General features: G+C 71.6%; 50 protein-coding genes, 3 pseudogenes and 1 riboswitch (1 of these 54 only partly in view). Of the genes and pseudogenes, 19 read left to right on the top strand and 34 right to left on the bottom strand.

The features are described 5' to 3' along the window. The 3 genes in view from cydD to ACIOJE_RS22585 are tightly spaced (at most 19 nt apart) and all read right to left on the bottom strand, a layout consistent with a single transcriptional unit that may run on beyond the window. Window positions 1-1,570, bottom strand: partial view of a thiol reductant ABC exporter subunit CydD gene (gene cydD, locus ACIOJE_RS22595; RefSeq protein WP_400778240.1) — the start only. The gene continues 1,940 nt to the left of window position 1, outside the view; only the first 1,570 of its 3,510 coding nucleotides appear in the window; it begins with the start codon at window positions 1,568-1,570; its stop codon lies beyond the left edge, outside the window. Window positions 1,571-1,574: 4 nt separating this feature from the next. Next, a complete protein-coding gene (cydB, locus tag ACIOJE_RS22590) occupies window positions 1,575-2,600 on the bottom strand; it encodes a cytochrome d ubiquinol oxidase subunit II (protein WP_280673976.1) in 1,026 nt (341 codons plus the stop codon). Between the two features lie 19 nt (window positions 2,601-2,619). After that, the gene (locus ACIOJE_RS22585; RefSeq protein ID WP_400778236.1) at window positions 2,620-4,164 is read right to left on the bottom strand and encodes a cytochrome ubiquinol oxidase subunit I; all 1,545 of its coding nucleotides are present in this window, start codon (window positions 4,162-4,164) and stop codon (window positions 2,620-2,622) included. Window positions 4,165-4,639: 475 nt separating this feature from the next. Here ACIOJE_RS22585 and ACIOJE_RS22580 point away from each other — a divergent pair, with 475 nt between their 5' ends. Then, complete coding sequence (locus ACIOJE_RS22580) at window positions 4,640-5,428, top strand: nucleotidyltransferase domain-containing protein (protein ID WP_400778234.1); 789 nt, start codon at window positions 4,640-4,642, stop codon at window positions 5,426-5,428. 3 nt (window positions 5,429-5,431) lie between these two features. On the opposite strand, the gene ACIOJE_RS22575 is transcribed toward ACIOJE_RS22580, so the two are convergent. From ACIOJE_RS22575 to ACIOJE_RS22555, 5 genes are all read right to left on the bottom strand, one after another. After that, a complete protein-coding gene (locus ACIOJE_RS22575) occupies window positions 5,432-6,793 on the bottom strand; it encodes an EF-hand domain-containing protein (RefSeq protein ID WP_280673973.1) in 1,362 nt (453 codons plus the stop codon). Then, entirely contained in the window at window positions 6,786-7,397 is a 612-nt protein-coding gene (locus tag ACIOJE_RS22570) for a Uma2 family endonuclease (protein WP_280673972.1), read from the bottom strand. The genes ACIOJE_RS22575 and ACIOJE_RS22570 overlap by 8 nt, the downstream gene beginning before the upstream one ends. 252 nt (window positions 7,398-7,649) lie before the next feature. Then, window positions 7,650-8,597 (bottom strand): LAETG motif-containing sortase-dependent surface protein, encoded by a 948-nt coding sequence (locus ACIOJE_RS22565; RefSeq protein ID WP_400778229.1) that lies wholly within the window; start codon window positions 8,595-8,597, stop codon window positions 7,650-7,652. Between the two features lie 174 nt (window positions 8,598-8,771). Next, window positions 8,772-10,283 (bottom strand): sensor histidine kinase, encoded by a 1,512-nt coding sequence (locus ACIOJE_RS22560; protein ID WP_400778227.1) that lies wholly within the window; start codon window positions 10,281-10,283, stop codon window positions 8,772-8,774. 12 nt (window positions 10,284-10,295) lie between these two features. Next, window positions 10,296-11,084 (bottom strand): response regulator transcription factor, encoded by a 789-nt coding sequence (locus ACIOJE_RS22555; protein ID WP_400778224.1) that lies wholly within the window; start codon window positions 11,082-11,084, stop codon window positions 10,296-10,298. A gap of 364 nt (window positions 11,085-11,448) precedes the next feature. On the opposite strand from ACIOJE_RS22555, the pseudogene ACIOJE_RS22550 reads away from it, so the two are divergent. From ACIOJE_RS22550 to ACIOJE_RS22530, 5 genes and pseudogenes are all read left to right on the top strand, one after another. Next, window positions 11,449-11,910: pseudogene (locus ACIOJE_RS22550) on the top strand (hypothetical protein); the annotation flags it as partial. Continuing rightward, window positions 11,894-12,664, top strand: a complete 771-nt coding sequence (locus tag ACIOJE_RS22545; RefSeq protein WP_400778221.1) for a hypothetical protein — start codon at window positions 11,894-11,896, stop codon at window positions 12,662-12,664. The pseudogene ACIOJE_RS22550 and the gene ACIOJE_RS22545, both read left to right, overlap by 17 nt. A 330-nt stretch (window positions 12,665-12,994) precedes the next feature. After that, window positions 12,995-13,165 (top strand): annotated as a pseudogene (locus ACIOJE_RS22540) (helix-turn-helix transcriptional regulator); the annotation flags it as partial. Window positions 13,166-13,593: 428 nt separating this feature from the next. Then, window positions 13,594-14,286 (top strand): DUF1062 domain-containing protein, encoded by a 693-nt coding sequence (locus ACIOJE_RS22535; RefSeq protein ID WP_400778218.1) that lies wholly within the window; start codon window positions 13,594-13,596, stop codon window positions 14,284-14,286. Window positions 14,287-15,135: 849 nt separating this feature from the next. Beyond that, on the top strand, window positions 15,136-17,202 hold the full coding sequence (locus ACIOJE_RS22530; protein WP_400778215.1) for a transglycosylase domain-containing protein: 2,067 nt from the start codon (window positions 15,136-15,138) through the stop codon (window positions 17,200-17,202). Window positions 17,203-17,257: 55 nt separating this feature from the next. Here ACIOJE_RS22530 and ACIOJE_RS22525 read toward each other — a convergent pair whose 3' ends face one another. Next, complete coding sequence (locus ACIOJE_RS22525) at window positions 17,258-17,458, bottom strand: DUF397 domain-containing protein (protein ID WP_400664991.1); 201 nt, start codon at window positions 17,456-17,458, stop codon at window positions 17,258-17,260. Beyond that, window positions 17,451-18,311, bottom strand: coding sequence for a helix-turn-helix transcriptional regulator (locus ACIOJE_RS22520; protein WP_280673962.1), 861 nt, complete (start codon window positions 18,309-18,311; stop codon window positions 17,451-17,453). The genes ACIOJE_RS22525 and ACIOJE_RS22520 overlap by 8 nt, the downstream gene beginning before the upstream one ends. Before the next feature lie 186 nt (window positions 18,312-18,497). On the opposite strand from ACIOJE_RS22520, the gene ACIOJE_RS22515 reads away from it, so the two are divergent. Genes ACIOJE_RS22515 through ACIOJE_RS22505 form a run of 3 tightly spaced genes read left to right on the top strand, consistent with a single transcriptional unit; the run spans window position 18,498 to window position 19,233 of the window. Then, window positions 18,498-18,860: an ATP-binding protein gene (locus ACIOJE_RS22515; RefSeq protein WP_280673961.1), complete on the top strand. Its 363-nt coding sequence runs from the start codon at window positions 18,498-18,500 to the stop codon at window positions 18,858-18,860. Continuing rightward, a complete protein-coding gene (locus ACIOJE_RS22510) occupies window positions 18,857-19,114 on the top strand; it encodes a hypothetical protein (RefSeq protein WP_400778211.1) in 258 nt (85 codons plus the stop codon). Before ACIOJE_RS22515 ends, ACIOJE_RS22510 begins: the two co-directional genes overlap by 4 nt. Then, entirely contained in the window at window positions 19,108-19,233 is a 126-nt protein-coding gene (locus ACIOJE_RS22505) for a hypothetical protein (RefSeq protein WP_400778209.1), read from the top strand. The genes ACIOJE_RS22510 and ACIOJE_RS22505 overlap by 7 nt, the downstream gene beginning before the upstream one ends. A 64-nt stretch (window positions 19,234-19,297) precedes the next feature. Here ACIOJE_RS22505 and ACIOJE_RS22500 read toward each other — a convergent pair whose 3' ends face one another. The 5 genes from ACIOJE_RS22500 to hisC form a co-directional block, all read right to left on the bottom strand. Then, window positions 19,298-19,945, bottom strand: coding sequence for a hypothetical protein (locus ACIOJE_RS22500; protein WP_400778207.1), 648 nt, complete (start codon window positions 19,943-19,945; stop codon window positions 19,298-19,300). Between the two features lie 8 nt (window positions 19,946-19,953). Then, the gene (locus ACIOJE_RS22495; protein ID WP_280673957.1) at window positions 19,954-21,165 is read right to left on the bottom strand and encodes an ABC transporter permease; all 1,212 of its coding nucleotides are present in this window, start codon (window positions 21,163-21,165) and stop codon (window positions 19,954-19,956) included. Next, the gene (locus ACIOJE_RS22490) at window positions 21,162-21,965 is read right to left on the bottom strand and encodes an ABC transporter ATP-binding protein (protein ID WP_280673956.1); all 804 of its coding nucleotides are present in this window, start codon (window positions 21,963-21,965) and stop codon (window positions 21,162-21,164) included. Before ACIOJE_RS22490 ends, ACIOJE_RS22495 begins: the two co-directional genes overlap by 4 nt. A gap of 2 nt (window positions 21,966-21,967) precedes the next feature. Further along, the gene (locus tag ACIOJE_RS22485; RefSeq protein WP_400778203.1) at window positions 21,968-23,350 is read right to left on the bottom strand and encodes an efflux RND transporter periplasmic adaptor subunit; all 1,383 of its coding nucleotides are present in this window, start codon (window positions 23,348-23,350) and stop codon (window positions 21,968-21,970) included. A 263-nt stretch (window positions 23,351-23,613) separates the two neighbouring features. Beyond that, the gene (hisC, locus tag ACIOJE_RS22480; RefSeq protein ID WP_280673954.1) at window positions 23,614-24,696 is read right to left on the bottom strand and encodes a histidinol-phosphate transaminase; all 1,083 of its coding nucleotides are present in this window, start codon (window positions 24,694-24,696) and stop codon (window positions 23,614-23,616) included. 439 nt (window positions 24,697-25,135) lie between these two features. Between hisC and ACIOJE_RS22475 the strand changes: the two genes are divergently transcribed. From ACIOJE_RS22475 to ACIOJE_RS22465, 3 genes are all read left to right on the top strand, one after another. Next, the gene (locus ACIOJE_RS22475) at window positions 25,136-26,293 is read left to right on the top strand and encodes a LacI family DNA-binding transcriptional regulator (RefSeq protein ID WP_078879728.1); all 1,158 of its coding nucleotides are present in this window, start codon (window positions 25,136-25,138) and stop codon (window positions 26,291-26,293) included. Window positions 26,294-26,407: 114 nt separating this feature from the next. Next, window positions 26,408-27,694, top strand: coding sequence for a metallophosphoesterase (locus ACIOJE_RS22470; RefSeq protein ID WP_400778200.1), 1,287 nt, complete (start codon window positions 26,408-26,410; stop codon window positions 27,692-27,694). A 240-nt stretch (window positions 27,695-27,934) separates the two neighbouring features. Continuing rightward, entirely contained in the window at window positions 27,935-28,810 is an 876-nt protein-coding gene (locus ACIOJE_RS22465) for a hypothetical protein (protein ID WP_400778197.1), read from the top strand. Here the strand turns inward: ACIOJE_RS22465 and ACIOJE_RS22460 are convergent. From ACIOJE_RS22460 to ACIOJE_RS22450, 3 genes are all read right to left on the bottom strand, one after another. Next, complete coding sequence (locus ACIOJE_RS22460; RefSeq protein ID WP_400778195.1) at window positions 28,803-29,306, bottom strand: hypothetical protein; 504 nt, start codon at window positions 29,304-29,306, stop codon at window positions 28,803-28,805. The two genes, ACIOJE_RS22465 and ACIOJE_RS22460, sit on opposite strands and share 8 nt — an antisense overlap. A 303-nt stretch (window positions 29,307-29,609) precedes the next feature. Next, window positions 29,610-30,383, bottom strand: a complete 774-nt coding sequence (locus tag ACIOJE_RS22455) for a DUF2637 domain-containing protein (RefSeq protein ID WP_400778193.1) — start codon at window positions 30,381-30,383, stop codon at window positions 29,610-29,612. An 88-nt stretch (window positions 30,384-30,471) separates the two neighbouring features. Then, the gene (locus ACIOJE_RS22450; protein WP_280673950.1) at window positions 30,472-30,729 is read right to left on the bottom strand and encodes a hypothetical protein; all 258 of its coding nucleotides are present in this window, start codon (window positions 30,727-30,729) and stop codon (window positions 30,472-30,474) included. A gap of 72 nt (window positions 30,730-30,801) precedes the next feature. Between ACIOJE_RS22450 and ACIOJE_RS22445 the strand changes: the two genes are divergently transcribed. Then, window positions 30,802-32,418 (top strand): Mu transposase domain-containing protein, encoded by a 1,617-nt coding sequence (locus tag ACIOJE_RS22445; RefSeq protein ID WP_400778190.1) that lies wholly within the window; start codon window positions 30,802-30,804, stop codon window positions 32,416-32,418. A gap of 206 nt (window positions 32,419-32,624) precedes the next feature. Here the strand turns inward: ACIOJE_RS22445 and ACIOJE_RS22440 are convergent, their stop codons facing one another. From ACIOJE_RS22440 to ACIOJE_RS22400, 9 genes and pseudogenes are all read right to left on the bottom strand, one after another. Then, complete coding sequence (locus tag ACIOJE_RS22440) at window positions 32,625-32,777, bottom strand: thiamine biosynthesis protein ThiC (protein WP_280673949.1); 153 nt, start codon at window positions 32,775-32,777, stop codon at window positions 32,625-32,627. Window positions 32,778-33,104: 327 nt separating this feature from the next. Next, the gene (locus ACIOJE_RS22435) at window positions 33,105-33,599 is read right to left on the bottom strand and encodes a hypothetical protein (RefSeq protein ID WP_400778478.1); all 495 of its coding nucleotides are present in this window, start codon (window positions 33,597-33,599) and stop codon (window positions 33,105-33,107) included. 697 nt (window positions 33,600-34,296) lie between these two features. Further along, a pseudogene (locus ACIOJE_RS22430) lies at window positions 34,297-34,965 on the bottom strand (ice-binding family protein); the annotation flags it as partial. Window positions 34,966-35,914: 949 nt separating this feature from the next. Continuing rightward, window positions 35,915-36,067 (bottom strand): thiamine biosynthesis protein ThiC, encoded by a 153-nt coding sequence (locus ACIOJE_RS22425; RefSeq protein ID WP_280673948.1) that lies wholly within the window; start codon window positions 36,065-36,067, stop codon window positions 35,915-35,917. 112 nt (window positions 36,068-36,179) lie between these two features. Then, complete coding sequence (locus ACIOJE_RS22420) at window positions 36,180-37,646, bottom strand: hypothetical protein (protein ID WP_400778186.1); 1,467 nt, start codon at window positions 37,644-37,646, stop codon at window positions 36,180-36,182. Window positions 37,647-37,729: 83 nt separating this feature from the next. Next, a complete protein-coding gene (gene thiC / locus ACIOJE_RS22415) occupies window positions 37,730-39,541 on the bottom strand; it encodes a phosphomethylpyrimidine synthase ThiC (RefSeq protein WP_400778183.1) in 1,812 nt (603 codons plus the stop codon). After that, a riboswitch (TPP riboswitch) is annotated at window positions 39,536-39,670 on the bottom strand. (Overlaps the previous gene by 6 nt.) A gap of 153 nt (window positions 39,671-39,823) precedes the next feature. Continuing rightward, window positions 39,824-40,024, bottom strand: coding sequence for a DUF5326 family protein (locus tag ACIOJE_RS22410; protein WP_280673945.1), 201 nt, complete (start codon window positions 40,022-40,024; stop codon window positions 39,824-39,826). 372 nt (window positions 40,025-40,396) lie between these two features. Beyond that, complete coding sequence (gene tenA / locus ACIOJE_RS22405; RefSeq protein WP_063348422.1) at window positions 40,397-41,065, bottom strand: thiaminase II; 669 nt, start codon at window positions 41,063-41,065, stop codon at window positions 40,397-40,399. A gap of 82 nt (window positions 41,066-41,147) precedes the next feature. After that, window positions 41,148-41,465, bottom strand: a complete 318-nt coding sequence (locus ACIOJE_RS22400) for a cupin domain-containing protein (protein WP_280673944.1) — start codon at window positions 41,463-41,465, stop codon at window positions 41,148-41,150. Between the two features lie 185 nt (window positions 41,466-41,650). On the opposite strand from ACIOJE_RS22400, the gene ACIOJE_RS22395 reads away from it, so the two are divergent. Further along, on the top strand, window positions 41,651-42,031 hold the full coding sequence (locus ACIOJE_RS22395; protein ID WP_280673943.1) for a phage holin family protein: 381 nt from the start codon (window positions 41,651-41,653) through the stop codon (window positions 42,029-42,031). Between the two features lie 92 nt (window positions 42,032-42,123). Here ACIOJE_RS22395 and ACIOJE_RS22390 read toward each other — a convergent pair whose 3' ends face one another. Together ACIOJE_RS22390 and ACIOJE_RS22385 are read right to left on the bottom strand one after the other, a co-directional pair. After that, complete coding sequence (locus ACIOJE_RS22390) at window positions 42,124-42,549, bottom strand: SsgA family sporulation/cell division regulator (protein ID WP_280673942.1); 426 nt, start codon at window positions 42,547-42,549, stop codon at window positions 42,124-42,126. A 247-nt stretch (window positions 42,550-42,796) separates the two neighbouring features. Continuing rightward, complete coding sequence (locus tag ACIOJE_RS22385; RefSeq protein WP_400778180.1) at window positions 42,797-43,624, bottom strand: IclR family transcriptional regulator; 828 nt, start codon at window positions 43,622-43,624, stop codon at window positions 42,797-42,799. Between the two features lie 328 nt (window positions 43,625-43,952). On the opposite strand from ACIOJE_RS22385, the gene ACIOJE_RS22380 reads away from it, so the two are divergent. Beyond that, window positions 43,953-44,495, top strand: coding sequence for an NUDIX domain-containing protein (locus tag ACIOJE_RS22380; RefSeq protein WP_280673940.1), 543 nt, complete (start codon window positions 43,953-43,955; stop codon window positions 44,493-44,495). An 81-nt stretch (window positions 44,496-44,576) separates the two neighbouring features. Here the strand turns inward: ACIOJE_RS22380 and ACIOJE_RS22375 are convergent, their stop codons facing one another. The 4 genes from ACIOJE_RS22375 to pdhA form a co-directional block, all read right to left on the bottom strand. Continuing rightward, entirely contained in the window at window positions 44,577-46,259 is a 1,683-nt protein-coding gene (locus ACIOJE_RS22375) for a globin domain-containing protein (RefSeq protein ID WP_400778177.1), read from the bottom strand. 223 nt (window positions 46,260-46,482) lie between these two features. Continuing rightward, window positions 46,483-47,865 (bottom strand): dihydrolipoamide acetyltransferase family protein, encoded by a 1,383-nt coding sequence (locus ACIOJE_RS22370; protein WP_280674113.1) that lies wholly within the window; start codon window positions 47,863-47,865, stop codon window positions 46,483-46,485. Beyond that, window positions 47,865-48,833 (bottom strand): alpha-ketoacid dehydrogenase subunit beta, encoded by a 969-nt coding sequence (locus ACIOJE_RS22365; RefSeq protein ID WP_280674112.1) that lies wholly within the window; start codon window positions 48,831-48,833, stop codon window positions 47,865-47,867. The genes ACIOJE_RS22370 and ACIOJE_RS22365 overlap by 1 nt, the downstream gene beginning before the upstream one ends. 29 nt (window positions 48,834-48,862) lie before the next feature. After that, on the bottom strand, window positions 48,863-50,002 hold the full coding sequence (gene pdhA / locus ACIOJE_RS22360) for a pyruvate dehydrogenase (acetyl-transferring) E1 component subunit alpha (protein WP_400778174.1): 1,140 nt from the start codon (window positions 50,000-50,002) through the stop codon (window positions 48,863-48,865). A 149-nt stretch (window positions 50,003-50,151) separates the two neighbouring features. Between pdhA and ACIOJE_RS22355 the strand changes: the two genes are divergently transcribed. After that, window positions 50,152-50,613, top strand: coding sequence for an Lrp/AsnC family transcriptional regulator (locus ACIOJE_RS22355; RefSeq protein WP_280673938.1), 462 nt, complete (start codon window positions 50,152-50,154; stop codon window positions 50,611-50,613). Window positions 50,614-50,674: 61 nt separating this feature from the next. Here the strand turns inward: ACIOJE_RS22355 and ACIOJE_RS22350 are convergent, their stop codons facing one another. Further along, entirely contained in the window at window positions 50,675-51,259 is a 585-nt protein-coding gene (locus ACIOJE_RS22350) for a TetR/AcrR family transcriptional regulator (RefSeq protein WP_280673937.1), read from the bottom strand. A 159-nt stretch (window positions 51,260-51,418) separates the two neighbouring features. On the opposite strand from ACIOJE_RS22350, the gene ACIOJE_RS22345 reads away from it, so the two are divergent. The 3 genes from ACIOJE_RS22345 (at window position 51,419) to ACIOJE_RS22335 (ending at window position 56,291) form a co-directional block, all read left to right on the top strand. Beyond that, the gene (locus tag ACIOJE_RS22345) at window positions 51,419-52,687 is read left to right on the top strand and encodes a hypothetical protein (protein WP_400778171.1); all 1,269 of its coding nucleotides are present in this window, start codon (window positions 51,419-51,421) and stop codon (window positions 52,685-52,687) included. 198 nt (window positions 52,688-52,885) lie between these two features. Continuing rightward, the gene (gene paaN, locus ACIOJE_RS22340) at window positions 52,886-54,586 is read left to right on the top strand and encodes a phenylacetic acid degradation protein PaaN (protein ID WP_280673935.1); all 1,701 of its coding nucleotides are present in this window, start codon (window positions 52,886-52,888) and stop codon (window positions 54,584-54,586) included. Between the two features lie 214 nt (window positions 54,587-54,800). Beyond that, window positions 54,801-56,291, top strand: coding sequence for an FAD-dependent monooxygenase (locus ACIOJE_RS22335; protein WP_400778168.1), 1,491 nt, complete (start codon window positions 54,801-54,803; stop codon window positions 56,289-56,291). Window positions 56,292-56,394: the final 103 nt, after the last annotated feature.

Raw genomic sequence — 56,394 nt, 5'->3', positions numbered from 1 at the left:
GGTCCTCGGCGAGGGCCCGGACGGCGTCCACCACGGCGGCCTCGGAGGCGCCGTCCAGGCTCGCGGTCGGCTCGTCGAGCAGGATCAGCGGCCGGTCGTCGGCGAGCAGGACCCGGGCGAGCGCGAGCCGCTGCCGCTGGCCGGCCGAGAGCCCGGCGCCGTCCTCGCCGAGCGGCGCGTCCAGCCGGCTGACGAAGTCGAGCGCGTGCGCGGCCCGCAGCGCCGTCCACAGCTGCTCGTCGGTGGCCTGCGGGCGGTAGAGCCGCAGGTTCTCGGCGACCGTCCCGGCGAACAGGTGCGGGTGCTGCGGCACCCAGGCGATCTGCCGCCGCCAGCTCTCCGGCTCCAGTTCGGCCAGGTCGTACGTCCGCCCGTCGGCGGCGGTGATCCGGACGGTGCCGGCGTCGGGGTCGGTGAGCCCGAGCAGGACGGCGAGCAGGGTGGACTTGCCGGCCCCGCTCGGGCCGGTGAGGGCGGTGGTGGCGCCCGGGCGCAGGGTCAGCGCGGCGCCGTCCAGCGCGGGTTCGGTCCGCCCGGGGTGTCGCACGACCAGGTCGGAGACGGCGACGACCGCCCCGGCGAGGGCGGGCGCGGGCACCGTGCCGGCGGCGGGCAGCGGGGTCTCCAGCACCTGGAAGATCTCGTCGGCGGCGGTCAGCCCCTCCACGCTGGAGTGGTAGAGCGCGCCGACCTGGCGGATCGGAACGTACACCTCGGGGGCGAGGACCAGGATCAGCAGCCCGGTCTCCAGGTCGAGCGTGCCGTCGACCAGCCGGAAGCCGACGGTGACCGCGACCAGCGCGACCGACAGGGTGGAGAGCAGTTCCAGCGCGAAGGAGGAGATGAAGGCGATCCGCAGGGTGCGCAGGGTGGCCCGGCGGTAGTCGGCGGTGATCCGGGCGATGGTGGCGGCCTGGGCGCGGGCCCGGTTGAACACCTTGAGGGTCGGCAGCCCGGCGACCACGTCCAAGAAGTGGTGCGAGAGCCGGGACAGGGTGTCCCACTGCCGGTCCATCCGGGACTGGGTGGCCATCCCGATCAGCACCATGAACAGCGGGATCAGCGGGAGCGTCCCGGCGATGATCGCGGCCGAGGTGAAGTCGGCGCCGACGATCCGCAGCAGGACGATCACCGGGACGACCACGGCGAGCGCCAACTGCGGCAGGTAGCGGGCGAAGTAGTCGTCGAGGGCGTCGACGCCGCGGGTGGCGAGGGTGGTGAGTTCGCCGGTGCGCCGGCCCGCCAGGTAGGCCGGGCCGAGCGCGGTGGCGTGGTCGAGCAGCCGGCGCCGCAGGGTGGACTTCACCCGGGCGACGGATCGGTGCGCGGTGAGTTCGGTGAGCCAGCCGACCAGCCCGCGCCCGACGGCCGTCAGGGCGAGCAGCAGCAGTGGCGTGGTCAGCTCGCCGAGGGTCGCCTGGCGCTGGAAGGCGCGGACGACGATCTCGGCGATCAGACTCGCCTGGGCGACCACCAGGGCCGCGCCCGCCCCGCCGAGCAGGACCGATCCGGCGAGGAAGGCACGGGTGGTGCGGGCGTACCCGAGGAGTCGGGGGTCGACCGGCTGCACGGCGTCAGGCCTGGTCGAGCGCGGCGGCCGGGTCGTGCCCGGGGATGTGCTGGACGCCGATGCGCTTGCGGAACACCCAGTACGTCCAGCCCTGGTAGAGCAGCACGAGCGGGGTGAACACCGCGGCCACGATGGTCATCAGCTTCAGCGTGTACGGCGAGGAGGCCGCGTTGCTCACCGTCAGGCTCCAGCCCTCGTTGAGGGTGGACGGCATGACGTTCGGGAAGAGCGCCAGGAAGAGCATCGCGACGGCGGCGACGATGGTCGCCCCGGAGAGGATGAACGCCCAGCCCTCGCGGCCGAGTTGGTTGGCCGCCAGCGCGCCGACCAGGGCCAGCACGGCGATGACCAGGGCGGCCAGGCTGCGGCCGTTGCCGTTGTCGGCCTGCGTCCAGCACAGGAAGGCCAGCGCCAGCACCGCGGACACCACGCCCACCCGCAGGGCGGTCGCCCGGGCCCGGTCACGGATCCCGCCGACCGTCTTGAGCGCCGCGAACACCGCGCCGTGGAAGGTGAACAGGCTGAGCGTCACCAGGCCGCCGAGGAGCGCGTACGGGTTGAGCAGGTCCCAGAAGGTGCCGACGTAGTTCTTCTGCGCGTCGATGTCGACGCCGCGCACGATGTTGGCGAAGGCCACGCCCCACAGGAAGGCCGGGAGCAGCGAGGTCCAGAAGATGGCCTCCTCCCAGTTGCGCTGCCAGCGCGCGCCGTCGCGCTTGGCCCGGTACTCGAAGGCCACGCCGCGCACGATCAGGCAGACCAGGATGATCAGCAGCGGGATGTAGAAGCCGCTGAACAGGGTCGCGTACCAGTCCGGGAAGGCCGCGAAGGTGGCGCCGCCGGCGGTCAGCAGCCAGACCTCGTTGCCGTCCCAGACCGGGCCGATGGTGTTGATCAGCACCCGCCGCTCGGCGGTGTTGCGGGCGAGCGGCTTGGTCAGGATGCCGATTCCGAAGTCGAAGCCCTCCAGGAAGAAGTAGCCGATCCACAGGACCGCGATCAGTACGAACCAGACGTCGTGGAGTTGCATGTCAGATCCCCTGTGGTCCTCAGTAGGCGAAGGCGAGAGGCTTGTCGGCGTCGTCGTCCGAGGACGGTCCGCGCAGGGACGGGTCCTTGGCGGGCGGCTGCTCCGTCACCACCGGACCGGCCTTGGCGTACTTGACCAGCAGCCGGACCTCGACGACGGCGAGGATCGCGTACAGCAGGGTGAAGGTGGTCAGCGCGCCGATCTGGGTGCCGACGCTCACGTTGGGGGAGACCGCGCTGGCGGTGGTCATCAGACCGAAGACGGCCCAGGGTTGACGGCCCATCTCGGTGAAGATCCAGCCGAAGCTGTTGGCGATCAGCGGGAAGCCCATGGTCAGGATGCCGATCCGCCAGCTCCACTTGGTGAGGAACGGGCCCAGCTCCCGCCGGGGGGTGAGCATCAGCCGGGGCACCTCGGTCTCGCCGGTGCGGAACTCGGGGTGCAGGAACTTCTTGCGCCGGGTGGTCCAGAGCCCGATCAGGCCGGCCACGAAGGAGGTCATCCCGAAGCCGATCATGAGGCGGAAGCCCCAGTAGGTGACGAAGATGCTCGGGATGTAGTCCTTGGGGTCCCCGCCGAACTTGGCGGCCTCGGCGGCCGCGGTGTCGTTGATGCCGGGGACGGAGGAGTTGAAGTCGCTGTGGGCGAGGAAGGAGAGTATCCCGGGGATCTCCAGCTCGACCGAGTTGTGGCCCTTGCTGACGTCGCCGACCGCGAAGATCGAGAACGGCGCCGGCGACTGGGTGTCCCACAGGGCCTCGGCGGCGGCCATCTTCATCGGCTGCTGCTCGAACATCACCTTGGCGAGCGAGTCGCCGCTGAGCGCGGTGCCGGCGCCGAAGACCACGGCGAGCACCAGGCCGAGCCGCAGCGAGGTGCGCATCACGGCGGTCTTCTTGGGGTCGGCGCTCTCCGGCCTGCGCTTGGCCTTCCAGAGGTGGAAGGAGGCGATGCCGACCATGAAGGCCGCGCCGGTGAGGAAGGCGGCGGTCAGGGTGTGCGCCACGACGGTGAGGGTGGTGTTCTGGAACAGCACCTTGGCGATGTCGGTGAGCTGGGCCTTGCCGGTGGCCGGGTCGATCGAGTAGCCGACCGGGTGCTGCATCCAGGAGTTGGCCGCCAGGATGAAGTAGGCGGAGAGCACGGTGCCGAGGGCGACCATCCACATGCAGGCGCAGTGCAGCTTCTTCGGCAGCTTGTCCCAGCCGAAGATCCACAGGCCGATGAAGGTGGACTCGAAGAAGAAGGCGATCAGCGCCTCCATCGCGAGCGGGGCACCGAAGACGTCACCGACGAAGCGGGAGTAGTCGGACCAGTTCATGCCGAACTGGAATTCCTGGACGATGCCGGTGACCACGCCCATCGCGATGTTGATCAGGAAGAGCTTCCCCCAGAACTTGGTGGCGTGGAAGTACTTCTCCTTGTTCGTCCGCACCCAGGCGGTCTCCAGCCCGGCCACGATCGCGGCCAGGCTGATGGTGAGCGGCACGAAGAGGAAGTGGTAGACGGTGGTGATGCCGAATTGCCATCGCGCGATGGTCTCGTGAGCGATTGCCAGTTCCACGTCGCCCTCTCTCCAACCTGCCCCATTTCAGGGCACATTCCGGACAAACTTCATCTAAAGCCGTAGACCGCTGCCTAACCACGCAAGCTTGTCCGCTTGTGAACGTGAACACGTTCACAAGGAGCAGTATCCATCATGCTTACGGATGAATCGAGGGCGGGGTGGGTTTCGCCGGCGATGCGGTGCGTGACGGTGCGCACAGTCTGCGGAGCCACCCGCCCCGGCGACAACGAACGGCCGGGCAGCCGCGGGCGCGATCTTGGACGAACCGGCGCTTGACAGGGCTGAGCTGGGCAGAACAGTCAGGGGCGGGGCAGAACAACCAGGGCCTGGGTGTCAGCGGCTCCCGTACGGCCGGGTCTCCGGTCGAGCCGCCAACAGGCCTGGCGGCGGGGCCGGTTCGGGTATCGGCGGGCGGCGGCGGGCGGCGGTAATTCCGGGCGGGCGGCCGTCCGGCCGTGCCAGACTCGGCCGCATGCGGACGATCATCGCGGACATGGCCGAGCGGCTGGTGCGGGTCCCCGGCGTGGTCGGCGTGGCGCTCGGCGGCAGCCGGGCCCGCGGCGAGCACCGGCCCGACTCCGACTGGGACCTGGGCGTCTACTACCGGGGCCGCCTCGACCTCGCCGCCCTGCGCACGCTGGCCGGGCCGGACGTCGAGGTGGCCGGGCCCGGTGGCTGGGGCCCGTGGGTCGACGGCGGCGCCTGGCTCACCGTGGACGGCACCGCCGTCGACTGGATCCTGCGCGACCTGGACCGGGTCGGGCGGGTCTGGGCGGACTGCCGGGAGGGCCGCTACGAGGTCGGCATCCAGGCCGGGCACCCGCTCGACTTCTGGTCCCCCTGCTACGCCGGGGAGCTCGCCCTCGGGCAGGTCCTCGCCGACCCGAGCGGCGAACTCACCAGGCTCCGGGCCACCATGGCGGTCTACCCGGAGGCGCTGCGGACGGCGCTCACCGGGGCCACCTGGGAGGCCGAGTTCCTCACCGCGGGAGCGGCCAAGGGCGCCGCCGCCGGGGACGTCCTGTACGTCGCGCTCTGCCTCTCCCGCGCCGTCGGCGTGCTGGTCCAGGCCCTGCACGCGGACGCCCGGCGCTGGTGCCTCAACGAGAAGGGCGCCCTGCCCGCCACCCCGCCCTGGTTCGCCCGGCGCGCCGGGGCCCTGCTGTCGGGCCTCGGCGCCGGGCCCGCGGCCCTGACCGCCACCGTCGCCGAGGCCCGCACCCTGGTCGCCGACACCGTGGCGGCGCTGCGGGAGGAGTAACCACTAAGCCCGGCCGAGGAGTTGGCTTCCCGGGGTGGAGTCGGCGCGGGCGGTGAAGAACTCGGTGAAGCCGTGCAGGAACTCCTCCATGGTGATCCGGCCGTCCCCGTCCACATCCAACTGGCGGAACCCGTGGGAGAGTTCGGCCGGGTGGACGCGCGGCCCGCCGAACACCGCCCGGTACTCGTCGGCCTCCAGGAAGCCGCTGCCGTCGGTGTCCGCGGCGGTGAACACGGCCCGTAGTGCGGGCAGCAACCCCTGCTCCAGGTAGGCCGGGTCGCGGTCGCAGCCGGCGAGGGTGGCCGCCACGAACTCCTCCCGGCTGACCTGGCCGTCCCCGTTGGCGTCCATGGCCACGCGCAGCTGCTCCCACCAGCCGTCGAAGGCCTCGTACACCCGGGCCTCGGCGGCCTCGTCCAGGTCCAGCTGCCAGCACACGTTGTGCGCCATCGCCCGCAGGTCGTGCACGGTGATGAAGCCGTCGCCGGTCTGGTCCAGCACCTCGCGGAAGAAGCGGTCGAGCCGGGGTTCGCGGGTGTCCCGGCGCGGCGGACGCCAGCGGGACGGGCCGTGCTGCTCCGGGGAGCGGTAGCGCAGCCGGTCCGGCAGCAGGGGCACGGCGGCACCGGCGCCGCGGTGCAGCAGCCAGGACAGCAGCGCGGCCCGCCGCGTCCGGACCAACCCGAACCGCTCCCGCACCGCCGGCGGCAGGTCCGCCACCGTCAGCGCGGTGATCACCCGGGCCACCACCGCCCGCACCAGCCGCCAGCCGGCGTCGCCGAGGAACCAGAGCCGGCGCGGCCGCGGCGCCTCGTGCAGGATGTCGAACAGCAGGTAGCGCGCTGCCTCGGTGAACTCCAGCCGCTCGCGCGCCATCCGGGCGAAGTAGTCCGGCAACTCGGCCACGCTGCCCGGCAGTTCACTCTCGGGCAGGTCGAAGGCCGCGACCGTACTGGTGAACTCCTCGTACGCCAGCTCCAGTTGCGCCGCGTCGTACGGGTCCCCGCCCAGCCGCCGCATGGCGGCCACGCACTCGAAGAGCGTCAGCAGTACCCACGCCCTGGTCGCCGCGTCCCTGGCGTCGTACGACCGCCCGTCCGGCGCCGTCCCGCGGATCCGCTTGTGCGCCCGGTCCAGCCGCGCGACCTCCCGCCGCAGCGCCTCCGCGTCCTGGTAGAACAGCCGCCGCCCGCTCCCCAGCGTGTGCTCCACCCGCCGCCACGGATGCGCCTGGTACGTCGAGTGCTCCGCCATCCCGGCCCCCACCACCGGATCCGCCGCCTGCAGCACCAGCAGCCGCCAGGCGACCAGCGCGATCCGCCACTCGGACAGATCCCGCCGGAACGACACCACCGGGTCAGCCACGGCGCTCGCCGGTGATCCCGGGCCCGACCACGAACCCCTTCGCGGGGCCCTCCGGGATCACGGCCTCCTCGCCGTACGGGACCCGGGTCGAGGAGGCGTACGACCCGCGCTCGGGGTCCGGACCGCTGAGGACGGTCACGGCACCGCCGTCGTCGTAGTCGTCGATGATCACATACACCGGAATGCCGGCGGCGGCGTAGGCACGGTGTTTGAGGACGTGGTCGCGGCGGCGGTTCTCAGCGCCAGGCGAGACGGTCTCGACGACAAGAGTGACACCGGAAGCAAGCAGGCCCTTGCCCTCCGGATGGTCGATCTCCTCGATGTCCCTCCGGGCGACGAACACGTCGGGGATGAGCACCTTGAACCCGTCGATGACATTGCAGTCGTTTCCCGGCCTCCAGTCACCGCCGCGCAGGTGAACGAACAGATCTTCCAAGACCCGGTTGTTGACATCGAAATGGCGGCTGCTGCCGGTGGGTGACAACGTGATCGTCCCCTCGATGATCTCCGCTCGGAAGCCCTCGGGCACATCCATGGACTTCCACGCCTGCCACAACTGCTGGTCCAGGTTCACGACGGTCCTCTCGGCGACGAGCACGCTCATTGGGACACCTCTTTCCCGTCCAGTGTGATCAGCCTGCGCGAGCCCGCACAAGCAACGGCAGCACGGTCGCACACGACCGGGGGGCCGACCGGGTGAACGGCGACGGGTTCACCCGATCGGGGCGTTTCGGGCCCGGAGACGCGAAACCGCAGGGCGGGCCGGGAGGGGGCCTGCCCTGCGGTGCGGGGTGCTGTGGGGTTCGCGGCCTCCTCCCGAGCGGGCGCGAACCGGGTGGGTCAGGAGCCGGGTGGGTCAGGAGGTGGAGCGGGCCGGCTTGCGGCGGGAGACGTAGAGGGCGGCGGCGCCGAGGCTGATGGCGAGGCCGGAGCCGAGGGCGAGGTACGGGGTGGCCGGGGTGGAACCGGTCTCGGCGAGTTCGGTGGACGAGCCGGTGGTCGCCTTGGCCGTGGTGGCGGTCGTCGACTTGGCCTGGGTGCTCGCGGTGGTCGCCTTGGTGCCGGTGCCGGTGTTGGTGTTGTTGGTGGTGTTGGTGGTGGTGGTCGCGGTGGTGTCCGAGACCGGGGTGACGGCGGCGGGCTGCTCAACCGGCTTCTCGGTCGGGGCCGGGGCGGGCTGCTCGACCGGCTTCTCGCTCGGCTTCTCGACCGGCTTCTCGGCGGCGGCCTTGGCGTCGGCGAGGGCCTTGTCCGCGGTGGCCTTCGCGGCGGCCGCGGTCTTGGTGGCCTCCTGCTGCGCGGCGAGCTTGCGCAGCACCGCGACCTTGGCGTCGTCCAGTGCCGTGCCGGCGGCGGTCGCGGCGGCCTTGGCCTTGGTGTCCGCGTCGGTGGCGGCGTTGGCGGCGTCGAACGCCGCCAGCATCCGCACCCTGGCCGCTTCCAACTCCTCCGGCTTCGCGGAGCGGTACGCGGCCGAGGCCTCCACGGCTTCGTTGTAGGTCTTCTCGTGGGCCGCGGCGGCCGTCTTGGCGGCGGCCTGGGCCTCCTGGAGCTTGCCGAGGTAGGGCTGCGGGTTGTCCATGAAGGCCTTGACCTCGGCCTGCCCGGCGGCCTCGGCGGCGACGGCAGCCTGGTAGGCCTTGGCCGCGTCGGCGGCGGCCTTCTCCAGGGCGGCGATCGAGCCGGTGTCGTTCTGGGCCGCCGGAGCCGACTCCGCGAAGGCGGGTGCCGCGGAGAGCATGGCTGCGGGCGAGATCACGGCGGCGACGAGGGCGGCCGAGACCAGCGTACGGCGGAGTTTCACGATGACCCCTTTCGGGTCGGTAGGAAAGCAAAAGCCGTGTGCCGGGCGGTGGTTGACGGCCCGACGGGGATGATCATAGGCACACGGATTCTTTACTCTCCATGCCGACTTCCGGCAAGGAAAAGCGCCTCTTATTGCCTGGTCAGCAAGGGAATTGACGAGTCGACAATGACTTTACGAAACCCGGTCACCGTTGGTGGGCAGTTCGACCCGGAACGTGGCGCCCGCACCGGGGACGGTGTCCAGGGTGAGGGTGCCGCCGTGCGCGCGGGTGAGCGCGGTGGCGATGGCGAGGCCGAGTCCGGCGCCGCCGCCGTCGTGCCGGCTGCGCGAGGCGTCGACCCGGTAGAAGCGGTCGAAGACCCGCTGTGCCTGCCCCTCGGTGAGGCCCGGTCCGGCGTCGGCGACCTCCAGCAGGCAGACGCCGCCCGCGCCGCCGACCCCGATCCGCACCGGGGTGCCGGGCGGGGTGTGCTTGACCGCGTTGCCGACCAGGTTGGTGACCACCTGGCGGAGCCGGGCCTCGTCGCCGAGGACCGGGGCCGCGCCGGGGGCGCCGGTGCCGGACGGGCCGGTGAGCGCGACCGGCCGGGTCGGGTCGAGGGCGGTGAGGTCGTGCAGCGCGTCCGCCGCGAGGGTGCGCAGGTCCATCGGGGCGAGGTCGAGCGGGCGCTCCTCGTCGAGCCGGGCGAGCACCAGCAGGTCCTCGACCAGGGCGCCCATCCGGACGGCCTCGCTCTCGATCCGGGTCATGGTGCGCTTGACGTCCGCGTCGGTGGGCAGCGCGCCCATCCGGTAGAGCTCGGTGAAGCCGCGGATCCCGGCGAGCGGGGTGCGCAGCTCGTGCGAGGCGTCGGCGACGAACCGCCGCATCCGGGCCTCGGATTCGGCACGGGCGGCGAAGGCGGCCTCGATCTGGGTGAGCATGCCGTTGAGCGCGATGGACAGCCGCCCGACCTCGGTGCCGGGGGAGAGTTCCGGCATCCGGTGGGAGAGTTCGCCGGCGGCGATCCGCGCGGCTCCCGCCTCGATCCGCCGCAGTGGCCGCAGTCCGGCCCGGACGGCGAAGAAGCCGAGCGCGGCGATCAGCACCAGGACGGCGCCGCCGATCGCCAGGAAGGAGGAGCGCAGCCTGCCGATGGTGGCGTCGATGTCCTCGCGGGAGACGGCCACCATGACGTAGGTCGCGGTGGTGGCCGGCGAGGCGTACTCGCTGGGGTTCGCGGCGGCGGTCCGGGGCGCCTGGAGCGGCAGGACGAGCACCCGCCAACTGTGGTGGCCGCGCTGGTCGGGCAGGTCGAAGGGGACGTCGGGGGCGGTGCGGGTCGGGTCGAGTCCGGCCAGTTGGGGCGCCGGGTCGGTGTCCGAGACGGGCTGGCGCATGACGGCCTGCACCTTGCCGTCCGAGGAGAGGTACTGGACCAGGTACTGGCTGGGCAGGGTGCTGCGCTTGGCGGTGACGGCGGGCCGCCCGGCGTCCGGGGTGCCGACCCGCACCGGGCCCTTGCGGGACAGCGGCAGCCCGTACCGCTGGAGCTGCTCGTCGAGTTGCTCGACCAGCTGCATCCGGACGGTGCCGAGCACGACGGTGTCGCTGACCGCCAGCCCGGTGGTGACCAGCACGAGCGCGAGCACCAGCAGCCGGGCGCGCAGGGACAGCCGGAAGGGGGAGAACCGGGCGAACACGGGGCGGACCGGTCAGCCCTGCGGGGGGCGGCGCAGCGCGTAGCCGATGCCGCGCACGGTGTGGATCAGCTTGGGGCCGTGGGCCGGGCCGGAGTCGAGCTTGCGGCGCAGGTAGGAGATGTAGGACTCGACGATGGAGAGGTCACCGCCGAAGTCGTAGGCCCAGACGTGGTCGAGGATCTGCGCCTTGGAGACGACCCGGCCGACGTTGGCCATCAGGTAGTGCAGCAGCTTGAACTCGGTCGGGGACAGCGCGACGGGGACGCCGGCGCGGGTGACCTCGTGGGCGACCGGGTCGAGGCTGAGGTCGGCGACGATCAGCCGGCCGTCCTCGGCGGGCCCGCCGGAGCGGCGCAGGATCGCGCGGATCCGGGCGATCAGCTCCTCCAGGCTGAACGGCTTGGTGACGTAGTCGTCGGCGCCGGCGGCGAGGCCCTGGACCTTGTCGCCGACGCCGTCCTTGGCGGTGAGGAAGAGCACCGGGAGGTGGTCGCCGGGGTGGCCGTGCGCGGGCCCGGCGATCTGGCCGCGGCTGGTCCGCTCGCGCAGCTTCTCGACGACGGTGAAGCCGTCGAGGTCGGGGAGCATCACGTCGAGGACGACGAGGTCGGGGCGTTCGGCGGCGATCAGGTCGAGCGCCTCGGTGCCGCTGGCGGCGGAGGCGACCCGGAAGCCGGAGAAGCGCAGCGAGGCGGCGAGCAGTTCGCGGATGTTGGGCTCGTCGTCCACGACGAGGAGGAAGGCCTCGCCCGGGCCGCCGGCCACCGTGGGCCCGCCTGGTGTGGTGACAGTGCCTTGCACGGGGGTTCTGCCTCCCGGTCGGACGATGGCGTTCAGCATGAGGCTAGCCCCCGGAGGCTATGCGGCATGGATGAATGTTGGATTAACACCTTATCGGTCGGTTTTGGGGTGACAAGCCCTCCGGCGTGGGCTGGGTGGTGTGCGCACGGACGGGGCGCCCGGTGAGCGTCGACGGCCGGGACGTGGAGGCCAGCAGTCCGGCGACGATCCACAGCGCGAGGTTCATGGTCTCTCTCCCTAGCGGGGTTGTACGTGGGGGGTGTGGGGGGGCGTGGGGCTTCGGTCAGGCGGCCGTGTCGGTCGATCAGCCGTGCTGGCCGGGCTGGTAGTCGCCGGCGGGCATCTTGAGCATGACGTTCCCGCGCAGCCCCTGGCCGAAGACACCTTCGACTACGGCGTGAAGGGTGCCAGCGGGCTGACCAAACTCCACTTCCGCCTCAAGGAGCCGACCGAGCGACGCGACGGGATCGCGCTCCCCCCGCAGTTCACCCTGACGCTCCACCCCGGCTCCGTTTTCTTCATGCCGCTGTCCACCAACCGCCTGTACACGCATGAAATCCGGCCCTCGACATTGGCCGCCGAATTGCTCCCGACCCGCCTGGGATACGTGGTGCGCTGTTCGAGCGCCGAAGCCGTTCACAAGAACGGCCACACGTTCCTCAAAGCGGCCGGAGATCTGGTGCGGCTGGGGCCACCCACACCGGCCGGCATGAACGAGCTGCGCAGGCTGTACGCCGAGGAGAACAGGACCTCGTCCTTCATTGACTACGGCGACGAATTTCCCTTCAGCATGAACACGGGAGACTACAGTGCCCCCCGAGCCTAGGATCTCGGATGAGATCCTCTCGTACACTCTGCCGACCGAGGGGAACCTCTTTGCGGAGCTGTCCGCATCGACTCTCCTGGAAGACGTGGGAAAGGGCCGGCGAGGCGCCACGCTCACCAAGATCGACGAGGCGGACGACGTGCCTCTCGTACGTACCACCACTCGATACAGCAGCCCGCCGCAGCGCTTCCGGGCGGTCCACGAACGACTGGCGCACCAGATTCAGGAACGTGCGGCGCTTTCGGTCGGCTTCAACAACGCCCTCATCGAGACCTACACGAACGCTTACACGACCATGGGCAGCCATTCCGACCAGGCCCTCGATCTGGCCGACGAGTCGTTCATCGCCGTCTTCTCCTGCTACCAACATCCCGAAGCGAGCTCGCCGAGGAAGCTGATCTTCGAATCGAAGGGGTCCGGTGGCGAGAAGTTCGAGATCCCCCTCTCCCACCACAGTATCGTCGCGTTTTCTGTCGACTCGAATCGGCGACTCAGGCACAAGATCGTGGCAGACAAACCCGTCCAGACGGCGGATAACCAATGGCTGGGCATAACCTTTCGAACGTCAAAGACCTTCGTCCGGTTTCACGACGGACATGCACACCTCCCGCAGGGTGCGCGCCTCATGCCGGCCGACGATGAGCAGAGGCGCGAGTTCTACCAACTACGGCGCCGAGAGAACAAGGAAACGGACTTCATCTACCCCCTGCTGACGTACACCATCAGCGAGAGCGATCTGATGCCGCCGGCCTGACCTTGAGGGCTTGTGACCCACAAGCCCTGTCAGGTCCACCATTGCCCCCTCGATCGCTCGGTGTCGTCATGAGGTTTCCCAAGCCGGCCATGACAGGGCAAGAGATTCACATTGTGACTGGTCGAGGTAGTTGTCACCCGGGGCGCCCTACGACCTGCGCGTTCGCCTCGCCGTGGTCGCGCTAGCTGTCACCAAGTGGTCGAGATTGTTGTCACCTGCCTCGCCTGGTCACGGCGGTTGTCACCGCCCGGGCAGCGAACCGGCTGGTCAAGGCCGGCGCTCCAACCTGGCGGGTGACGACCGCCGTGTGCATCACCAGAGCACTACGCCGGCCTGACGCCCCAGGAGACGCAGATCGTCCGCTTCGCCGCCCAGGGGATGTCCAACCGGGACATCGCCGCCCAGCTCTTCCTGAGCTCGCGAACGGTCGGCTACCACCTCTACAAGGCCTATCCGAAGCTCGGCGTCGGCTTGCGCGGGGAACTGGCGGCGCTGGTCTGACGGCGTTGGTCTGACGGCCTTGGTCTAAAAAAACCGGTTGCGAGGGAGCGCGGCCCAGATCACGATGTGCGGCATGTACCTGTGCTGACGACTGCCACGTAGCAACTCACCCCTACGCGATCGACCTCTGCGCCGGGCCACCGGCCGCGCGCTGAGGCGACGACACGCGCGCTCACGCGATCGACCGCCCTCGGCGCTCGGCCATGTGGCCATGCGGCCATGTCCCGAGGCGATGAGACGCGCTGTCGCGAGTTGCCACGGAGAGACACGACCTGTTGCGCGATCGACCTCGGGACGCCCGCCATGCGGCCACCCGCCCCGAGGCGATGACACGCGCCCTCGTGAGCACTCGTCAGATCCCAGGAGCCCCGGCCGATCCAGCCGATCCGGCCTGCGCGCGTTCCTGCTGAACCAGGAAACAGACCACCATGCATACCGAACGCAAGGCCCGCTGGGCCGTGCGCCAGTCCGCGCTGCCCACCGTCGTCCGCAGCTGCCCGGACTGCTCCAGCACGCGGCACCGGCCCTCGGGCAAGATCCGTGTAAACGCCAACGGCAAGCTCCTCGACGTCTGGCTGCTGCTCAGCTGCGCGGGCTGCGACCGGACGTCGAAGGTGCCCGTCCACGAGCGCGTCCACACGTCGTCGCTGGAACCCGCCCGCAGGGAGGCGTACGAGAACAACGACCTCGCCGTGGTGCGGGAACTGACGATGAGTGCGTCGCTCGCCGCCAAGAACGGCTACAGCCTGGACTGGAGCGGCACCTGGGAGCTGGAGGCACGCACGCCGCTCCACGCGATCGACGATCCGACCCCGCTGACGGTGCTGGTGAGCTTCGAGCTGCCGGTCCCGGTCCGGGTCGAACGCCTGCTCATGTCCGGCCTCGGCCTCAGCCGCAGCCGGGTCCGCCGGATGGTCGCGGACGGCCGCATCCGCCTGCCGCTCGCCCCGGACGCCAAGACGCGCCGCGACTTCGAGCTGACGGTCCACGCCCCGGCGGCGACCCTGGCTCAGCTCGCGGCTCCGGTCGCGGCGACGCGGCGGGAGGCGGTGCGCGAACTCGGCGCCGCCGACGCCGTCGAGGCGCCGCTGCGCCTGTCGCGCGCGGTGTCCGGGGCGTAGGCCGAAGGCTCGGTGCGGGGCGGTACCCGCGCGCGGCTCACGGACTCGCCGTTCGTGAGCCGCGCGGCGGGCTCCCGCGTGGTAGGTCCAGCCTCCTCCGACGACGCAGTCCGGGGTGCCGCAACGGTGGCGGCAGGCGATGATCGGAGCGTGACCGGCACCCCGAGCGTCCCCACGCCCGACGGCAGGATCGTCGCCATCGACGCAGGTCACGCATGGTTGTCGGCGGCCCCTTGCGGAGTGCGATGGGCCGCCGGGTTCCCGGGTGGCTTCGGTGCAGGAAGTCGGGCCGGCCGACTTCCTGTACCGAGGGGGGCTCCGCCGGCGCCGTGGCTCCCGATCAGGACGGGCGCCGTCACCGGCAGGGCGGGGCAGGGCGAGGGGGCGGGTGGACGGCGGGCCGGGCGGGGCGGGTTCGGGGGTCCAAGCCGTACGCAACCTTTCGGCCCGCTCACGGCATCAAAGAGGTGTCAGGGTCGCGAGAGGGGGGCGTCGGGGGGCGGAGCCACGGATGCGCGCGGTCACCGTCGGCGGAGTCGCCCGGGCCACGCCACCGGGGGAGCCGAATCAACAGCAGGTGGCCCGAATTCTTTATTGCGTTCATTTGGTGCGTATGCGATTTGACGTGCTGGAGTCGAATTCCGGCATCTGTTGCACAGCCGTGACAGCCTCGCACGAAAAATCGTTCGCCCCCCGGGGTGCGAGGGCTAGCATTCCGAGATGGAATCGAACCTCCCTCCGATATGGAATTCCTCCGATAGCGCGGCTCCCCGCCCGGCCCGCAATGGGCCGCTTCGGCTGGCCCGCTTCGGTGCGACGTTCCTGGGTGTGAGTGTGGTGTCCGGAGTCATGCTGGCAGGCCTCGCCCTGCCCGCCGTCGGCGGCATCGGGCTGACCGCCAAGGGCACGGCGGAGGGCTTCGAGGACATCCCCAACGACTTCAAGACCCCGCCGCTCACCCAGGCGACGCAGATCTTCGACGCCAAGGGCGGCCTGATCGCCAAGGTGTACGAGCGGGACCGCACGGTGATACCCGCCGAGCAGATGTCCCCGCTGATGCGCCAGGCGCAGGTCGACATCGAGGACGCCCGGTTCTACGAGCACGGCGCCGTCGACCTCAAGGGCGTGGTCCGCGCGATCGGCAAGAACGCCGAGAGCGGCACCGCCTCACAGGGCGCCTCGACGCTGACCCAGCAGTACGTGAAGAACGTCAACGTCGAGAAGGCCGGCGAGGACCAGGCCGCCGTCCTGGAGGCGCAGCGCAAGACCCTGGGCCGCAAGATCCAGGAGCTCAAGGTCGCGATCAAGCTGGAGGAGGACCTGTCGAAGGACCAGATCCTCACCAACTACCTCAACATCACGTACTACGGGAACGGCGCCTACGGCGTGGAGGCCGCCTCCCAGCGCTACTTCAGCAAGAGCAACAAGGACCTGACCGTCCCCGAGGCCGCCACCCTGGCCGGGTTGGTGCAGAACCCGTCCCAGTACGACCCGAAGCTGCACCCGCAGGCCGCGCAGAAGCGCCGGGACACCGTCATCGACAAGATGGTCGAGAACAAGCACATCACCGCGGACCAGGCCAAGGAGGCGAAGGCCGCCCCGCTGGGCCTCAACTTCAAGGCCCCGCAGAACGGTTGCATCACCGCCCAGGCCGGCATGGGCTTCTTCTGCGACTACGTCCGGCGCGTGGTCAAGCAGGACCCGGCCTTCGGCCAGAACGCCGCCGACCGCAAGAAGTTCTGGGACCAGGGCGGCCTGAACATCTACACCACCCTCGACCCGGACAAGCAGGCCGCCGCCCAGAACGCGGTGAGCACCAACGTGCGGACCACCGACAGCGTCTCGGCCGCCGCCACCATGGTCGAGCCGGGCACCGGCAAGATCCTCGCCATGGCCCAGACCCGCCCGTACGGCCTGGACACGAACAAGAACCAGACCGTCGTCAACCTCAACGTCGACGCGGCGATGGGCGGCGGCAACGGCTTCCAGCCCGGCTCGACCTTCAAGCCGGTCGTCGCGGCCGCGGCACTGGAGGCGGGCCTGCCGGCGACCCAGGAGTACTCGGCTCCGAACAAGCTCGAGTACCCGACGATGAAGACCTGCGAGGGGACCTGGAAGAACCAGGCCCGGCCCAAGACGGTGGTGCCCAACGAATCCGCGAGCGAGAAGGGCCCCTACCAGCTGAAGCAGGCGATGGCGCTCTCGGTCAACACGTACTTCGTGCAGATGGAGGAGGAGATCGGCCTCTGCGCGGTCAAGCAGATGGCCAACAAGCTTGGCGTGACCAACAAGGCCAGCGGCAAGCCGCTGGAAGAGGTCCCCGCGATGGCCCTGGGTGTGGAGGAGATGAGCCCGCTGACCATGGCCAACATCTACGCGACCTTCGCCGCCCAGGGCACGCACTGCGCCCCGATCGCCATCAACAAGATCACCACCGTGGACGGCAAGGACGTCCCCGTCCCGGCCGGCCAGTGCGAGAAGGCGTTCTCCGACGACACGGCGCGGGCAATGAACACCGTCCTGAACGGCGTGACCGAGAACAACGGCACCGGCGCGGCGCTCAGCCTGGAGGACAACCGGCAGATCGCCGGCAAGACCGGCACCTCGGATCGCAAGCGGGCCGCCTGGTTCAGCGGTTACACCCCGCAGCTCGCCACCTCGGTCTGGCTCGGCGGCCCCGACGGCGGCGTCGAGATGCGCAACATCACCATCAACGGGAAGTACCACACCGAGGTGTTCGGCGCCGACGGCCCCGGACCGATCTGGCGGGACGCCATGAACCAGGCCCTGCGCGGCACGCCCAAGCAGTCCCTGCCGATGGCCGACATCCCCGACCCGGCCCCCAAGACCGACCCCAACGCCAACCAGACCGGCGGAGCCACGCCCCCGGCCGACCCGAACGCCCAGCAGCACTGACAGCGGTCACACCGGCGGCCCCTTGCGAACAGCAAGGGGCCGCCGGAACGATTCGCTACGCGCCGGGGAGGAGGTGGTCGAACTCGCCGGCCTTCGCGCCCTGGAGGAACGCGGAGAACTTGCGGGCAGTGGTGCGGACGATGACGTCGCCCTCGTCGGACTCGCGGAGTTCGATCAGCCCGGCGACAGTACGTACCTCGACGCATGCGTTGCTTGAGCCGGAGTAACTGGACTTCTGCCATGCGGGGCTATTCATGATTGCCCTCTATCTCCTTCTTGATGGATCGGATGAAGTCTCGCGAGTCCTCTTCCGAGAGGGCTACGGACCCCATGCGGACGAGGATCTCGCGGTAACTTGCCAGGTCGGAGGGAGCGTCGAAGAGTGGGCACCCAAAGCTGATGTCGATCTGCACGGTGTCCAACTCGGGAACCGGGCCCTCCGTGTAGACGAAGTTCTCGCTGGGGCCGGGCAACGACTCGATGCTGAACGGCACGACTCGGACTGAGATCCCCGGGCTCTCGGAGTCGTCGATGAGGACACCGAGCTGTTCGGCAAGCGCCTCCGGCCCGCTGAACTGCATGCGTAGTGCGGCTTCATGGATGAACGCCGTGTAGGGCGTCCCACCTGCCCGGATGATCTGCTGCCTCCGCAGACGGAAGGCCAACCGGAGGTCAACGTCAGAGCGCGGAAGTGGCGGGATCGCCCGAGCGAATACTGAAGCCGCATAGGCAGGCGTCTGAAGCAGCCCAGGCATGAAGGTAAGCGAGAAGGTGGAAATCCGCCGGGCATGGGCCTCGATCGCGGCCACATCAAGCAGGTCGGTGGTCAGGTTGCGGCTGTACTCCTCCCACCAGCCGGTCTCCCGCTCCCTGGTCATGGCTTCGAGCGCACCGATCAAGGGTTCGTTGGCACACATGCAGGCCGCCGCGATCTCGCGCAGGCGCTCCGGGGCGACAGCGGACTTCCCGTTCTCCATCTGGGTCACCAGGGCAGGCGTCACCCCGAGCAACCGGGCGAGGTGGCTGCCACCGAAGCCAGCTTGCTCTCGCATCCTCCGCAGTTCGGTGCCAAGACGGCGCTGACGGAGGGTTGGGGTTCGAAGGGCCATGGCGTCCTCTCTGCAAGTCCAGGAGCCAGTGTCCCACTGAAGGAGGAACCTTCCCACATTCGAATTAACTTTAAGAGCGGATGCGCTATGGTCGGTCACAGATCGATCCGACGGATCGTCAGAACTGCCTGTTCCCTGGGCAGTAGACGACTGATCTCTCCACACCGCCGCCTCATGGAGGTTCCCGTGTGCACCCGCAACACCCCCTCGCTCACCCTCACCCGACAGGCCCTCCGGGACGCCCTGACCCGCTCCGGCTGGGACCCCGAGACCATCTTCAACGCCGAACTCGCCCTCTCCGAGCTGCTCGTCAACGCCTGGCGCCACGGCGCCACCCCCGCGCCCGTCGTCTACTTCTCCCTCCTCGGCTGCACCCTCCGGGTCTGCGTCTCGGACGAGAACGACGCGATCCCCCAGGAGCAGACCCCCGCCGGCACCGCCGAGACCGGCCGAGGCCTCCAGCTCATCGAAGGCCTCACCCACCGCTGGGGCGTGGACCCCCAGAAGCGCGGCAAAATCGTCTGGTATGAGCTGGACTCCGCCGCGTGAGCACCGCCCGCGAACCCATCGCGCCGGACGACCCCCGGATGCGCGACTACACCCAGCCCCAACTCATCGCCCTGCTCGGCGAAGTGCACCGGCGCGGACGCTCCTACGGCCTCCTCTGGGGTTCCGCCTTCCCCCACGAGACCACCCTCGACGGCCGCATCCTCGTCGACTTCGGCAACGCCCCCGTGAGCACTCTGCTGAACCTCCTCCACCTGCTCCGCGACGCGGAACGGAACGAGGCGTGGGAGTGCTGAACTTCCTCGTCGGCGCGGCCCTCGTCACCCTCCTCGCGCTCGCGATCGTCATCGTGGCCCTCGGTGTGATCGCGACGCTCAGGATGCCGCGCCCCGACGACCGCGACGAACAGCGCTGAGCACATGCGAAGGCCCTCGCCCCAGGGATGGGCGAGGGCCTCGCGGGCGTCCGGGGCTGCGGGGTCAGCCTCCGGACGAGTTCCTGGCGCCGCCCGCACCGCCGAAGCCGCCACCGAACCCGCCACCGCCAGCGGCCGCGCCTTCGACGAGCTGACTGGCCGCGTAGCCGCCGTTGGCGTCGGGGGTGCCGACGACGGTCACGCTCTGGCCGGGCTGCAGGTCGGTGACCTTGCCGTCCTTGTTGAGCTGGACCTTCGTCGCGTCGCCGGTGGTGACCTTGACGGTGTTGCCGTTGGCATCGGTGAGGTAGACGGTGCTGCCGTCGACGGCCTTGACCGTGCCCCGGGTGAAGCCGGGCTGGCCGCCCTGGCCCTGAGCACCGCCCTGCCCCTGACCGCCTCCCCGGCGCGAGCCGTTCTGCCCGCCGCCGCCCTGCCCGTACCCGGAGGCGGGACGCTGAGCAGCACCGGCGGCAGCAGCTGCCGCAGGCCGGGAGGACTTCCCGCTGGAGCCCTGCCCCTGCTGGTACCAGACGCCGCCCGCGAACGCGCCCGTGGCGATCACACCGCCGGCCAGGACCAGCGAGAGCCACGGCAGCTTGCGGCGCGGCGGCGCGGCCAGTTCGGCGGTGACGTCCCGGGCGTCCGGCGGGGTGGCGAGCAGCGCGACCTGCTCGGCCGGGCTGCTGACCGTCGCGATCTCTTGACTCATGGAAGGTCCTACTCGTGCCGGAGGGCGTCGATCGGCCGCAGCGAGGCGGCCCGGTTGGCGGGGTAGCTGCCGAAGAACAGCCCGATGGCGACGGCGATGCCGAACGCGCCGAGCACGGACTCGGGGATCACCACCGGCTTGATGCCGACGATGCTGAAGTGCGAGCCGGCGATCCCGACGGCCACCCCCAGCCCGGCGCCGAGCACCGAGAGCAGGGTGGACTCGGTCAGGAACTGCCCGAGGATCACCGCGCGCGGGGCGCCGAGCGCCTTGCGGATGCCGATCTCCCTGGTCCGCTCGGTGACCGTGACCAGCATGATGTTGGTGATGCCGATCCCGCCGACCAGCAGCGAGATCGCCGCGACCGCGCCGAGCAGCACCGTGAAGGTCTTGGTGGTGCTCTCCCGGGCGGTGAGCAGCGAGGCCTGGTTGGTGATCCGGAAGTCGGCCTTGGTCGGGTCGGTGATCGCGTGGGTGCCGAGCAGCACCCGGGTGACCTCCGCCTGGGCCGCGGTCGTGGTGTCGGCCGAGTTGGCCTGCACCAGGATCTGGTTGACCGGGCCGAACCCGGTGAACACGTTCTGCACGGTGGGCAGCGGGGCGATCACCACGTCGTCGGGGTCGGTGAAGCCCGTCCCGCCCTTGGCCTCCAGCACGCCGACCACGGTGAACGGGGTCCCGCCGAGGACGATCCGCTTGCCGACCGGGTCCTCGGTGGCGAACAACTGCTTGGCGGTGGTGGCGCCGAGCACCGCGACCTTGCGCGAGCCGAGCACGTCGTCGTCGGTGAAGTACTCGCCGTGCGCGACCTTCTGGTTGGCGGTCTCGAAGTACGCCGGGTAGGTGCCGACGATCGAGCCGGGGCTGTACGAGATGTCCCCGTACAACGCGGTGCCGCTGGTGGTGACCACCGGGGCGACCGACCTGATCGCGGTCGAGTCGGTGTCGGCGGCCAGCGCCTTGGCGTCGGCGACCGTGAGCTTCTTCGCCGAGCCGGCGCCGCGCGCCCCGCCGTACGCCGAACCGGCGCTGACGGTGAGCGAGTTGGTGCCGAGCGAGGTGATCGACTCCTTGACCGCGACCGAGGAGCCGTTGCCGACGGCCAGCAGCAGGATCACCGAGGCGACGCCGATCAGCACCCCGAGCATGGTGAGCGCCGAGCGCACCTTGTTGGCGGCCAGGCCGCCGGCCGCGAAGCGGAGCATCTGCCAGAGGATCACGCCGTCACCCCCAGGTCGCGCAGCAGCGGCGGCGGCCCGTCCACCGGGGCCTGCCGGACGTCGTCGACGATCCGGCCGTCGACCAGCCGCAGCACCCGCTTGGCGTGCCGCGCGACCTCGTCCTCGTGGGTGATCAGGACGACCGTGCGGCCGGTGGCGTTGAGCGCGTCGACGAGGTCGAGCACCTCCTCGGTGGAGCGGCTGTCCAGGTTGCCGGTCGGTTCGTCGGCGAGCAGCATCGCGGGCGCGGTGACCAGCGCCCGGGCCACCGCGACGCGCTGCTGCTGGCCGCCGGAGAGCTGGTTGGGCCGGTGCCCGGCGCGCTCGGCGAGGCCGACCAGCGAGAGCGCGGCCAGGGCCCGGCGGCGTCGTTCGGCGGCCCGGACGCCCGCGTAGGCGAGCGGCAGCTCGACCTGGGCGAGCGCGGTGGTGCGCGGGATCAGGTTGAAGGACTGGAAGACGAAGCCGATCTTGCGGTTGCGGACCAACGCGAGCTGTCCCTCGTCGAGGTGGCCGACGTCGATGCCGTCCAGCAGGTAGCGGCCGGCGGTCGGGACGTCCAGGCAGCCGAGGATGTTCATCAGGGTGGACTTCCCGGAGCCGGAGCTGCCCATCACCGCGACGAAGTCGCCCTGCTCGATGTCCAGGCTGACGCCGAGCGGGCCGCCGGTGGCCGGGTCCTCCGGGCCGTGCAGCGCGTGCACGACGGCGTCGCCGTGCCCGTACGCCTTGGTGATCCGGCGCAGCTGGATGACCGGCGGGGGCGCCGCCGGGACGCGCTTGTCGATGACGTGACGCATGCTCAGCCCTTACCGCCCCGGCCGGCCCCGCCGCCGCCGTTGCCACCGCCGCCGACGCCCGCCAGGCCGCCGCCGGCCCCGCCGCCCCGGCCGCCGCCCGCGCCGCCGAGGCCCGGGAAGGAGGCGTTCGGGAAGCCGTTGCCGCCGCTGGTGGTGGGGAGTTCGACCTTGTCGCCCTCCTTCAGCCCGGAGAGCACCTGCACCGTGCTGTCGCCCTCGACGCCGACCCCGACGGTGACCCGCTCGCTGGAGCCGTCCGGGTGCACCACGGTCGCGGTGCGGCTGGTGCCGGTGCCGGAGAGCGCGGAGGTGGGCAGCGAGAGCGCGCTGTCCGCCTCGCCGGTGATCACCTGGACGGTGGCGCTGAGGCCGGTGCGCAGCGTGCTGGTGTCGCCGCCGAGTTGCAGCGTGGCGGCGTACTGGACGGCCGTCGATCCGGCGCTGCCGCCGCTGCTGCTGGGCAGCGAACTGACCGACAGGACGGTGGCGTTGAGCTTGGTGTCGGACTGCGCGTTCAGGGTGACGGTGGCCGCCTCGCCCTTCTTGAGCTTGAGCGAGTCCAGCTCGGAGAAGTTGGCGGTGACCTGCATCCCGGTCGGGTTGGTCAGCACGATGAAGCCGCTCGGCGTACCGCTCGAACCGGTGCTGCCGGTGCTCGACTTGGCGGCCGTCCCGGTGGAGCCGGAGGAGCCGGACGAGCCGCCGCTGCCGACGGTGTCGCCGACCTTCGCCGAGACGGCCGCGACGGTGCCGTCCACCGAGGCGGTCAGGGTGGTGCCGGTCAGCGCCGCCTGGGCGTTGGCGAGGGTGGTCTGCGCGGTGGCGACCTGCTGCTGGGCCTGGGCGACGGCCGCGTCGTCGACCTTGGTGGTGGTGATGGTGGTGGTCTGCGGAGCGGGCGTGCTGTTCGCGCCCGCTCCGCGTTCCCCACCACCGCCGTTGCCGCCGGCGCCGGAGGTCGCACCCGGCAGCGGCTCGGTGGTCGTGGTGGTGACGCCGGCCTGGGCCTTGGTGAGGTTGGCGTTGGCCGTGGTGAGGGCCGCCTGGGCGGCGTCCACCTGCTGTTGGGCGGCCGTGGTGTCGACGGTGGCGAGCACCTGGCCCTTCTTCACGGCGTCCCCGACCGCGACCTTGACCGAGGTGAGCCGGCCGCCGGTGGCGAAGTCCTGGGCCGCGTCGGTCGGTGAGACCAGGGTGCCGGTTCCGGACACGGTGGCCAGGACCGTTCCCTTGGCCACGGTCGCGGTCCGGACCGGGGTCTTGCCTGCGGCGGCACTGGTGCCGCCGTTCACGGTGGCGTACACCAGGGCGGCACCGCCCAGGAGAGCCACGCCGAGCGCGGAGTTGACGAGGACGACGCCTCGCCGTCGCGGGAGCACCTTCATGCCGGACAGCTTTCCTGGGCGCTCTTGCGGAGCCCTGGGCGCGGGCTGGGAGAAGACTGACCGAGCGGATCCGGGCATTCCGGATATACCGCCCCGTTCACGCGGGCACCTTGGCCGCGCCGTGGGCAGTCGTTGGCCGAACTCCCAGCGGGCTCCCAGGGATCCCCAGCCATCCGGCAGCACCCCGGGCCCCACCACCGAAGACCCCGGAAACGCCTCCGGGGCGCACCGCGAACGGTGCGCCCCGGCGGAAACGGGAGGGGTCAGAGCGTCTTGCGGAACGCCTCGGCCACCGAGAGGAAGATCGAGTTGCCCTCGGCCTCGCCGATCGAGATCCGGACGCCCTCCGGGAACGGCCGGACGATCACCCCGGCCTCGGCGCACGCGGCGGCGAACTCCTGGGAGCGCTCGCCGAGGCCCAGCCAGACGAAGTTGGCCTGCGAGTCCGGGATCTCCCAACCCTGGGCGCGCAGCCCGGCCACCACCCGGGCGCGCTCCTCGACCAGCGCGTCCACCCGCTCCAGCAGCGCCTGCTCGGCGCGCAGCGAGGCGACGGCGGCGTTCTGGGCGAGCTGGTTGACGCCGAACGGGACGGCGGTCTTGCGCAGCGCGTTCGCCACCGGCTCGTGCGCGATCGCGAAGCCGACCCGCATGCCCGCGAGGCCGTACGCCTTGGAGAAGGTGCGCAGCACGCAGACGTTCGGGCGGTTCCGGTAGAGGTCGACGCCGTTGGGCACCTCGGGGTCGCGGATGAACTCGATGTACGCCTCGTCGACGACCACCAGGACATCGGCCGGGACGGCGTCCAGGAAGCGCTCCAGCTCGGCGCGGTGGATCACGTTGCCGGTGGGGTTGTTGGGGTTGCAGACGAAGACCAGCCGGGTCCTCGGGGTGATCGCGGCGAGCATCGCGTCCAGGTCGTGGTCGCCCGCCTCGGTGATCGGCACCGGGACGGGGGTGGCGCCGGCGACCTGGGTGATGATCGGGTACGCCTCGAAGGAGCGCCAGGCGAAGACCACCTCGTCGCCGGGGCCGGCCGTGGCGAGGATCAGCGACTGGGCGACGCCGACCGAGCCGGTGCCGGTGGCGATGTGCTCGACGGGCACGCCGAAGCGCTCGGCCAGCACCTCGGTCAACTCGCCGACCGCCATGTCCGGGTAGCGGTTGAGCGAGCCGGCCGCGGCGACCGCCGCCTCCAGCACGCCGGGCAGCGGGTCGTAGGGGTTCTCGTTGGAGGACAGCTTGTAGGCGTCGGCGCCGGCCGGCTTGCCGGGCTTGTAGGTGGGGATGCCGTCCAGGTTCGGCCGCAGCCGCGGGCCCTGCGCTGACGTACCAGTACCAGTCACGGTCCTACTCCTTCTCGATGCTCTCTCCGGTGCGGTGCTCCGGTGCCGATGCCCCGGTACCGATGCTCCGGTGCCGATGCCCCGGTGCGGTGCCCCGATGCGATGCTCCAGTGCCCGATGCGATGCTCTGGTGCGATCGCCCCGCCACCCGTGGGATCGCCACCGTGCCCGGACTCTCGGAACGCGCCCGGACCACCCCGGTCGGGTGCCTTGAACGATACCGACCACCCTCACCCGTAGGGGTGAGATACCCGGTCGGGTGACGAGTGCAGATCAGCCATTCTGCCGGGTTCCTTTGGCACATGTCAGAGGTAAGAAGGCTGGTTTCGTGCGGGTATCGAAGGGGCGCACCCCGGCTCACTCTTGGAGAAACGTATCTCCAAGGGCTCCCGATGCGCCGGTCACAGACCCTTGTCAGGAGCCATACGATCGGTCCGCCATGACAGCAGCAGCCAACCAGAGCGGTCGGCGTCCCACCACCTCACGGCGTCTGGAGCGGGCCGGCATCCGGGATGTGGCAGCAGCCGCCGGAGTGTCGATCACCACCGTCTCCGACGCACTGAACGGAAAGGGCCGCCTGCCCGACGAGACCCGCAGCCGGGTGCGCGAGGTCGCCGAGCGCCTCGGCTACCGCCCCTCGGCAGCCGCCCGCACCCTGCGCACCGGACGGTCCGGCCTGATCGGGCTGACCGTCACGACCTACGGCGAGGAACCGTTCACCTTCACCGAGTTCGCGTACTTCGCCGAGATGGCCCGGGCCGCCACCAGCGCCGCCCTCGGCCGCGGCTATGCGCTGGTGGTGCTGCCCGCCTCCTCCCGCCACGACGTCTGGGGCAACATCGCCCTGGACGGCACCGTGGTGATCGACCCGCCCGACCAGGACCCGCTGGTCAGCGAGCTGTACCGGTCCGGCGTCCCGGTCGTCAGCGACGGCAAGCCGGGCAACTGCCCGGTCACCGCCTGGGTCGACAACGACCACGAGGCCGCCGTGCTCGGCATCCTCGACCACCTCTCCGAGGCCGGCGCCCGCCGGATCGGCCTGCTCACCGGCACCAGCACCGACACCTACACCCGGCTCTCCACCGAGGCCTACCTCGGCTGGTGCGCCAAGGTCGGCCAGGAGCCGGTCTACGAGACCTACCCCGCGCACGACCCGGCCGCCGGCGCCGTCGCCGCCGACCGGCTGCTCGCCCGCCCCGACCGGCCCGACGCCGTCTACGGCCTGTTCGACCCCAACGGCACCGACCTGCTCGCCGCCGCCCGCCGCTACGGCCTGCGGGTCCCCGACGACCTGCTGCTGGTCTGCTGCAGCGAGAGCGACGTCTACGCCACCACCGAGCCGCCGATCACCACGCTCTCCCTCAAGCCCCGGCGGATCGGCACCACCGTGGTCAACCTGCTCATCGACGCCATCGAGGGCGTCGACTCCGGGACGGGCGTCGACATCGCCCGGCTCTTCCCGCCGCGCTTCCGCACCGCCGGCACCGGCCCGCCGCCGGGCACCCTGATGCCGACCGAACTGATCGTCCGCGCGTCCTCCCAGCGCCGGAGCCCGCGCACCACCGTCAGCCCTCCCCGGCCCCCGGGCGAGGTCTAGACCATACCGAGCCGGGACAAAACGGACCTTGCGGGACGGCCCGGCTGACGCTCCGGAGGATTGGATACCCACCAGGTGACGACGCCGGGAGAGTGGTCTTCCTATGATGGGCGAATGACACCCGAGGACCGCTTCCCCGGGCCTGAACACCCCGACTCAGGCCCCCGCCACCAGCCGGACCTCGACGTGCTGCCCTACGGCACCTACTACGAACCGGAGTCCGCCCCCGGCTACGGCGGCGCGCCGTACGAGGCGGAGACCTACAGCGGCTACGGCGGCGCCCGCTACCTGGAACAACACTGGCCCTCCGACGGCCAGGGCCACACCGTGCACGCCCCGGAACAGGGCCAGGAGTTCCCCCACCAGGACCACCCCGTGCATGCCCCGGAGTTCTCTCAGCAGGACCACCCCGTGCACGCCCAGGAGTTCGCTCAGCAGGACCACCCCGGCTACGAGCCGACCCTGCCCGACCAGCCCTCCCCCGCCCTCCAGGTCCCCGGCCGCGACGACCCGCCGACCATCGAACTCGGCCCGCCGCTGCCCGATCCCGCCGCACCCACCTACCCGTACCCGGCCCCCGGCCCCGGCGAGCCCCCCGGCCCGCTCTACGTCGTCGGCGACGTGCACGGCTACCTGGAGGAGCTGCGCGCCGAGCTGCGCCACCAGGGCCTGATCGACGCCGACGGCCACTGGTCCGCCGGCCGCTCCCGGATCTGGTTCCTCGGCGACTTCACCGACCGCGGCCCCGACGGCATCGGCGTCATCGACCTCGTGATGCAGCTCGCCGCCGAAGCCGCCGCCGCCGGCGGCTACTGCCGCGCCCTGATGGGCAATCACGAACTCCTCTTCCTCGGCGCCGCCAGGTACGGCGACGAACCCGTCCAGTCCACCGCCGGCACCGCCTCCTTCCTCGCCGCCTGGCGGCTCAACGGCGGCCAGCAGCACGACCTGGACCGCCTGGAGGCGCACCACATCAGCTGGCTCTCCCGGCTGCCCGCCATCGCGCTGGAGGACGGCCACCTGCTGCTGCACTCCGACACCACCGCGTACCTGGAGTACGGCGAGTCCATCCCCGACGTCAACGACGCCGTCCACGGCCTGCTCGCCGACGAGGGCGTGGACGAGTGGTGGGACTGCTTCCGCCGCTTCACCAAGCGCTTCGCCTTCCGCGGCGACGCCGGCCCGACGGCCGTCCACGAGCTGCTCGACACCTACGGCGGAACCCGGGTCGTGCACGGGCACAGCCCCATCCCGTACCTGACCGGCGCGGTGCACGCCGACGACGGCGTGCCGCCGCACATCCCCGGCCCCTACGTCTACGCGGACGACCTCGCGGTGGCCATGGACGGCGGCGTCACCATGGAAGGGCGCCTGCTCGTCGCCCGACTGCCCGTCAACTGAGGCCCCACCCGGGGCCCGCACCGAACGGATGTTCCCGGCGCCCGGGCCGCCGCACGCGCGCGGTCCGGGGCGCGAAATTCCGGAAACCGACTGTCAGCACGGCCACGCCCGCCCCTACCATGAGGCACACCACACCCGGCCGCCCGTCCGGCGGCCCGCCTCCGCGCCCGTTTCGGCGTCCCTGAGGGTCCAGCGGCCCCCTGGGGCGGAGCGAACGGGGTCCGCACGAACGGGGTCCCCATGACCAACCCCCCGCCGCTGCTCGCCGAGGACCGCCCGGAATACGAGCGACTCCTCGCCGAAGCCCTGCGCGACCGCACCATCCTCACCGCCCTGCGCGCCCCCGGCGCGCTCACCGCCGACCAGCTGCGCATCCGCGCCCTGCGCGACGCCGACGCCATCGCCGTCGCGGCCACCACCGAGTACCTCCACTACACCCGGCTGCGCGAGAGCCTGCGCGCCACACCCCCGCCGCCCGAAGGCACCGAGCCGATCGCCCCCGGGCTGCTCACCCAGCTGCGCTCCGCCAACGGCGGCGCCGGGCTCTTCCCCGTCCTCACCGTGCTCACCCCGATCCTCGCCTGGACCGCCGCCCTGGTCCTGCTGCTCCTCGGTTACCTGCTGCGCGCCGCCAACCCCGACCTCACCCTCGCCCGCTCCCTCGTCACCGCCGGCTGGGCCGCGCTCGCCGCCGGGGTCGCCGCGATGGCCGTCGGCATCATCGGGCTCGTCCTCACCGCCATACGCGACGGCGCCGCCGCCCCGGCCGGCACCGACCCCGAACTCGCCGCCGAACTCGCGGACGCCCACCGCGAGTGGCGCGCCGCGCTGCGCGACCGCGGGCTGCTCCCCTACCTGCACGCCAACCTGCCCGCCGTCCCCGGCGCCGGGCGAGCCGGACCGGACTTCAGCAGCCCGGATTTCAGCGGGCCCGACTTCAGCAGCCCCGACTTCAGCGGGCCCGGTTACAGCTCCCCGTCCTTCACCAGCCCCGGCCCCGACGGCCCGACCGGCCCCGAAGGCCACGAGCCGCGCCCGGCCGCCTTCACCACCCCCGACTTCACCGGCCCCGGCTACAGCTCCCCGTCCTTCACCAGCCCCGACGACGTCACCTGAGCACCGGGGCCGCCGTCGGCCGACCGGCCGACAGCCGCTCGGCCAGCAGCCCTTCGCCCAGCGGACGCTCGGCCAACAGCCGTTCGGCCAGCGCCTGCTGACCGCGCGCCAGCCACCGCACCGGCCAGCGCAGCAGCAGGTACAGGCAGAGACCCCAGCCGGCCGCGTGCACGGCCCACACCCCGGCCATGGTCGGGCCACCCCAGGCGTGGTGGTAGTCGGTGCCCAGGTACCAGAGCGGGTAGCCGAAGTTCCGCACCGAGTTGAACAGCGCGTACCCCACCAGCAGGAACGCCGCCGCGTCCAGCGGCAGCCCGAGCACCGCCCGGCCCAGCACCCGGCCGCCGGTCCAGCCCCGGCCGCCGGACACCCGCGCCTGCCACCGGGAGGCCCGCCCGGGCTGCCCGGCCACCACCAACGCCGCTCCCACCGCGCCGGTCGGCAGGGCCAGGAGGGCTCGGGCAGCAGTGGCGGTCTGACGGCGGATCGCGGACATCTTCGGGTTCCTCACCCTCGTTCGGCTGTTGGAGCCACCCTCGCTCGCCACCGCCCGACCGGTCGTCACACCGCAGAGCCGGATCCACCCTCATACCCCGGTGCTACGTCGGGCCGCCCGCTGAACCCCATCGCGTCCGGGGGTCGCCCCGACCCCCGATCCGGGTGCGCCCACCATCCCCCTCGCCCCGCCGCCCCGCCGCCCCGGCAGGCCGGAGCACCGGCGACGGCCGTCGAGCCGTCGCCGGTGCTCGTCGCGGATCTTCATCGAGCAGAACTTCGGCGAAGGCACCACTGGGACGGTTCACCGGCGCGCCCGGTGCCCGGCCTGACGGTCGAGACCTTGGCGCGCGCCCCGGGCGGCGGTGAGTTGGCGCACCAGTTGATGGAGGGAGACGACGCCGGTGATCGGGGGCAGCCCGGCGACGACGACGGCGGACAGCGTCCAGGAGGCGCCGGCGACGCACAGTCCGGCCGCGAGGCCGGCGAAGAGCACGACGACGACCCACGAGTGGAACGGCTGACGTCCGTGCTGGACGGCGCGCAGGACCGACAGACAACCCGCGAGCCACGGTCCGTAAACGACCACCGGCCACAACTGCGACAGTCCGTGCGGCACGCTTGAGAACGCCAGTTCCTGCAAGGGGCCGTAGGAGAACACCCAGCCCAGTACGCAGGCCGCGGTCACCGTCACCGCCGTCAGTGCGCCGAACACGGAGCTGATCAGGTGGGGCCAGGCCGGTCGGGGAAGAGCAGACCGCCGGCGATGCCGAGAGGCCGACGGGCCGACCGGTCGGCCGGCCCCGGGCGGGCCGGACGGGTCGACCGGTGCTCGCGGAGGCGGCACGAACGCCGTCTCGTCCTCCCAATTGCCGGCCGATGTGACGATGGAGTTGAACGCCTGCGCCTCGCCGCACGCGAGGCCGAGGTCATGGGCGAAGCCGCCGTCGTACCAGTCGTCCGCCGGACGGGTCGCCTCGCGGACCCGGTCACGGGGCGTGGTCCATGCCTCGCCATCCGGCTCGCCGTAGCCACGGTCCCCGTACGGGCCGAGAAGCCCGGTCACACGGTCGTACACGGCATGCTCCCCACGCGGTCGCCTGGCTGCGGCCTGATCCGGTCCCCGGCCCGGGCCCGTGCCGGGGATCTCGGGGCGACCGGCGGCGTCATGATTCGTCCGAGAAGAGCAGGGAGCCGATCCGCGTGGCGAAGTCGCTCTCCAACTGGCTGATCTTCCGTACGAGGTCGGCCAACGGGCGCGAGGTGTACGACAGGACGACGCGCTCGCCGTTGCGCGACAGGTAGCCGGTGGACACGTCACCCACGGCGTTCCGGCGGTCGGGGACGAAGAGCCATGTCCCGAGCGGGGCGACCGGCTCCCGCACGGGAGGTGACGAGGCGTAGGGCAGGCATGGTGAAGTCACGGGTTCATCAACGAGAAGCGGCGGGTTCGGTTCTTACGACATCCGGGCGTCGTTCCATATTCGATACCGGAGATGCTCCACAAAATTACCCAGGGGGGAGGCGCGAGGGGTGAATCTTTTTCCGTCGACCACAGAACGCACCCACATAGGCAGAGCGAAGGTAATTCTATACTCGCCATCGACGCTGCTCTCCGAAAATCCCCACGTAAAACCATGACAAGAGAAACGTTTCTCCTCTTTGTGAGGTGCTATGTTTCCAGCTTGCCCTTGGCATATTCATCGACTTGCGCCGGACCGACTTCGACCCTGGGAGGCTTCTTGCTCAGCTGGAAGGAATATCTGGAAGCGGTTAGGCTTCATCGCCAAGGATGGTCGATAATCAGGATCTCCCGACACCTCGGGCGTGATCGGAAAACGGTGAGGTCCTACCTTCACGGCGACCGGACCCCGGGCATCCGAATTTCTTCCCAGGACGACTTCCTCCAGTTCCTGCCGTACTGCCGCCAGCGCCTTGCGGAGGACCCGCACCTTGCCGCGACCGTCCTCTTCGACGAGATCGTCGACCTCGGCTATGCGGGCGCCTATTCGACCCTCACCCGGGCCCTGCGGAGACACCAGGCCCGGCCGCGCTGCGAGCAGTGCCAGGATGCGGCTACGGCCGCGAGCAGCCGATCCCCTTCCGAACGGAGCGAGGTGGCCGTCGAGTTCGACTGGCTGCGGCTTCCCGAGCCGCCGGCGAGTTGGGGCTACGGCAACCGGGCGTGCCTGCTACTGGGCTCGCTCACCGGCACGGGCGTCGGCAACGGCATCGGCCGTTGGTCAGTGGCGCTGGCGGAGGACCAGGAACTGCCCCACCTCGTGGAAGCCGTCGACCTCGTGCTGAGACGGCTCGGCGGTACCGCCGGGTGCTGGCGGTTCGGCCGGACGCCGACCGTGTGGTGCCCGCGGACCGACCGGGTGACACCGGCGTTCGGGCAGGTGGCCAGACACTACGGCGTGCGCGTCGAGTGTCGCCTGCCGACCGACCACCGTTCGTACACGCGCCGGGCCCTGGACGAGGCACTCCGCGCCTGGTGGCGCGCGGTGACGAACGACAGCACCCTCCAGGACGCCTGGCACAGCCTGGGCCGGTTCACCGCGCGCCTGAACACCCGGGGCGGGAACACCGACGACGCACACCCTGCGGTCGGCGGCCCGCACACAGGCACCAGAGCACTTCGGGAGCTGCCCGCCACGCCCTACCCGGTCCGCGTCCGCGCCCGCCGTACCGTCACCGCCCAGGGCCTGGTGCCCTTCCGCGGCAACTTCTACGCCATCCCGGACCACCTGGCCGGCGCCCCGGTGGAGGTCCACCAGCGCCTCGACCAGCCCCACCTGTCCGTCGCCACACCCGCCGGAGCCGTCATCGCCCGCTGCCTGCTCGCCCCGGCGGGGGCCGGGCTGACGGTCGTCGATCCCAGCAGCGCCATCGCCGTACTGGAGCGGCACCCGACACCGGCGTCCACCGACGCCCCGTTCTGCCGACGGAACACACCGCGTCCGCCGTCCCCGCAGGCCCTGGTCGAAGCCGACGCGTTGCGCGCCCGGCTCGGAGTCCCGCCCACCCGCCGGCCCGGCGAGGAGCCGAACACCGCGACGCCGCGGGTGCCTGCCCAACGGGACCGCCCGGCCGACAACGCTGGAAGCTGAACGACCGTCGCGCGCTTCACCGGCGGTGGCGACGTCGTAGACGGTGTACGGCCCGACCGCCCACTGCACGCCGAGCCACGTCGGCGGGCCGAACTTCCCCGGCTCTGAAGGAGCACCGCACCGGCAGAGAAGCCCCGAAGGACGCGACGGGGTGTTCTCCGGGGATCTCGGGCATCCCACGACAGCACCCCGTCGTGCGGCAGTGATCAGTCAGCGAGCGGGAGGTAGACCCGGTTGCCTCGCTCCGCGAACTCCTCGGACTTGGCCTGCATCCCGGCCAGCGCCTCGGCGTCGAAGCCGCTGGAGACGGCCGTCGAGCCGTCGCCGTGCTCGTCGCGGATCTTCTGACTGATCTTCATCGAACAGAGCATGAACCGAACCGGGATAGTCCGCCTCGCCCGCGCTATCGACACCGAGTCTGCGGCTGCCTGGTCAAGTTGGGCACTTCAGGCCGCGCATGGGGGCGATCGGTGCGCCCGACGGAGACATCACTGGTGGCGGACTGATGGATGATGCTCGAACGAGCCGACGGAGCGCTGTTCCGAGAGGCCTGAACAGCCTTGCGGAACAGCGCCCGTCAGCTGACACGTCAGTCCGGCGGCGGGAAGTGGACCCGCTCGGGACGCTCGACGCTCATCCCTGCGAGGGCTAGTGCCGGCGGCGGGCTGCGGCTCGTCCGCTACGCCTCACGAGGATGAGGACCGCGCCTCCCAGGGCGATGGCGGCCGCCGAACCAACCGCCATGCCAATCGATGTGCCGGAGCCAGTGGCGGCGAGTGCCTGCCCGGCCTCCTTCGGATGTCCGGCCGGTCCACCCTGCTCGTGACCGCCCTGGCCGTTGCCGTGGTTGCCCTGGCCGTTGCCGTGATCACCTTGCTCATGGCCACCTTGCTCATGACCGCCCTGCTCATGGCCACCTTGCTCATGGCCACCTTGCTCATGGCCACCTTGCTCATGGCCACCTTGCTCATGACCGCCGTGCTCATGGCCACCTTGCTCATGACCGCCGTGCTCATGGCCACCTTGCTCATGACCACCGTGCTCATGACCGCCGTGACCGCCGTGACCGCCGTGACCGCCTGGATGCTGGGGCGGCCCTGCCGGACCGGCGGGGCCAGGAGGGCCAGCAGGGCCGGCGGGCCCGGCAGGCCCGGGCGAACCGTTTGCACCGGGCGAGCCATTGGCACCGGGCGAACCGTTTGCACCGGGCGAACCGTTTGCACCGGGCGAGCCATTGGCGCCGGGCGAACCGTTTGCACCGGGCGAACCGTTTGCACCGGGCGAACCGTTGGCACCGGGCGAACCGTTGGCACCGGGCAAGCCGTTTGCCCCGGGCGAACCGTTGGCACCGGGCGAACCGTTGGCACCGGGCAAGCCGTTTGCCCCGGGCGAACCGTTTGCCCCGGGCGAACCGTTGGCACCGGGCAAGCCATTGGCGCCAGGAGCACCCGGTGCGCCGTTCGGGCCGGGAACACCCGGAGCGCCCGGCGAACCGTTAGGACCAGGCGCACCATTAGAACCGGGGGCACCCGGGGCGCCGTTCGGACCGGGGGCACCCGGAGCGCCCGGCAAACCGTTAGCACCAGGCGCACCATTAGGACCAGGAGCACCGGGGACGCCAGGAGCACCCGGAGCGCCGTTCGGACCGGGAGCACCCGGAGCACCCGGAGCACCGTTAGGACCAGGTGCGCCGTTGGGACCGGGGGCACCCGGAGCGCCCGGAGCACCGTTAGGACCAGGCGCACCATTAGGACCAGGTGCACCAGGAGGGCCGGCAGGCCCACTCGGTCCAGGCGGGCCGACGGTGCAGGCCGCCCGCGTGATGGTGTTGTCGTCGAGCGTGACGGCGCCGTTGCGCGCCAGGGCGCGACCTTCGATCACCGAGGCGTGGTTCACACTGATGGACGTGAGGGCCAGGATGTTGCCCTTGAAGAAGGAGTTGACGTCGATGGTGGCGGAGCTACCCACCTGCCAGAACACATTGCAGGGCTGTGCTCCGTTGACCAGGCTGACGACGCTCGACGGAGCCGTGATCAAGGTGGAGCCGATCTGGAAGATGAAGACGGCGTTCGGGTCGCCCATGGCGTCGAGCGTGACGGTCCCGGTGAGGTTCAGCGACGAGCTCGCCTTGTAGACGCCGGGCGTCAGCGTCAGTCCGCCGATGTCGCCGGGAGAGGTCAGGATGGCCGTGGGGGCCCGACCGGCGGCGTCGTTGTAGGCGATGACCAGGTCGGACTGGGCCTGCCCAGCCTGCGCGTCGTTGACGTGCTGGACCCCGTTCACGGCTCCGGGCGGAAAGCCCGTGACGCTGGTGCCCGGGAAGAGCCCCAGGTCGCCGTTGATGGTGCTGGAGCCGGTGTTGGTGACGGTTGAGCCCGCCAGGACCGCATAGCTGGTGTCGGTCCCCAGCCCCACTGGTGCCGCTGCGGCATGCGCGGGACTCGTGACCAGACCGGCCGACGCAAGCAACGTCAATCCGGACAGCAGGACGGACGCCCCCGCGAGTCGAGAGCGTTTACGCCCTCGTCCTGGTGGGGCGGACAACATGGCATCGACTGCCATAGGACAAAGACCTTTCTTGTCGCCACTGAACTCCGTCACCCGAAGAGGGGATTCAGAGCACCGCTGGTGAGTTCCCGGTCCGGCAACACGCCCTCGCACTCGCGCCGGAGGGGCCACGAAAAGCGACTGCCAGCCAGGCGAAGTGATGGAGAGTCACCGACTTGCTACACCGTGCTACGACAACATAAAAAGAAGAGCCTGGTAAAGATGCAACGGAGTGACGCACCAGCGCCGATCGCGGAATTTCCCCCGCTCCAGCATGTCGTTCGCCTGCATGCCGAATGCCGGGTTCCCTCCGCGTCCGCCGTCCGCCGCCGGCTGCCCAGGCCGTCACCGGCGCCACAGCAGTAACGTTTTTCCTCTTGGCCACGTCCCGGCGGCGCTGCGCCGGACACCCCTTCCGGGATCCCAGCCCATCGCCCTCGGCACCTGCCGCCAGTCGGCGAGCGGGAGGTGGACCCGACCTCCTGGGCCTTGAACTCCTCGGACATGGCCCGCATGCCGGCCACGGCCTCGGCATCGAACTCGGTGGCCACCACGGTGGAGCCGTCGCCGCGCTCGTCGCGGATCTTCTGACTGATCTTCATCAAGCGGCATCGGCTGATCCGCTGCCTGCCTGATCTATTGAGAGAGCCCGCACATGGCGGCACGCGAAGAGTTGATCAAGACACTCCGGGGGACTCCGGCCGAAAGCTGTCCGATCCACGGCGTGATGACCGACAACGACGACCGGCTCTACCGGCGCCCTGATCAAGGGACTCGTCGGTGTGGCGATGTCCCGGCACACGTCCTCATCCCGCTCGAAGACCGGAAGATCAGTGGCCGGTCGGTGAACGGCCCCAGCACCCCATGGCCGGGCACCTGAGCTGACAACGTACGGGCGGCCGTTCCAGGGCATCAATCCCCGGAACGGCCGCCCGTACGGTTTGCGGTGTCAGTCGGCGAGCGGGAGGTACACCCGGTTGCCGTGCTCCGCGAACTCCTCTGACTTGGCCTGCATGCCGGCCACGGCCTCCGCGTCGTACCCAGTGTCCACGGCGGTGGAGCCGTCGCCGTGCTCGTCGCGGATCTTCTGACTGATCTTCATCGACGACCACTTCAGTCCGGAACCAGCACATCGCGTCTGAATGCGCCGACGTGATGCCTTCTGGGCGGCATCGGGGCGCGACTCGGGGACGGCTCGGCGTGCCGTGGCAGGGTCAGCGCCGCGGGTAGACGAGGACGGGGCCGATGCCGGTGTCGGTGCCGAAGACCGCGGCGTCCGCACCGATCAGGTCCGGGACGAGTGTCCCGGCCGGGAGCGCGGATGCCTGGCCGGTGGCCAGGACGACCGAGGTCGGTGTATCGCTCAGGCCGCCGGTGTTCTGGTCGGGTGTGTTGGCGTTGCCGTACGCCGTTCCGTCCTTGTCCACCGCGGTCAGTTGAACGGGGTTGCGGGCGCCGGTCGCCTCGAAGCAGTAGCCCTTCTTCGCCTGCAGGTCGAAGACCGCGAAGCCGGCGATCAGGTAGCGGCCGTCGGACGACAGTCGGGGCGTGGCCTTCTTCCCCGTGCACTCGACCGTGGCGAGCACTTGGCCGGTCCCGCCGTCGTGCACGGCCCAGACGGACCTGTCGTTGTCGTGCCCGGTGGGCGGCCACGCGGCCACGACATGGCCATCGGGTGATCCGTAGGCCGTCACTGTGCTGGAGCCCACGATGGCGCTCGCCCCTGCGGGTACCACGTCGCCGCTGAACCAGCCGCCGAGCGCCCAGAAGGCGCCCCGGCCCTGAACCAGCGGGCCGGCCGGGGTCAGCGCTGTGACGCCCGTACTGGTGTTGCAGGAGCCGAAGTCCAGCTCGCAGGGCTTGGGGGCGTTCAGGGCGGCGTTGTTCCGGTCGTACGTGGTGACCTGGCCCGAGAGCACGTCCACCACGGCCGTGGACCGGCCCAGTTGCACCGCGGTGAGGCCGCCGTCGCGCTGAACGCCGTAACCGGTGGCCTGGTCCGGGACCGTGGTCTCCTTGACCGGCGCCGCCTCACCGCTGGACGCCGTGTCGTACGCGGCAAGCCGGGTGACGCCGCTCGCCCGGTTCACGCCGTCCCCGCCTTCGCTACCCGTGACCGCGAGGACCGCGTATTCCTTACCGGCCTTGTGTGTGACGAACACCATGGCGTCGGCGTCCAGGCTGTCGCGCGTGGGATTCGCGACCGGCTTGCTCCGCCAGCGGATCGCGCCGGTCTTCGCGTCGTAGGCGAGGACGCTCACGGTCTTCTCGTCCTCGGAGATCGAACGGAACAGGATCAGTCCCGCGTCGGATGCGACAGCCGGACCACGCAGGTTCCCGTCCTTGCCCGCCTCGACCTCCCATCCCCTTGTACTGTCGAACGCCGCCGGAATCGGTTTGGCCGGCGCGGCAGACCGGGACGGCACGGCAGACTGGGACGGCACGGCAGCCGAGGTCTGCGTCCGGGACTCCTTGGGATCACCTGGACCCGACGAACCTCCACACGCGGTGAGTGAGAGTGCCGCGAGCGTCACGAACGCTCCCGCCTTCGCCACTGACCTGACCATGCGATTCCCCCAAAACCAGCTCTGCGCAGCCACTATGACGGTACGACAGGTTTCCCATTTCCAGCACGGAGAACCGTCCCACCATGGCAGCACCCGGCCGCCCGCCTCGTCCACGGGATTTCGGGTGCCCGGAGGCAGCCCCGGAGACAGCAGAGCGCCGCCCCGAGGTGATCGGGGCGGCGCTCAGCTGTCCTGGGTCAGTCGGCCATCGGCAGGTAGACCTTGTTCCCCTGGGCCTTGAACTCCTCGGACATGGCCTTCATGCCCTCGACGGCCGCCTCGTCGTACTCCGGCGAGGCCTGACCCTGGCCGAATTGCTCGTTGATGCTTTTGCTGATCTTCATCGAGCAGAACTTCGGGCCGCACATGGAGCAGAAGTGGGCCGTCTTGGCGGGTTCGGCGGGGAGGGTCTCGTCGTGGAAGGCGCGGGCGGTCTCCGGGTCGAGGGCCAGGTTGAACTGGTCCTCCCAGCGGAACTCGAAGCGGGCGTCGGACAGGGCGTCGTCCCAGGCCTGGGCGCCGGGGTGGCCCTTGGCGAGGTCGGCGGCGTGGGCGGCAATCTTGTAGGTGATCACGCCGGTCTTGACGTCGTCGCGGTTGGGCAGGCCCAGGTGCTCCTTGGGCGTGACGTAGCAGAGCATCGCGGTGCCCCACCAGGCGATCATGGCGGCGCCGATGCCCGAGGTGATGTGGTCGTAGCCGGGGGCGACGTCGGTGGTGAGCGGGCCGAGGGTGTAGAACGGCGCCTCGTCGCAGATCTCCTTCTGGAGATCCATGTTCTCCTTGATCTTGTTCATCGGGACGTGGCCCGGGCCCTCGATCATCACCTGGACGTCGCGCTCGCGGGCGATCCGGCCGAGCTCGCCGAGGGTCTGCAGTTCGGCGAACTGCGCCTCGTCGTTGGCGTCCGCGATGGAGCCCGGACGCAGGCCGTCGCCGAGCGAGAAGGTGACGTCGTAGCTCGCGAGGATGTCGCAGAGCTCCTCGAAGTTCGTGTAGAGGAAGTTCTCCTGGTGGTGCGCCAGGCACCAGGCGGCCATGATCGAGCCGCCGCGCGAGACGATGCCGGTCTTGCGGCGGGCGGTCAGCGGGACGTACCGCAGCAGGACGCCGGCGTGGACGGTCATGTAGTCGACGCCCTGCTCGCACTGCTCGACGATGGTGTCCCGGTACACCTCCCAGCTCAGCTCCTCGGCCTTGCCGTCGACCTTCTCCAGGGCCTGGTAGAGCGGCACGGTGCCGATCGGCACGGGGGAGTTGCGCAGGATCCACTCGCGGGTGGTGTGGATGTTGCGGCCGGTGGAGAGGTCCATGACGGTGTCGGCGCCCCAGCGGGTGGCCCAGGTCATCTTCTCCACCTCCTCCTCGATCGAGGAGGTGACGGCGGAGTTGCCGATGTTGGCGTTGATCTTCACCAGGAAGTTGGTGCCGATGACGGCCGGCTCCACCTCGGGGTGGTTCACGTTGACCGGGATGACGGCCCGCCCGCGGGCCACCTCGGCCCGCACGTACTCGGGGGCGAGGCCCTCCCGCAGCGCCACGAACTCCATCTCGGGGGTGACCACGCCCCGCCTGGCGTAGGCGAGTTGGGTGACGGCGACACCACCGCGGCCGCGCAGCGGACGGCGCGGGCGGCCGGGGAACACCGCGTCCAGGTTGCGCAGGTTTCCGCCGCGCGGCGAGGTGTGCTTGATCCCGTCGTCCTCGGGGCGCGCCTCGCGGCCGTCGTACTCCTCGACGTCGCCGCGCTGGCGGATCCAGGCGTCGCGCAGGGCGGGCAGGCCGCGCCGCACGTCGGGCGCGTAGGCCTGGTCGGTGTACGGGCCGGAGGTGTCGTACAGCGGGACGGTCCGGCCGTTGGTGAGCTGCACCTCGCGGTACGGGACCCGCAGGTCGGGCCGGGACCCCTCGCGGTAGGCCTTGCGCCAGGCCGGGGTCGGGTAGCCGGTGCCCGCGCTGGTGACGGCGCTGTTCCGGGCAGACTGCGGCTGTGCTTCGAACGCGGTCATCTGACCTCTACTCCCTACGCCGGCATTACCCGGTCAGGTTCCTGCGGTCGACGCAGCCGTCGGTCCGTCCGTCGACGTCCCGGTCAGCGCCCTCTCAGCCCGGTGCTCCGAGCTCCCGCGTCCACAGGCGGTGTTGCCTGCACACGACGCCCAACACGGTAGCGAGCCGATCGCCGCAGGTCCAGAGGGGGTCCACGGAGGGGATCCGGCAGCCGGTGGCAGCACGCCGAAACGCCCGAGGCCCGGCACCCCGTCGCGGGGTGCCGGGCCTCGGGCGTTCCCTCAGCCCTTGGCGGCCTTCTTCACCAGGACCACCACGGCGGCCGCGATACCGACGACCACCAGCACCTTGATCACTATGCTCAGCAGCGCGCCGACGACGCCGAAGACGAATCCCACGATGTTCCAGAGCAGCACCAGGACCAGCACCGGGATGACGATGTTGCGCACCCAGGCGGGCAGCGACTTCCAGAGCTCAGCCATGTCTGTTCCTTCTCTCCCCGTGGGGTCGGCTGCCGTCCGGTGCCGCATCCCGCTTGCTTCGGTACTTCGATCGTACGGTGGCGCCAGTGCCGTAACGAGGCCCGACGGCCCGGAGAGAACCCCTAGATCACCCCGACCCGGGCCCCGGGGAAAGACCCCGCCCGGACCTCCGGGAAGGCCCCCGGGAAATCCCCGGAGCGACCTGCGACCCGGGCCGGCCCCACGCGTCCACGAGATACCGGACTCTCCGGAACTACCCCTGCACCACGGCTACTTGGGGGATCCAGGCACGCACAACCGCTCCGCCACCACCACCGTCACCGACCCTGACCGCCCTTGCCCCTGCCCCGGGCCCACCCGGCCATGAGCTGGTCAGACCGGCCAGCGCTCCCCGCGCCAGGCCGCGTCCCAGAACATCCACTCGTAGCGCGAGGTGGTCGTGAAGTGCTCGACGACCCGGCGCCGCTCGGCCGGGGAGATCTCCTCGCCGAGCCGGTCGGTGAGTGCCAGCACCCGGCGGACGACGGACTGGAAGGCCTCGTCGCCGTAGGTGGCGATCCACTTGGCGTACAGCGGGTCGGGGGAGCCCTGGGCGAGCAGCGCCTCGCCGACCCGGGCGTAGATCCAGTAGCAGGGCAGCACCGCGCCGACGGCCTCGGCGAAGGAGCCGCCGTAGACGGTGGCCAGCAGGTAACTGGTGTAGGCGCGGGTGGTGGGCAGCACCGGCTCGGCGGCGGCCTGTTCGGCGCTGCCGCCGAAGGCGGTCAGGAACTCGGCGTGCATGCCCTGCTCGGCGGCCAGCGCGCCGACCGCGTCGTCGGCGAAGGCCCGCACGTCCTCCTCGCCGGGCGCCTTGGCGGCGCAGACGGCGAGCGCGCGGGCGTAGTCACGCAGGTAGTGCGAGTCCTGGACGACGAAGTGGCGGAAGGCCGCGCGCGGCAGGGTGCCGTCGGTGAGGCCGCCGATGAAGGGGTGGGCGAGGATCTCGGCGTACACCGGCTCGATGGCCGCCCAGAGTTCTTCCGTCAGGCTCTTGCTCATGCCCAGGACCCTAGACGGTCAGGCCCCTGGACGGTCAGGCCCTTCAACGGTCAGGCCCCTGGGCGGTCGTGACCCTGGGCGGTCAGGCCTCCGGCGGGGAGAACACCACCAGCACCCGGAGCTCCTCGGTGATGTGGTGGAAGCGGTGCGGGGTGCCGGCCGGGACGTAGACGACGGTGCCGCGCCCGACGGTGGCGGTCTCGGCGCCGACGGTCAGTTCGGCGCGGCCGCTGATCACCTGGTAGATCTCGTCCTGGTCGTGCGCGGTCTGCGGGTCGGTGTCGCCGGGGGAGAGCGCGTAGAGCCCGGCGGACATCCGCGGTTCGCGCAGGAAGCGCAGGTACGCGCCGTCGTTGGCCGCGCGTTCGGTGTCCAGTTCGTCCAGCCGGAACAGCTGCACCGCTGCCCTCCTCCTTCGTCCGTCCGCTTTCCGGTCCGCATTCCGGTCCGCCTCCGAGTCGCGTCCGGGCTGCCTCCGGTCCGCATTCCGGGCTGCCCTCCGCCAGGGGCATTCAACACCACCGGCATCAACATGGCCGAGGAGAGCTTCCCCCGGGGCGGCGGCGCCTGCCAGGCTTGGGCGTCATGAAGGGTTTCCTCATCAAGACACTGATCAACGCGGTGGCCATCTGGGTCGCCGCCTGGATCGTCAACGGTATCCAACTCACCGACGGCAAGGCCGACTGGCAGCACAAGGCCCTGACGGTGGTCGCCGTCGCCCTGGTCTTCGGCGTGGTCAACTTCCTGATCAAGCCGGTCGTGAAGCTGTTCTCGTTCCCGCTGTTCATCCTCACCCTGGGCCTGATCACCTTCGTGATCAACGCCCTGATGCTCTGGCTGACCTCCTGGGCGTCGGGGAAGCTGAACCTGGACTTCCACGTCACCGGCTTCGTGCCGGCGCTGCTCGGCTCGCTGATCATCAGCCTGGTCTCCTGGGGCCTGCACCTGGCCCTGGACGACGACTGAGCCCGGTCGGACACGAGACCGCACACGAGAGGGGCCCGCGCCGGGTGGACCACCCGGCGCGGGCCCCTCGTCGGTGGTGGCGGCGCGGTCGCTCACCCCGCGTTCTCACATCCCCTGAGGATGTCCGCGAGCTGGGCGTCGAGTTCCCTCCCGGTGATCTCCTGACCCATCGGCACCAGCCGGTCGGTGCGGGTCAGGAAGGCGATCAGCGGCGGCGCCGAGGCCCGCAGCAGGGCGTCCCCGTCGGGGGAGTGCAGCACGATGCAGACCTCCGCGAGCTCCCCGTCGATCGGGTGGATGTGCACGTCGCCCTCGCCGGAGGGCCGACTGAAGCCGTCGAGCAGCAGCTCGCGTGCGAACACCCAGGTGACGGGTTCGTCGCCGGGCAGGTGGAAGGTGAACCGGAGGGCGTAGGGGTCACCGGGGTCGTACTCCAGGGCCACCACGATGCGGAAGGAGAGCTCGTGCGAGACCACGAGGTTCATCACCAGGTGACCCTGGACTGTGCTCTGCTGCATGGCGCCAGTACCTCTCGTTCTGCCCGACCGTTGGCGTGCTGTGGGTCCGCCGGCGGTCGGACATGCAGTTCGCTGACATTTCGCTGGGATGTGGGAGGAGGGCGGCTGGGTGGGTCGTCCGGCCTTTTTGACGGTTTTGTGCAACCAATCCCCGTTCGATCCTCATCGTCCATGTTTGGGGACGTAGTGGACAAGGCGTGCTTTTTCAAATGGTGAACGAACGGGATCCGTGCTGACGCAAGGAGCGTCAGAGGACGAACGACGGGCTCATCGCGCCCACGCTGCGCCGCAGTTGGCCGGCGGCGACGGTCAGCCGGTCGGCCTGTTCGACCGGCAGCGAGAGGGCGATGGTGGCGACCACCGGCCCGATGGTGATGGGGACGGCCGCGCAGACGGTGCCGAGCGCGTACTCCTGGCGCTCCAGGACGGGCATGGTCGGCCGCAGGGAGGCGAGGCGGCGGAGCACGGCGGCCCCGCTGGTGAGGGTGGAGGGGGTGAGCCCGGTCGGCGGGTGGCGGGCGAGGTGGTCGCGGCGCTCCTCCTCGGGCAGTTGGCCGAGCAGGCACTGGCCGATGGCGTGCGCGTGGGCGGTGGCCCGGAGGTCGGCCCAGGGTTCGACGGCGGGACGGCCGGGGTCGTCGACGATGTCCACCACGTGGATCTCACCGTCCCGGTAGAGCGCGAAGTAGACGGCGGCCCCGACGTCGTCCCGTAACCGCTGCATCCGCGCCCGCAGGTCGTACCGGTCGGTCTGCCGGCCTTCGGCCCGACCTATGCCGTCCACCGACTCCCCGTAGACGAACCGGCCGTCGACCCTCCGGAGGTAGCCCTCGTGGGTGAGGGTCCGCAGCAGGTGGTACGCGGTGCCGAGCGGCAGCCCGGCGGCGCGGGCCAGTTGTTTGGCGGTCGCGCCCTGCCGGAAGCCCCCGACCGCCTCCAGCAGCCGCAGCGCCCGCTGGACGGAGCCGATCAGGGTGGGGCCGCGGCCCTTCTTGCCCGGCGGCGAGGTGGGCGTCGGCGACCTGGCGACGCGCCCGGCGCGGACCGTCCTGGACGGCTCTGCGATCTGATCCATGGCCACGTCCATCCCCCAGCCCGAGTCAATGCACAGAAAGGGCATCCGGAGCGAAGCACTCCGATCTGCCCGATAGTGGCTCATTGCAGCACAGGGACGACCTCCCTGCAATCACTCTCATGCGGTTCACTCGGCAAAATCCTTCGAATCTAAGGTTGATCGTCAAAATCTATCGATAATTGCAAGATAGGTTTAAGTTTCACCTTCGTTATCCAAGATCCATCCCTGGTTACTCCGTGCCCCCGAACGGACGCACCGGTTCGGGCGGGTTTCGCCCGGACCGCCCCGCGGGAGACTCCCGCACAACGCTCCAGCCCCGGAGGTCGCCATGGGCCCCGACAACCGAACCCCGCCGCCCCGCCCGGTCGTGAAGCGCACCGCGCGGGCGATCCTGCTGGAGCTCGACCCGCAGGACCCGTACGGCCCGGCCTCGATCGTGCTGATCCGGCGGGTCCGGCCCGGCTCGCCCCGGCCGTACTGGATCACCCCCGGCGGCGGGGTCGAACGCGGCGACCGCACGGTGGTCGAGGCCCTGCACCGCGAGGTGGACGAGGAGCTCGGCGGCAAGATCGTCGACGTGGTGCCCGCCTTCGTCGACACCATCAGCCACACCCACCACGACGACGGCACGCTGCTCCACCCGCACGGGGTCAAGGTGCAGCACTTCTTCGTCTGCCGGCTCGCCTCGATGGACCTCAGCCGGCGGCACGGGCCCGAGGTGGACGAGCCCAACGGCGAGTACGAGGTGGTCCGGCTGCCGTTCACGCGCGAGGGCGTGACCTCCGTCAACGTCGTCCCGCCCCGGCTGCGGGCGTACCTGGCGGCCAACATCGAGGGCATCCGCGCACTGCTCGCCCCGGACCTCGGCTGATCGGCCCGCCCGGTCGGACCTGCCGGTCGGCCCTGCCGGTCGGGAGCCCTGCCGATCGACCCGCCCGACCAGCCCCGCCGGTCAGACCGCTGCGAGGTCTCCCACCAGGTCGTGCCGGATCCGCTCGGCCGGCACGCCGGACCGCAGCAGCACCCCGACGCCCCGGCGGACCATCGCGGGCGGCCCGCTGAGGAACGCCTCCCGACCGGCCCACGGCCCGAACCGGCCCATCACCTCCGGCAGTTCGCCGGTCAGCGCGCCGTCGGCCGGCCCGATGCCGGAGAGCACCGGCCGCACGGTGAGCCACGGGTGGCGCCGGGCCAACTCGTCCAGCCCGTCCAGCTCGTACAGGTCGGCGGCGCGGCGGGCACCGTAGAACACGTCGACGGCCCGGACCGGCGTGCCGCGCTCGGCCACCTCCTCGACCAGCGCGCGGATCGGCGCGATGCCCGTCCCGCCGCCGAGACAGAGCAGGTCCGCACCGGCGGCGTGGTCGAAGGTCATCGAGCCGGCCGCCGGGCCCAGCCGCAGGACGTCCCCGGGCGCGGCCCGGTGCACCAGCGCGTTGCTCACCCAGCCGGCCTGGACGGCCTTCACGTGGAAGGTCAGCAGCCCGTCCGGGCGGGGGGCCGAGGCGAACGAGAAGTGCCGCCAGACCCGCGGCCACCAGGGCGTCTCCAGGCTGGTGTACTGCCCGGCCCGGTACGGGTACGCCTGGTCCGGCCGGACGGTGATCACCGCGACGTCCCGGGTACGGCGCTCGTGCCGCACCACCTCGCCCTGCCACCACGGCGGCGAGGTGCGGGCGGCCTCCTCGGCGGCCTCGATCATGATCGAGGAGACCAGCCGGTAGACCCGGCGCCAGGCCAGCTCGGTCTCGGCGTCCCAGCGGGAGCCCGCGTACCTGGCCAGCGCCTGCACCAGGCACTCGCCCACCGGGCCGTAGTGGCCGGTCAGCGTGCCGTACCGGCGGTGGCCCCGGCCGAGCGCACTCAGGTAGACCCGCAGGCCGTCCGGGTCGTCGGCGCTGCGGGCGGCGGCCAGCAGGGCGCGGAACAGGCGGTCGCGCTGGACGTCCATGGCGGCCGGGAAGAGCGCCCGGACCTCGGGGTGGTGCAGGAAGATCAACGCGTAGAAGTGCGCGGTGGCCCGGTCGGCGACCGGCTCGACGACCGCCAGGCTGGCCCGGATCAGTTCGACGTCCCGTGCGGTGGGCGGCTGCTCGACGGCGGAACCGCTCCGGTCGGGCGCGGGCAGCGCGGCCGGCTGGCCGTCGGCGAGTGGCTGAGCAGCCCAGGCTCGACTCCACCTGTCGCCGGGGCCGGACCAGTTGAGCCCGGGTGCGTCGGTGAACAACGGACGGAACGCGGGCGCGGCGGGCGGCACGACAGGCGGAGCGGCGGGCGGCCCCGGGTAGCTGGGCGCGGGGACGGCCGGCGGCTGGGCCGGCGGGTCGGGGAACGCCGGGTGCGCGGGCGCGGGGGCCGCCTCGGGCGCGGGGGCCGCCTCGTACACCGGCACCGGCGCGTGGTCCGGCACCGGCGCGTGGTCCGGCACCACCGGGAGGACGGCCGTGGGCGCCTCCGTCGGGGCCTGCGGCGGGAGGTCGGGCGGGTCCAGCGGCATCGGCGGCCGTTCGGGCGCCACCCCGTCCGCCGGCCCTCCCGCCATCGCGGCCGGCGGGGACTCCGGCAGGCCCGGGACGGAGGCGACCCCCGCCGAGCCGTGCCCGGTACGGACCAGAAGTGTTCTGCGGGACTTCACCGCAACGTTTCGAGTACCCAAGAGAATCGTTTCGCCTCCGGCCGGCCTGCGCCACCACCTGGCTTGTCTCTGCTGACGCCTAGGCAGCGTGGCACGCCCGAACTGCTCATCCGACAAATCGCGCGAAGCCCGGACACCTGGGCCCGGGACGCGCTACTCTCACCCGATTCGCGACCCGTCGCCCTGGGTGGCGCTCCCCGCACCCAGGGCGACCCGGCCGTGCTCAGAGCTGCCGCAGCAACGTCCCCGGCCGCTCGACGCAGTCCGCGACGAAGCGCAGGAAGCCGCCCGCCGTCCCGCCGTCGCAGACCCGGTGGTCAAAGGTGAACGAGAGCTGCACCACCTCGCGCACCGCCAACTCCCCTTCGTGGACCCAGGGTTTGGCCACGATCCGGCCGACCCCGAGCATCGCCGCCTCGGGGTGGTTGAGGATCGGGGTGGAGCCGTCCACGCCGAACACTCCGTAGTTGTTCAACGTGAAGGTGCCGCCGGTCAGTTCGGCCGGGGAGAGCGATCCGTCGCGCGCGCTCTCGGTCAACCGTCCCAGCTCCTCGCAGAGTTGGCCGGTGGTCCGGGTGTGGGCGTCCCGCACCACCGGGACGACCAGGCCCCGCCGACCCTCCGCGGCGAAGCCCAGATGCACCGCCGAGTGCCGAACGATGCCCGAACCGTCCTCCGTCACACTGGAGTTGAGATCGGGGAAGCGCGCCAGCGCGACCGTGCAGATCCGGGCGAGCAGCGCCAGCACGCTCACCTTCGGGCCCGGCGCGGCGTTCAACTGCCGCCGCAGGGACATCAGTTCGGTGGCGTCCGCATCCACCCAGCAGGTCACGGCGGGGATCTCCCGGTGACTGCGACTGAGCTTCTCGGCCACCGTCTTGCGCAGGCCGCGCAGCGGGACGACGTCCTCCCGCGCCATCGGCGCCGGGGCCGCCTGCACCGGGGCCGCCTGCGCCACCACCTGGGCCGCGACGGCCCGTTCGACGTCCGCACGCATGATCAGCCCGTCCGGACCGCTGCCCGCGAGCGCGGCCAGGTCGACCCCCTGTTCCCGGGCCAACCGCCGCACCAGCGGCGAGATCACCGGCACCACGACCGGGACGATCCGCGCCACAGGAGCAGGAGCAGGAGCAGACGCAGGAGCAGGAGCAAGCGCAGGAGCCGCCACCCCCACCCGGCGCCGCCGCCCGCCCTTCCCGGGCTCGGCCACCCCGTAGCCGACCAGCGGCCGCTCCACCTCCGCCGCCGCCTCGACCCGCGCCGAAGACGCCGCCGAAGACGCTGAAACCCCTACCGAAGCCCCGGACAAAGAACCGGCCGAAGACCCTGCCACCGCCCCGGCCGCCAAGGGCCCCTCCGCCGGGGCCACCGCGACCGTGACCAGCGGCGCACCCACGGCGACCTCCTCGCCCGGCTCGCCGTACCGGGCGGTGACCACCCCGCCGTACGGGCAGGGCACCTCCACCACGGCCTTGGCGGTCTCCACCTCCACCACCGGCTGGTCGATCGCGATCACCTCGCCGACCTCGACCATCCAGCGCACCACCTCCGCCCCGGTGAGACCCTCACCGAGGTCGGGCAGGCGGAACTCTCGCACGACGGGCATCATCCTCGGTCCTCCCACTGCAGCCGGGCGACCGCGTCCAGGATCCGGTCCACCCCGGGCAGGTGGTGGTGCTCCAGCATCGGCGGCGGGTACGGGATGTCGAAGCCGGTCACCCGCAGCACGGGCGCGGCCAGGTGGTGGAAGCAGCGCTCGGTGACCCGTGCGGCGATCTCCGCACCGGTGCCGCCGAAGCCGCTCGCCTCGTGCACCACCACGGCCCGGCCGAGCGAGCGCACCACCCGGCAGACCGTCTCGTCGTCGAACGGCACCAGGGTGCGCAGGTCCAGCACCGCGAGGTCCCAGCCCTCGGCGGCGGCCGCCTCGGCCGCGTCCAGGCAGACCGGCAGCGAGGGCCCGTAGGTGATCAGCACGGCGGAGGTGCCGGCGCGCCGCAGCACGGCCTTGCCGATCGGCTCGACCTGCGCCGCCGGGTCGAACGCGGCCTTGCCCCAGTAGAGCCGCTTGGGCTCCAGGAACACCACCGGATCGTCGGAGGCGATCGAGGCGCGCAGCAGCCCGTACGCGTCGGCCACCGTCGCCGGGGTGACCACGTGCAGCCCGGGGGTGGCGGCGTAGTACGCCTCGGAGGCGTCGCTGTGGTGCTCGACCCCGCCGATGCCGCCGCCGTACGGGATGCGGACGGTGATCGGCAGCGGGAGCTTCCCGGCGGTGCGGTTGCGCATCTTGGCGACGTGCGAGAACAGCTGCTCCAGCGCGGGGTAGGCGAAGGCGTCGAACTGCATCTCGACCACCGGGCGCAGCCCGTACATCGCCATGCCGATCGCGGTGCCGAGGATGCCGGCCTCGGCCAGCGGGGTGTCCAGGCAGCGGTCCGGGCCGAACTCGGCGGTCAGCCCGTCGGTGATCCGGAAGACACCGCCGAGCGCGCCGACGTCCTCGCCGAGCACGTGCACCGCCGGGTCCTCCCGCAGGGCGTCGCGCAGTGCGGCGTTGAGGGCCTGCGCCATCGTGGCGGTGCGGGTCGGAGTTGCCGTGCTCACTGCTGCACCTCGGCTTCGGCGGCCAGTTCGGCGGACAACTGGGCGGCCTGTTCCCGCAGTTGCTGGGTCGGTTCGGCGAAGACGTGGGTGAACAGCGACATCGGGTCCAGCTCGGGTTCGGCGTGGAACTCGGCCCGCATCCGGGCCGCCAGCGCCTCCGCCTCGTCCGCCGACTCCCGCACCAGCGCGTCGTCGAGGACGCCGAGTCCGCGCAGCGAGCGCTCCATCAGCAGGATCGGGTCGTGCTCGCGCCAGGCGGCCACCTCGGGCTCGGTGCGGTAGCGGGTCGCGTCGTCGGCGTTGGTGTGCGCCTCGACCCGGTAGGTCAGCGCCTCGACCAGGGTCGGGCCGCCGCCGGTCCGGGCCCGCTCGACCGCCTCGGCCAGGACGCCGTGCACGGCGGGCGCGTCGTTGCCGTCCACCAGCCGGCCCGGCATGCCGTAACCGACGGCCTTGTGGGCCAGGGTGGGCGCGGCGGACTGCGCGCTGAGCGGGACGGATATCGCGTAGCCGTTGTTCTGCACCAGGAAGACCACCGGGGCCTGGAGCACCGCGGCGAAGTTCAGCGCCTCGTGGAAGTCGCCCTCGCTGGTGCCGCCGTCGCCGAGCATGGCCAGCGCGACCACCGGGTCACCGCCCAGCCGGGCGGCATGCGCCAGCCCGACGGCGTGCGGGGCCTGGGTGGCCAGCGGGGTGCAGAGCGGGGCGGTGCGGGTGGCGCGCGGGTCGTAGCCGGTGTGGGCGTTGCCGCGCAGCAGGGTCAGCGCCTCCAGCGGGTCGACGCCCCGGGAGACCACCGCGAGGGTGTCGCGGTAGCTGGGGAAGAGCCAGTCGCGCTCGCCGAGCGCCAGTGCGGCGGCGATCTGGCAGGCCTCCTGGCCGGTGGACGCCGGGTAGACGGCGAGCCGGCCCTGCTTGGTGAGGGTGGTGGCCTGCTGGTTGTAGCGGCGGCCGACCACCAGGCGGCGGTACAGCTCGCGCAGCAGCGCCGGGTCCTGCTTCTCCAGCGCGGGGGTGCCGAGCACCCGGACCGGGGCTGCGTCCGGGAGCAGGGGCGCCGGGTCGGTGCGCGGGGCGGTGGCCCCCGGCATCCAGCCGGGCACCGCCGTGTGGTGTCTGTGGTCGAGAACGGTCATCTCGGGGCACCTCCAGGGGTGGCGGGGGCTCCCTACCGATTGTTCGGTCGTCTGTTCATCTTGACCAGAAGCGTGACAAGGTGGTGGACATTCGGCCTGAGCGGCGGTCGACTGGTGGCAGTACGTCCAATCGGCGAGGGTGGGGGGTCATGTCGGCTGAACAGATGTCCAGGCTCGACCGGGTCGACCGTTCGATCCTGCGGCTGCTGCAGCAGGACGGCCGCGCCTCCATCCGCTCGGTGGCCGAGCGGGTGCACGTGTCCCGGGCCAATGCGTACGCCCGGATCTCCAGGATGGTCGAGGACGGCGTCATTCGCGGCTTCACCGCCCGGGTCGACCACGAACGGGCAGGTCAGGGCGCATCCGCGTACATCACCCTGAAAATCGTCCAGAACTCCTGGCGTACGGTCCGGGAGCAGTTGCTGGAGCTCCCGGGGGTCGCCCACATCGCGCTGGTCGGCGGGGACTTCGACGTGCTGCTGCTGGTGCACACCGCCGACAACCACGCTCTGCGGGAGCTGGTGCTGGGCAGCATCCAGTCCATCCCCCAGGTGCTCGGCACCCGGACCATGCTGATCTTCGAGGAGACCGACCAGGTCCCGCCGGACTGACCGCCCGGGCCGCCCGGCCCGACAGCCCGACCGCCCGACGGCCCGACCGCCCGACCGCCCGCTACCGCGCGCGCAGCCCGTCGAAGGCCAGGTGGACGACCGCGTCCGCGACGCCGTCGGCGGCCTTGAGGCCCGGCCGGTACCACTCCACGATCGAGTTGATCATCCCGAACAGCAGCCGGGTGGCCAGCCGCGGCTCGACGTCCGCCCGCAGCGCGCCGTCCGCGACGGCCGCCCGCAGCAGCTCGGCGACCTGGTGGTCGAACTCCCGGCGCCGCTCCAGCGCCCACTGCTCGGTGGCGGTGTTGCCGCGCACCCGCAGCAGCAGCGTCACGTACGGCAGCTCCGCGAGCAGCACCTCGGCGGTGCGCCGCACCACGTGCTCCAGCCGCTCCACCGCCGGGCCCCGCACCGCCGCCGGCTCGGCCAGGATCCCGAACAGCCCGTCCAGCGCCCGCCCGACGGCCAGCCGCAGCAGTTCCTCCTTGCCGCGGACGTGGTGGTAGATGGAGGACTTGGAGATCCCGGCGGCCCGGGACAGGTCCTCCATCGAGGTGCCGTCGTAGCCGCGCTCGTTGAACACGTCGACGGTCACCGCGAGCAGTGACTCCACGGTGTAGGCGGTACGCGTGGTGTGATCGGCCATCCTCCGAGTATCCCCGGCCGCCCGCAGCCCTACGCGGTCGGGTCCGGTTGGTCCACACCAGTCCCCGTGCCCCGACGTCGCCGCGCAGGCGGGAGTTTGACGGCGGGCCCTAGACTCGGCGGACGATCGTCCACGTCCAGCAGGGTGGGGTCCAGTCCGATGAACGCAATACCGGCCGTCGCCTCCGACGCGCCCGAGCAGCGCAGCGAGGAAGCGGAGGGGGTGTCCGGCAGGGCCTGGCGGGAAGGCGCCCGCGCCCTGGTGGTCCGGTTCGGGCCGGCGGTGTGGTGCTACGCGGTGCTGAAGCTGATCGGCTTCACCGTCTTCATGAAGCTGCTGTCCTTCTCCGGCGAGTACCTCAAGAAGCCCGCCCGCTTCGGCGGCGGCGCCAACCCCTGGGACGTGCTGGCCAGCTGGGACGGCTGGTGGTACCAGCAGGTGGCCCAGTTCGGCTACCACCCGGCGCTGATCGAGATCCCGAACGGCCCGGTCGGCTTCTCCGTCGAGCAGAACTCCGCCGCCTTCTTCCCGCTCTACCCGGGCCTGATGCGGATGACCTCGGACGTCACCGGCCTCGGCCTGTACGGCGCCGGGATGCTGGTGTCGGTGGTGGCCTCGCTGTTCGCCGCCGCCGGGATCTACGCCGTGGTGGACCGGATGGCCGGCCCCCGGGCGGGCGTGATCGCGGCCGGGATCTGGGCGATCGCCCCGGGCTCGGGCGCCGAGTGGGCGGTCTACTCGGACTCCACCTTCGTCGCGCTGGCCGCCTGGGCCTGCTACTGCGTGATGACCAAGCAGTGGGTCGCGGCCGGCGTGATCACCCTGGTCGCCGGGCTCAACCGGCCGACCGCCGCGGCGCTGATCGGCGCGGTCGGACTGGCCGCGCTGGTCGAGCTGTACCGGCGGGAGAGCGGCGTCGTCCGCCCGCTGGCGGCGATGCTGATGGCCCCGGTCGGCCTGCTCGGCTACGTGGCCTGGGTGGGCTGGCGGATGGGCGAGTGGGGCGGCTACTTCCGGCTCCAGCACGACGCCTGGCTGCACTACTTCGACTGGGGCCAGGGCACCTGGCACGCGATCCGCGGCGTGCTGCTGGGCCGCAACGACTACCCGTTCGCGTTCCCGGTGCCGGACCTCTTCGCCACCCTGATCGTGCTCACCCTGCCGGTGCTGATCGTGCTGCTGGTCCGGCTGCGCCCGCCGCTGGTGCTGACCGCCTACACGCTGGCCACGATCGTCTCGGTGCTCGGGAGCCTGGGCATCTTCGGCAACGTCTCGCGCTACCTGCTGCCGGCGTTCCCGCTGCTCATCGCGCTCGCGGTGGCGATGCGCAAGCTCAGCTGGCCGGTGCTGGCCGCGGTGCTGGGCTCGGGCGCGGTCGCCTCCGGCTGGTACGCCGGGTACGTCATCTTCGAGCTGGGCGTGCCGTAGACCCGGCCCGAACCGGCCCCCCGGGGGCGCGTCCACCACGGACGCGCCCCCGCGTGCTTTCCCGGATCCCGTCCCGCGGGCTTTCCCGAATTCCGCCCCGCACGTTCTCCCGGATTCCGTCCCCCACACCCTCGTGAGCCGACCGATCGTTCGGTTACTCTGTGACGTGTCCCGTCCTCCCTCCTGAGGAGCGCACAGATGTCCGCAGCGGTCACCCACCCCCTCGTCAGCGAGCTGGTCGAGCGCCACCAGGCCACCCTGGACGCCGCCCTCGACGCCGCCGCCAAGCGCGACTACTGGTCGCCCTACCCCGAGTTCCCGAAGGCGTACGGCGAGAGCGGCCCCACGGACGGCAAGGCCGCCTTCGACGCCCTGCTCGGCAAGCCGTTCACCCTCGACGGCCACCCCGCCGACGGCGACCTGGTCGGCGGCGAGGCCTCCCCGTACGGCATCGAGCTGGGCATCGGCTACCCGCACGCCGAGCCGGACGCGCTGATCGCCGCGCTCGGCGCCGCCCGGCCCGGCTGGGCCGCCGCCACCCCGCTGGAGCGCGCCGCCGTCTGCGTGGAGATCCTGCACCGGATCAACGCCCGTTCCCACGCGTTCGCCCAGGCCGTCATGCACACCACCGGCCAGGCCTACGGCATGGCCTTCCAGGCCGGCGGCCCGCACGCCCAGGACCGCGGGCTGGAGGCCGTCGCCTACGCCTACGCCGAGCAGACCCGGCTGCCCCGCCGGGCCGGCTGGACCAAGCCCCAGGGCAAGCGCGAGCCGCTGGTGATGACCAAGGAATTCACCGTCGTCCCGCGCGGCCTGGCGCTGCTGGTCGGATGCAACACCTTCCCCACCTGGAACGGCTACCCCGGCCTGTTCGCCTCGCTGGCCACCGGCAACCCGGTGCTGGTCAAGCCGCACCCGCGCGCCGTCCTGCCGCTCGCACTGACCGTCCGGATCGCCCGCGAGGTGCTCGCCGAGGCCGGCTACGACCCCAACGTGGTCTGCCTGGCCGTCGAGCACGAGGGCGGCACCGTCGCCCAGACCCTCGCCGTCCGCCCCGAGATCCGGCTGATCGACTACACCGGCTCCACCGCCTTCGGCGACTGGCTGGAGGAGCACGCGCGGCAGGCCCAGGTCTACACCGAGAAGGCCGGCGTCAACGCGGTGGTCATCGACTCCACCGACGACTACAAGGGCATGCTCGGCAACCTGGCCTTCGCCCTCTCGCTCTACAGCGGCCAGATGTGCACCACCCCGCAGAACCTGCTGATCCCGCGCGGCGGCATCACCACCGACCAGGGCGACAAGTCCTACGACGAGGTGGTCGCCGACCTCGCCGCCGCCATCGACGGCCTGCTCTCCGACGACGCCCGCGCCGCGGGCATCCTCGGCGCCGTGGTCAACCCGGGCGTGCTGCAGCGCTCGGCCGCCGCGGCCGGCGGCGAGTACGGCGAACTCGCCCTCGCCCCGCGAGCGGTGACCTCCCCGGACTTCCCCGGCGCGACCGTCCGCACCCCCGCGCTGGTCAAGCTGGACGCCGACAAGCCGGACGACCGCGCGGTCTTCCGCACCGAGTGCTTCGGCCCGGTCTCCTTCGCCGTCGCCGTCGAATCCACCCCCGCCGCCGTCGAATTGCTGCGCACCACGGTCCGCGACAAGGGCGCCATGACGGCCTCCGGCTACACCACCTCGCCCGAGGTGGAGGCCCTGCTGGTCGAGGCCGCGCTGGACGCCGGCGTCTCCCTGTCGCTCAACCTGACCGGCGGCGTCTACCCCAACCAGACCGCCGCCTTCTCCGACCTGCACGGCACCGGCGCCAACCCGGCCGCCAACTCGGCCTACTGCGACGGCGCGTTCGTCGCCAACCGGTTCCGCACCGTGGAGGTCCGCCGCCACGGCTGAGCCCCCGCCCGTCCACCCCTGACCCTCCGCTCGTCCACCCCGGGCCCCGGCGATCACCCGTCGCCGGGGCCCGGCGGTTCACGGCCCCCGCGCCCGGTGATCGCCCGTCCCGGGGCCCGGCGGTTCACAGCTTCCGGCACGCCCGCGATGATGGAGTCTGGGAGAACGCCGGGAAACGGCGTCCAACCGCCCTCCGAACACCGGGAGCTGACACATGACCGCGAAGCCGACGACCGCCACCGACGTCCTGATCGTCGGTGCCGGACCGACCGGACTGCTACTGGCCGGCGATCTCGCCGCGGCCGGGGTCGGCGTCACCGTCCTGGAGAAGCGCGCCGCCGAGTCCAACCTCACCCGGGCGTTCGCCGTGCACGCCCGCAGCCTGGAGCTGCTGGACGCCCGCGGCCTCGCCGACGACCTGATCGCCACCGGCCGCCCGCTCACCAGCCTGAAGATGTTCAACCGCTTCGGCGTGGACCTCGGCTCGCTGCCCACCCGCTTCCCGTTCGTCCTGGTCACCCCGCAGTACCACGTCGAACGGCTGCTCCAGGAACGCGCCGAGAAGGCCGGCGCGACCATCCTGCGCGGCGCCGAGGTCACCGCCCTGCGCCAGGACGCCGAGGGCGTCACGCTGGAGACCCGCGACGGGGGCAGCCACCACGCCCGGTACGCGGTCGGCACCGACGGCGTCCACTCCACCGTGCGGGACCTGCTCGGCATCCCCTTCCCCGGCGAGTCCGTGGTCGACTCCGTGATGCTCGCCGACGTCCGACTGGAGCGCGAGCCCGCCGACGCCATCACCGTCGGCGCCAACGAGGCCGGCTTCGCCTTCCTCGCCCCCTTCGGCGACGGCTGGTACCGCCTGATCGCCTGGGACCGCGCCGAGCGGCAGCCGGACGGCACCAGCCCCTCGCCGGAGCGCCTCGCCGCCATCGCCCGGGCCGCCCTCGGCGAGGACCTCGGCCTGCACGACGTCCGCTGGAGCTCCACCTTCCACAGCGACGAACGCCAGGCCCCCAACTACCGCTCCGGCCGGGTCTTCCTGGCCGGCGACGCCGCCCACTGCCACTCGCCGGCCGGTGGCCAGGGCATGAACACCGGCCTCCAGGACGCCGCCAACCTGTCCTGGAAGCTCGTCGCCGCCCTCCAGGGCCACGCCACCGACGCCCTGCTCGACACCTACCAGAGCGAGCGGCACCCGGTCGGCCGGACGGTGCTGCGCACCTCCGGCGCGCTGATCCGGCTCGCGCTCGCCGAGTCCGCGCCCACCCGCGCCCTGCGCGGGGCGCTCACCACGATCGGCGGCCACCTCGACCTGGTCACCGAACGCGGCGCCCGGATGATCTCCGGGATCGGCATCGCCTACCCGGCCCCGAAGGACGCCCACCCGCAGGTCGGCAAGCGCGTCCCGGACCTGCGGCTGACGGCCCTGCGCAAGCCCGTCGAGGGCGCCCCGGCCGCCCCCGAGCGGCTCTACGAGGCGCTGCGCGCCGGGCGGTTCGTGCTGGTCAGCAACGACGAACTGGCCGCCGCCGAGCCCTGGGCGGACCGCATGGTCACCGCCGCCCCGGCCGACCCGCACGGCAAGCTGCGCGACACCGTCCTGCTGATCCGCCCGGACGGCTACGCCGCCTGGGCCGCCGTCGACCCCGGCCAGGGCGAGCTGCGCGCCGCCCTCACCAGCTGGCTCGGCGCCCCGGCCTGACCCGGCGTCGGGGGGGGGGGGGGGGGGCCCCCCCCCCCCCCCCCCCCCCCCCCCCCCCGGGGCGCCCCCCCCCCCCCCCCCCCCCCCCCCCCCCCCCCCCCCC

The organism is Kitasatospora sp. NPDC087861 (genome assembly GCF_044742585.1).
In the GTDB taxonomy this organism is placed as follows: Bacteria; Actinomycetota; Actinomycetes; order Streptomycetales; family Streptomycetaceae; genus Kitasatospora.
The sequence above is the reverse complement of the archived record's forward strand: the minus strand, read 5'-3'. Positions and strand labels throughout refer to the sequence as shown.

What these genes read in the sequence shown, in the direction of transcription:
- cydB (WP_280673976.1), bottom strand. Translation starts at nt 2,600, where the DNA reads ATGCAACTCCACGACGTCTGGTTCGTACTGATCGCGGTCCTGTGGATC.
- ACIOJE_RS22580 (WP_400778234.1), top strand. Translation starts at nt 4,640, where the DNA reads ATGCGGACGATCATCGCGGACATGGCCGAGCGGCTGGTGCGGGTCCCC.
- ACIOJE_RS22570 (WP_280673972.1), bottom strand. Translation starts at nt 7,397, where the DNA reads ATGAGCGTGCTCGTCGCCGAGAGGACCGTCGTGAACCTGGACCAGCAG.
- ACIOJE_RS22535 (WP_400778218.1), top strand. Translation starts at nt 13,594, where the DNA reads ATGCATACCGAACGCAAGGCCCGCTGGGCCGTGCGCCAGTCCGCGCTG.
- ACIOJE_RS22530 (WP_400778215.1), top strand. Translation starts at nt 15,136, where the DNA reads ATGCTGGCAGGCCTCGCCCTGCCCGCCGTCGGCGGCATCGGGCTGACC.
- ACIOJE_RS22525 (WP_400664991.1), bottom strand. Translation starts at nt 17,458, where the DNA reads ATGAATAGCCCCGCATGGCAGAAGTCCAGTTACTCCGGCTCAAGCAAC.
- ACIOJE_RS22520 (WP_280673962.1), bottom strand. Translation starts at nt 18,311, where the DNA reads ATGGCCCTTCGAACCCCAACCCTCCGTCAGCGCCGTCTTGGCACCGAA.
- ACIOJE_RS22500 (WP_400778207.1), bottom strand. Translation starts at nt 19,945, where the DNA reads ATGAGTCAAGAGATCGCGACGGTCAGCAGCCCGGCCGAGCAGGTCGCG.
- ACIOJE_RS22490 (WP_280673956.1), bottom strand. Translation starts at nt 21,965, where the DNA reads ATGCGTCACGTCATCGACAAGCGCGTCCCGGCGGCGCCCCCGCCGGTC.
- ACIOJE_RS22485 (WP_400778203.1), bottom strand. Translation starts at nt 23,350, where the DNA reads ATGAAGGTGCTCCCGCGACGGCGAGGCGTCGTCCTCGTCAACTCCGCG.
- ACIOJE_RS22475 (WP_078879728.1), top strand. Translation starts at nt 25,136, where the DNA reads ATGACAGCAGCAGCCAACCAGAGCGGTCGGCGTCCCACCACCTCACGG.
- ACIOJE_RS22470 (WP_400778200.1), top strand. Translation starts at nt 26,408, where the DNA reads ATGACACCCGAGGACCGCTTCCCCGGGCCTGAACACCCCGACTCAGGC.
- ACIOJE_RS22465 (WP_400778197.1), top strand. Translation starts at nt 27,935, where the DNA reads ATGACCAACCCCCCGCCGCTGCTCGCCGAGGACCGCCCGGAATACGAG.
- ACIOJE_RS22460 (WP_400778195.1), bottom strand. Translation starts at nt 29,306, where the DNA reads ATGTCCGCGATCCGCCGTCAGACCGCCACTGCTGCCCGAGCCCTCCTG.
- ACIOJE_RS22445 (WP_400778190.1), top strand. Translation starts at nt 30,802, where the DNA reads ATGCTCCACAAAATTACCCAGGGGGGAGGCGCGAGGGGTGAATCTTTT.
- ACIOJE_RS22440 (WP_280673949.1), bottom strand. Translation starts at nt 32,777, where the DNA reads ATGAAGATCAGTCAGAAGATCCGCGACGAGCACGGCGACGGCTCGACG.
- ACIOJE_RS22435 (WP_400778478.1), bottom strand. Translation starts at nt 33,599, where the DNA reads ATGGCTCGCCCGGTGCAAACGGTTCGCCCGGGCCTGCCGGGCCCGCCG.
- ACIOJE_RS22425 (WP_280673948.1), bottom strand. Translation starts at nt 36,067, where the DNA reads ATGAAGATCAGTCAGAAGATCCGCGACGAGCACGGCGACGGCTCCACC.
- thiC (WP_400778183.1), bottom strand. Translation starts at nt 39,541, where the DNA reads ATGACCGCGTTCGAAGCACAGCCGCAGTCTGCCCGGAACAGCGCCGTC.
- ACIOJE_RS22410 (WP_280673945.1), bottom strand. Translation starts at nt 40,024, where the DNA reads ATGGCTGAGCTCTGGAAGTCGCTGCCCGCCTGGGTGCGCAACATCGTC.
- tenA (WP_063348422.1), bottom strand. Translation starts at nt 41,065, where the DNA reads ATGAGCAAGAGCCTGACGGAAGAACTCTGGGCGGCCATCGAGCCGGTG.
- ACIOJE_RS22395 (WP_280673943.1), top strand. Translation starts at nt 41,651, where the DNA reads ATGAAGGGTTTCCTCATCAAGACACTGATCAACGCGGTGGCCATCTGG.
- ACIOJE_RS22390 (WP_280673942.1), bottom strand. Translation starts at nt 42,549, where the DNA reads ATGCAGCAGAGCACAGTCCAGGGTCACCTGGTGATGAACCTCGTGGTC.
- ACIOJE_RS22385 (WP_400778180.1), bottom strand. Translation starts at nt 43,624, where the DNA reads ATGGATCAGATCGCAGAGCCGTCCAGGACGGTCCGCGCCGGGCGCGTC.
- ACIOJE_RS22380 (WP_280673940.1), top strand. Translation starts at nt 43,953, where the DNA reads ATGGGCCCCGACAACCGAACCCCGCCGCCCCGCCCGGTCGTGAAGCGC.
- ACIOJE_RS22370 (WP_280674113.1), bottom strand. Translation starts at nt 47,865, where the DNA reads ATGCCCGTCGTGCGAGAGTTCCGCCTGCCCGACCTCGGTGAGGGTCTC.
- ACIOJE_RS22365 (WP_280674112.1), bottom strand. Translation starts at nt 48,833, where the DNA reads ATGGCGCAGGCCCTCAACGCCGCACTGCGCGACGCCCTGCGGGAGGAC.
- pdhA (WP_400778174.1), bottom strand. Translation starts at nt 50,002, where the DNA reads ATGACCGTTCTCGACCACAGACACCACACGGCGGTGCCCGGCTGGATG.
- ACIOJE_RS22355 (WP_280673938.1), top strand. Translation starts at nt 50,152, where the DNA reads ATGTCGGCTGAACAGATGTCCAGGCTCGACCGGGTCGACCGTTCGATC.
- ACIOJE_RS22350 (WP_280673937.1), bottom strand. Translation starts at nt 51,259, where the DNA reads ATGGCCGATCACACCACGCGTACCGCCTACACCGTGGAGTCACTGCTC.
- ACIOJE_RS22345 (WP_400778171.1), top strand. Translation starts at nt 51,419, where the DNA reads ATGAACGCAATACCGGCCGTCGCCTCCGACGCGCCCGAGCAGCGCAGC.
- paaN (WP_280673935.1), top strand. Translation starts at nt 52,886, where the DNA reads ATGTCCGCAGCGGTCACCCACCCCCTCGTCAGCGAGCTGGTCGAGCGC.
- ACIOJE_RS22335 (WP_400778168.1), top strand. Translation starts at nt 54,801, where the DNA reads ATGACCGCGAAGCCGACGACCGCCACCGACGTCCTGATCGTCGGTGCC.